General features: G+C 55.6%; 51 protein-coding genes, 2 tRNA genes and 1 other RNA gene. 25 read left to right on the plus strand and 29 right to left on the minus strand.

Translation table 11 applies throughout. The features are described from left to right. Positions 1-46: 46 nt before the first annotated feature. Entirely contained in the window at positions 47-535 is a 489-nt protein-coding gene (locus tag NCN06_RS11230; RefSeq protein ID WP_502988839.1) for a pentapeptide repeat-containing protein, read from the plus strand. 3 nt (positions 536-538) lie between these two features. On the opposite strand, the gene NCN06_RS11235 is transcribed toward NCN06_RS11230, so the two are convergent. Genes NCN06_RS11235 through NCN06_RS11245 form a run of 3 tightly spaced genes read right to left on the minus strand, consistent with a single transcriptional unit; the run spans position 539 to position 3552 of the window. Then, positions 539-1888: an FAD-binding oxidoreductase gene (locus NCN06_RS11235; protein ID WP_226397862.1), complete on the minus strand. Its 1350-nt coding sequence runs from the start codon at positions 1886-1888 to the stop codon at positions 539-541. An 18-nt stretch (positions 1889-1906) separates the two neighbouring features. Beyond that, positions 1907-3187: an amidohydrolase family protein gene (locus NCN06_RS11240; protein ID WP_226397863.1), complete on the minus strand. Its 1281-nt coding sequence runs from the start codon at positions 3185-3187 to the stop codon at positions 1907-1909. Beyond that, positions 3184-3552, minus strand: coding sequence for a DUF4359 domain-containing protein (locus tag NCN06_RS11245; protein ID WP_226397922.1), 369 nt, complete (start codon positions 3550-3552; stop codon positions 3184-3186). The genes NCN06_RS11240 and NCN06_RS11245 overlap by 4 nt, the downstream gene beginning before the upstream one ends. A gap of 105 nt (positions 3553-3657) precedes the next feature. On the opposite strand from NCN06_RS11245, the gene NCN06_RS11250 reads away from it, so the two are divergent. Beyond that, positions 3658-3730, plus strand: a tRNA-His gene (locus NCN06_RS11250). A 5-nt stretch (positions 3731-3735) separates the two neighbouring features. On the opposite strand, the gene NCN06_RS11255 is transcribed toward NCN06_RS11250, so the two are convergent. After that, on the minus strand, positions 3736-4818 hold the full coding sequence (locus NCN06_RS11255) for an N-acetyltransferase DgcN family protein (protein WP_226397864.1): 1083 nt from the start codon (positions 4816-4818) through the stop codon (positions 3736-3738). A gap of 40 nt (positions 4819-4858) precedes the next feature. Continuing rightward, positions 4859-5944 carry a dipeptide epimerase gene (locus NCN06_RS11260; RefSeq protein ID WP_226397865.1) on the minus strand — a complete coding sequence of 362 codons (1086 nt, stop codon included), beginning with the start codon at positions 5942-5944 and terminating at the stop codon, positions 4859-4861. A 74-nt stretch (positions 5945-6018) separates the two neighbouring features. Here NCN06_RS11260 and miaB point away from each other — a divergent pair, with 74 nt between their 5' ends. The 5 genes from miaB to ftsZ all read left to right on the plus strand — a co-directional run bounded on the left by miaB (position 6019) and on the right by ftsZ (position 11011). Then, entirely contained in the window at positions 6019-7413 is a 1395-nt protein-coding gene (gene miaB, locus NCN06_RS11265) for a tRNA (N6-isopentenyl adenosine(37)-C2)-methylthiotransferase MiaB (protein WP_226397866.1), read from the plus strand. 51 nt (positions 7414-7464) lie between these two features. After that, a complete protein-coding gene (locus tag NCN06_RS11270) occupies positions 7465-8517 on the plus strand; it encodes a D-alanine--D-alanine ligase family protein (RefSeq protein ID WP_226397867.1) in 1053 nt (350 codons plus the stop codon). 23 nt (positions 8518-8540) lie between these two features. Then, on the plus strand, positions 8541-8951 hold the full coding sequence (locus NCN06_RS11275; RefSeq protein WP_226397868.1) for a hypothetical protein: 411 nt from the start codon (positions 8541-8543) through the stop codon (positions 8949-8951). A gap of 50 nt (positions 8952-9001) precedes the next feature. Further along, complete coding sequence (locus NCN06_RS11280; protein WP_226397869.1) at positions 9002-9784, plus strand: cell division protein FtsQ/DivIB; 783 nt, start codon at positions 9002-9004, stop codon at positions 9782-9784. Between the two features lie 117 nt (positions 9785-9901). Beyond that, positions 9902-11011 carry a cell division protein FtsZ gene (gene ftsZ / locus NCN06_RS11285; RefSeq protein ID WP_226397870.1) on the plus strand — a complete coding sequence of 370 codons (1110 nt, stop codon included), beginning with the start codon at positions 9902-9904 and terminating at the stop codon, positions 11009-11011. A gap of 42 nt (positions 11012-11053) precedes the next feature. Here ftsZ and ffs read toward each other — a convergent pair. Continuing rightward, positions 11054-11150: signal recognition particle sRNA small type (gene ffs / locus NCN06_RS11290), an RNA gene on the minus strand. Positions 11151-11193: 43 nt separating this feature from the next. Between ffs and panB the strand changes: the two genes are divergently transcribed. Further along, positions 11194-12003, plus strand: coding sequence for a 3-methyl-2-oxobutanoate hydroxymethyltransferase (gene panB / locus NCN06_RS11295; RefSeq protein ID WP_115023775.1), 810 nt, complete (start codon positions 11194-11196; stop codon positions 12001-12003). 453 nt (positions 12004-12456) lie between these two features. Here the strand turns inward: panB and NCN06_RS11300 are convergent, their stop codons facing one another. Further along, a complete protein-coding gene (locus NCN06_RS11300; protein WP_226397872.1) occupies positions 12457-12630 on the minus strand; it encodes a hypothetical protein in 174 nt (57 codons plus the stop codon). Between the two features lie 161 nt (positions 12631-12791). Between NCN06_RS11300 and NCN06_RS11305 the strand changes: the two genes are divergently transcribed. After that, the gene (locus tag NCN06_RS11305; protein WP_226397873.1) at positions 12792-12950 is read left to right on the plus strand and encodes a hypothetical protein; all 159 of its coding nucleotides are present in this window, start codon (positions 12792-12794) and stop codon (positions 12948-12950) included. 485 nt (positions 12951-13435) lie between these two features. Here NCN06_RS11305 and hemW read toward each other — a convergent pair whose 3' ends face one another. Continuing rightward, on the minus strand, positions 13436-14647 hold the full coding sequence (gene hemW, locus NCN06_RS11310) for a radical SAM family heme chaperone HemW (protein WP_226397874.1): 1212 nt from the start codon (positions 14645-14647) through the stop codon (positions 13436-13438). A gap of 39 nt (positions 14648-14686) precedes the next feature. On the opposite strand from hemW, the gene NCN06_RS11315 reads away from it, so the two are divergent. From NCN06_RS11315 to cbiB, 5 genes are all read left to right on the plus strand, one after another. Beyond that, entirely contained in the window at positions 14687-15844 is a 1158-nt protein-coding gene (locus NCN06_RS11315) for a PIN/TRAM domain-containing protein (RefSeq protein ID WP_115023779.1), read from the plus strand. Between the two features lie 24 nt (positions 15845-15868). Further along, complete coding sequence (locus NCN06_RS11320) at positions 15869-16537, plus strand: ATP-dependent Clp protease proteolytic subunit (RefSeq protein ID WP_226397875.1); 669 nt, start codon at positions 15869-15871, stop codon at positions 16535-16537. A gap of 66 nt (positions 16538-16603) precedes the next feature. Then, positions 16604-17206 (plus strand): ATP-dependent Clp protease proteolytic subunit, encoded by a 603-nt coding sequence (locus NCN06_RS11325; RefSeq protein ID WP_115023781.1) that lies wholly within the window; start codon positions 16604-16606, stop codon positions 17204-17206. A 62-nt stretch (positions 17207-17268) separates the two neighbouring features. Next, positions 17269-18264 (plus strand): ketol-acid reductoisomerase, encoded by a 996-nt coding sequence (gene ilvC / locus NCN06_RS11330; protein WP_226397876.1) that lies wholly within the window; start codon positions 17269-17271, stop codon positions 18262-18264. 116 nt (positions 18265-18380) lie between these two features. Further along, on the plus strand, positions 18381-19400 hold the full coding sequence (cbiB, locus tag NCN06_RS11335) for an adenosylcobinamide-phosphate synthase CbiB (protein ID WP_250398942.1): 1020 nt from the start codon (positions 18381-18383) through the stop codon (positions 19398-19400). A gap of 7 nt (positions 19401-19407) precedes the next feature. Here cbiB and NCN06_RS11340 read toward each other — a convergent pair whose 3' ends face one another. Beyond that, on the minus strand, positions 19408-20166 hold the full coding sequence (locus NCN06_RS11340; RefSeq protein ID WP_226397878.1) for an undecaprenyl-phosphate galactose phosphotransferase family protein: 759 nt from the start codon (positions 20164-20166) through the stop codon (positions 19408-19410). A gap of 31 nt (positions 20167-20197) precedes the next feature. Then, complete coding sequence (locus NCN06_RS11345) at positions 20198-21427, minus strand: glycosyltransferase (protein WP_226397879.1); 1230 nt, start codon at positions 21425-21427, stop codon at positions 20198-20200. A 65-nt stretch (positions 21428-21492) separates the two neighbouring features. Here NCN06_RS11345 and NCN06_RS11350 point away from each other — a divergent pair, with 65 nt between their 5' ends. Then, entirely contained in the window at positions 21493-21762 is a 270-nt protein-coding gene (locus NCN06_RS11350; RefSeq protein WP_166016948.1) for a DUF8674 family protein, read from the plus strand. A gap of 1226 nt (positions 21763-22988) precedes the next feature. Next, positions 22989-26576, plus strand: coding sequence for a multicopper oxidase domain-containing protein (locus NCN06_RS11355; protein ID WP_250398943.1), 3588 nt, complete (start codon positions 22989-22991; stop codon positions 26574-26576). A 61-nt stretch (positions 26577-26637) separates the two neighbouring features. Here NCN06_RS11355 and NCN06_RS11360 read toward each other — a convergent pair whose 3' ends face one another. From NCN06_RS11360 to NCN06_RS11380, 5 genes are all read right to left on the minus strand, one after another. Continuing rightward, positions 26638-27006 (minus strand): putative quinol monooxygenase, encoded by a 369-nt coding sequence (locus NCN06_RS11360; RefSeq protein WP_226397882.1) that lies wholly within the window; start codon positions 27004-27006, stop codon positions 26638-26640. Between the two features lie 208 nt (positions 27007-27214). Next, positions 27215-27592: a hypothetical protein gene (locus NCN06_RS11365; RefSeq protein ID WP_226397883.1), complete on the minus strand. Its 378-nt coding sequence runs from the start codon at positions 27590-27592 to the stop codon at positions 27215-27217. Positions 27593-27632: 40 nt separating this feature from the next. Then, the gene (locus tag NCN06_RS11370) at positions 27633-29180 is read right to left on the minus strand and encodes a GMC family oxidoreductase (RefSeq protein ID WP_226397884.1); all 1548 of its coding nucleotides are present in this window, start codon (positions 29178-29180) and stop codon (positions 27633-27635) included. A gap of 84 nt (positions 29181-29264) precedes the next feature. After that, positions 29265-33656 carry a multicopper oxidase family protein gene (locus tag NCN06_RS11375; protein ID WP_226397885.1) on the minus strand — a complete coding sequence of 1464 codons (4392 nt, stop codon included), beginning with the start codon at positions 33654-33656 and terminating at the stop codon, positions 29265-29267. 125 nt (positions 33657-33781) lie between these two features. Further along, complete coding sequence (locus tag NCN06_RS11380; RefSeq protein WP_250398944.1) at positions 33782-35032, minus strand: MFS transporter; 1251 nt, start codon at positions 35030-35032, stop codon at positions 33782-33784. 751 nt (positions 35033-35783) lie between these two features. Between NCN06_RS11380 and NCN06_RS11385 the strand changes: the two genes are divergently transcribed. Further along, complete coding sequence (locus NCN06_RS11385; protein ID WP_250398945.1) at positions 35784-36590, plus strand: methyltransferase domain-containing protein; 807 nt, start codon at positions 35784-35786, stop codon at positions 36588-36590. Positions 36591-37049: 459 nt separating this feature from the next. Here the strand turns inward: NCN06_RS11385 and NCN06_RS11390 are convergent. The 6 genes from NCN06_RS11390 to hisF form a co-directional block, all read right to left on the minus strand. Continuing rightward, positions 37050-37136, minus strand: a tRNA-Ser gene (locus NCN06_RS11390). A 25-nt stretch (positions 37137-37161) separates the two neighbouring features. Next, positions 37162-39057, minus strand: coding sequence for a ComEC/Rec2 family competence protein (locus tag NCN06_RS11395; protein ID WP_226397923.1), 1896 nt, complete (start codon positions 39055-39057; stop codon positions 37162-37164). A 6-nt stretch (positions 39058-39063) separates the two neighbouring features. Continuing rightward, positions 39064-39954 carry a glycine--tRNA ligase subunit alpha gene (gene glyQ / locus NCN06_RS11400; protein ID WP_115023795.1) on the minus strand — a complete coding sequence of 297 codons (891 nt, stop codon included), beginning with the start codon at positions 39952-39954 and terminating at the stop codon, positions 39064-39066. A gap of 42 nt (positions 39955-39996) precedes the next feature. Then, the gene (locus NCN06_RS11405) at positions 39997-40347 is read right to left on the minus strand and encodes a hypothetical protein (RefSeq protein WP_115023809.1); all 351 of its coding nucleotides are present in this window, start codon (positions 40345-40347) and stop codon (positions 39997-39999) included. A 79-nt stretch (positions 40348-40426) separates the two neighbouring features. After that, positions 40427-41128, minus strand: coding sequence for a bifunctional demethylmenaquinone methyltransferase/2-methoxy-6-polyprenyl-1,4-benzoquinol methylase UbiE (gene ubiE, locus NCN06_RS11410; protein ID WP_226397888.1), 702 nt, complete (start codon positions 41126-41128; stop codon positions 40427-40429). After that, entirely contained in the window at positions 41125-41895 is a 771-nt protein-coding gene (gene hisF, locus NCN06_RS11415) for an imidazole glycerol phosphate synthase subunit HisF (protein WP_226397889.1), read from the minus strand. The genes ubiE and hisF overlap by 4 nt, the downstream gene beginning before the upstream one ends. A gap of 56 nt (positions 41896-41951) precedes the next feature. On the opposite strand from hisF, the gene petP reads away from it, so the two are divergent. From petP to NCN06_RS11430, 3 genes are read left to right on the plus strand one after another with little or no spacing between them, the layout of a single operon-like run. Then, positions 41952-42167: a cytochrome b6f subunit PetP gene (petP, locus tag NCN06_RS11420; RefSeq protein ID WP_115023814.1), complete on the plus strand. Its 216-nt coding sequence runs from the start codon at positions 41952-41954 to the stop codon at positions 42165-42167. Between the two features lie 11 nt (positions 42168-42178). Continuing rightward, complete coding sequence (gene chlG / locus NCN06_RS11425; RefSeq protein ID WP_115023815.1) at positions 42179-43132, plus strand: chlorophyll synthase ChlG; 954 nt, start codon at positions 42179-42181, stop codon at positions 43130-43132. Continuing rightward, positions 43129-45183, plus strand: coding sequence for a transglycosylase domain-containing protein (locus tag NCN06_RS11430; RefSeq protein WP_226422921.1), 2055 nt, complete (start codon positions 43129-43131; stop codon positions 45181-45183). Before chlG ends, NCN06_RS11430 begins: the two co-directional genes overlap by 4 nt. Positions 45184-45192: 9 nt before the next feature. Here NCN06_RS11430 and NCN06_RS11435 read toward each other — a convergent pair whose 3' ends face one another. Next, positions 45193-46530 carry a 16S rRNA (cytosine(967)-C(5))-methyltransferase gene (locus tag NCN06_RS11435; RefSeq protein ID WP_226397924.1) on the minus strand — a complete coding sequence of 446 codons (1338 nt, stop codon included), beginning with the start codon at positions 46528-46530 and terminating at the stop codon, positions 45193-45195. A 3-nt stretch (positions 46531-46533) separates the two neighbouring features. Further along, positions 46534-46875, minus strand: coding sequence for an MGMT family protein (locus NCN06_RS11440; protein ID WP_226397891.1), 342 nt, complete (start codon positions 46873-46875; stop codon positions 46534-46536). A gap of 198 nt (positions 46876-47073) precedes the next feature. Here NCN06_RS11440 and trmH point away from each other — a divergent pair, with 198 nt between their 5' ends. Together trmH and NCN06_RS11450 are read left to right on the plus strand one after the other, a co-directional pair. Beyond that, positions 47074-47763: a tRNA (guanosine(18)-2'-O)-methyltransferase TrmH gene (trmH, locus tag NCN06_RS11445; RefSeq protein ID WP_226397892.1), complete on the plus strand. Its 690-nt coding sequence runs from the start codon at positions 47074-47076 to the stop codon at positions 47761-47763. 63 nt (positions 47764-47826) lie between these two features. Further along, positions 47827-48000 carry a hypothetical protein gene (locus NCN06_RS11450; protein ID WP_166016831.1) on the plus strand — a complete coding sequence of 58 codons (174 nt, stop codon included), beginning with the start codon at positions 47827-47829 and terminating at the stop codon, positions 47998-48000. 2 nt (positions 48001-48002) lie between these two features. Here the strand turns inward: NCN06_RS11450 and NCN06_RS11455 are convergent, their stop codons facing one another. Further along, positions 48003-48218, minus strand: a complete 216-nt coding sequence (locus tag NCN06_RS11455) for a hypothetical protein (protein ID WP_226397893.1) — start codon at positions 48216-48218, stop codon at positions 48003-48005. Positions 48219-48237: 19 nt separating this feature from the next. After that, positions 48238-49110 carry an ABC transporter permease gene (locus NCN06_RS11460; protein ID WP_250398946.1) on the minus strand — a complete coding sequence of 291 codons (873 nt, stop codon included), beginning with the start codon at positions 49108-49110 and terminating at the stop codon, positions 48238-48240. A gap of 29 nt (positions 49111-49139) precedes the next feature. Between NCN06_RS11460 and NCN06_RS11465 the strand changes: the two genes are divergently transcribed. Together NCN06_RS11465 and NCN06_RS11470 are read left to right on the plus strand one after the other, a co-directional pair. Next, the gene (locus NCN06_RS11465; protein ID WP_250398947.1) at positions 49140-50546 is read left to right on the plus strand and encodes a sensor histidine kinase; all 1407 of its coding nucleotides are present in this window, start codon (positions 49140-49142) and stop codon (positions 50544-50546) included. After that, positions 50543-50896 (plus strand): hypothetical protein, encoded by a 354-nt coding sequence (locus NCN06_RS11470; protein WP_226397895.1) that lies wholly within the window; start codon positions 50543-50545, stop codon positions 50894-50896. Before NCN06_RS11465 ends, NCN06_RS11470 begins: the two co-directional genes overlap by 4 nt. On the opposite strand, the gene NCN06_RS11475 is transcribed toward NCN06_RS11470, so the two are convergent. From NCN06_RS11475 to NCN06_RS11490, 4 genes are read right to left on the minus strand one after another with little or no spacing between them, the layout of a single operon-like run. Continuing rightward, positions 50893-51462, minus strand: a complete 570-nt coding sequence (locus NCN06_RS11475) for a prepilin-type N-terminal cleavage/methylation domain-containing protein (RefSeq protein ID WP_226397896.1) — start codon at positions 51460-51462, stop codon at positions 50893-50895. The two genes, NCN06_RS11470 and NCN06_RS11475, sit on opposite strands and share 4 nt — an antisense overlap. After that, on the minus strand, positions 51434-51976 hold the full coding sequence (locus tag NCN06_RS11480; RefSeq protein ID WP_226397897.1) for a pilus assembly FimT family protein: 543 nt from the start codon (positions 51974-51976) through the stop codon (positions 51434-51436). Before NCN06_RS11480 ends, NCN06_RS11475 begins: the two co-directional genes overlap by 29 nt. Further along, positions 51966-52373 (minus strand): hypothetical protein, encoded by a 408-nt coding sequence (locus NCN06_RS11485; protein ID WP_226397898.1) that lies wholly within the window; start codon positions 52371-52373, stop codon positions 51966-51968. The genes NCN06_RS11480 and NCN06_RS11485 overlap by 11 nt, the downstream gene beginning before the upstream one ends. Further along, positions 52370-52783, minus strand: coding sequence for a hypothetical protein (locus NCN06_RS11490; protein ID WP_250398948.1), 414 nt, complete (start codon positions 52781-52783; stop codon positions 52370-52372). The genes NCN06_RS11485 and NCN06_RS11490 overlap by 4 nt, the downstream gene beginning before the upstream one ends. Before the next feature lie 75 nt (positions 52784-52858). Here NCN06_RS11490 and NCN06_RS11495 point away from each other — a divergent pair. Further along, the coding region (locus NCN06_RS11495) for a response regulator transcription factor (RefSeq protein ID WP_350223194.1) at positions 52859-53370 on the plus strand (512 nt) is incomplete at its 3' end.

Below are 53370 nucleotides of genomic sequence, written 5' to 3' on the forward strand. Positions count from 1 at the left end.
TTGCGCGTGGACTGTGCTGCGAATTTCCTGGCTGCTGAGCCTTCTCATGCCCCTCCTGTTGATGGGAACTCCGGCCCAAGCCCTGGACACCTCCGCCGGGGTGGGGTTGCAGGACAGGGCCTTGTTCGAGGAAAAGGTGGATTACACGCTCACCAACCAAAGCAACGGAGATTTCCAGGGACAGAACCTGGCCAACACATCCTTTGCAGGAGCCGTTGGCCGCGGCGCGAATTTCCAAGGCGCCAACCTCCATGGGGCGATCCTCACCCAGGGGGCCTTTGCCGAAGCTGATTTCCGCGATGCTGATCTCTCCGATGCATTGATGGATCGCGCCGACTTCGTGGACACCGATCTACGCAACGCCGTGCTCACGGGGATCATCGCGTCAGGCAGCAGCTTCAGTAATGCCCAGATCGAGGGGGCTGATTTCACCGACGCCCTGCTCGATCGTGATGATCAACGCCGGCTTTGTCGGGAGGCGGAGGGCATCAACCCCAGCACCGGAGTCGCCACCTTCGACAGCCTCGGATGCTGATCGTCAGAGGCGCTCCTCCCAGCCCCGCAGCTTGCCTGGATTGAGCAGACCAGCGGGATCAAAGCGGTGCTTGGCCGCCACCTGATCAGCGTCGATGACGCCAAGGCCGCCATCCTCCACCGTGATCACATGGGGGTTGAACAGCACGGCACCCACTGCCCTGCAGTCGTCCATCAATCGGTCCAGCTGCTCAGCCCCCCGCCACCGCACCAGCGGCAGGGCGGCCAAGCGTGGACAGCCCTGCTGGCGCACAAGCTCGAGATGCCAGATCAGGTCGTCTCCCCACCGCTGCCTCAACGCTGCAATTGCTGGAGCCTCCGGCTGCGGCAACAGCATCTGCAGGTAGGTCCATCCCGGCTCTGAGGCCCGCACATGCAGGGTGGTGTGATTCCAGCTCAGCTCACGCAATCCATTGCCCCCTGAGAGATCTTCAGGCCCGAGATCCCGCAGGGTGGCCCCGGCTGACTGCACCATTCGTTGCAGGCTGGTGAGCCCATCCGGCGCGACGAGCAACAGCAACCTGTGGGCAGATACGGCAGGACCTCCCCAACTGGGCATCCGCGACAGCAGCGGCTGTTCAAGCAGGGTTCCTAGATGAAGATCCAAGGCGGATGCCGCGACCCTGTGCATCAACTCAATCGCCTGCTCCCAACGCTCGCAGTCCACACTCACCTGTTGCCAGTTGACCACTGGAGCGGTGGCCAATCTGAGGGCCGTAATGATGCCGTTCGTGCCGTAGGCATGGTTCAACGCTTCGGCATCCAGCTCGCCGATCTGATGGCGTTGGGCATCGGGACGGAGCGGTACGACCTCCATCCCGAGCAAATGGCCTGGATCGCGCAAAAAGCCCCAGCGCAACGAACCGATGCCACCGGAGCCCCCAGCAACGAAGCCACCGATGGTGGCGCTGCGCCAGGTGCTCGGCATCAAGCGCAGCTGGCGCCCATACCTGCGCAGCTCCTGATCCAGATCGCGCATCACACACCCCGGTTCCACGGTGACCACCCCCGTCGCCGCATCAATTGATCGGATCTGACGCAGGGATGTGGTGAGCATCACCACGCCTCCTTGCAGGGGCACACATTGGCCGTAATTCCCCGTACCGGACCCGCGCAGGGTCAGGGGAACCTGATGCTCGGCGCAGGCTGAGGCAAGCCGTTCAACGGCCTCCACAGTGCGAGGCCGGGCCACCAAGTCAGCACGACATGGTTCCAGTCGTGGTGTCAAAACCGGGGAGTACTCGAAGGCATCCCGGGAAAAACGCTGAAGGTCTGCTGGTTCAGCCAACAGCTCAAGATCAGGAACAGCGCTCAGGGCTTGCCGCAGGGCGATTAAGGCTTCGGCGCGACCCATGACGGTGCTGAACTCTGGTCAGGGTCTAGCGCCCGGAGACGACACCCAGTGGCCGTTTACGAGAACCTGGCGCTGCGGGGGACATCGCATCAGATCCGACCATCCCTGGCCCTCCATGCAGATCAGATCCGCAGGAGCACCAGCCCGCAGCACCCCATCCCATTCCAGTTGAAGAATGGCCGGCGGTGCCGTCGTGAAGGGGGCCAGGCCCAGGCGCTGCCACGGCAACAACTGGGTCAACGGCATCGACGCGGCCAGCAGGGCCAATGGATCGAAATCGCCTCCGGGGAACCAGGGGTCGGCCACGTTGTCACCCGCTACCGCCACCGTGACGCCACAGCGTTGCAACTGACGGATCGGGGCTTGCGGACGCTGAAGCGGGGTGGCGTCGTCCGATCGCGCTAGCAACCAGGCATTGGTGAGGGGTAGTGCGATCACGCGGAGCTGTGCTGCCGCCATGCGCTCTCCCAACCTTGCCAAGCGTGGAGGCGGCAGCAGAGAAAGACTGCTGGCATGGCTGCAGGTGACAGGAACCTGGACGGGCACGCGCCGCAGAGCCTTCAGCAGCTGAACCATGCCCTCGGCCGGGCCATGGTCGGCCTCATCAATGTGCAAATCAACGCCGCAGCTGTGGCGATCGGCAAGGCGCAACAACTCCTCCAGCTGATGGGTCACCGCAGCCGATCCACAGGGAGGGGTGAGAACACCACCGAGGCAGCCACCACTGGCGGCGACGCGACGTGCCAAATCCTCCGCTTCAGCTGAACACCAGAACTCCAGGGGAACAAGCGCCACCAGCTGAAGATCGATGCGGCTGCGCCAGCGCTGCTGAAGGGTGAGCAGTGCCTCCCAGCTGGGCTCGGCACCGGGACCACCACTGTCGACATGACTACGCATGGCACGCAGCCCATGGCCGAATGCCCTCTCCAACGCACGCTCCCCGCGCTGGAGAACGGATGCCACGGTTCGGGTGTTGTGCTCCTGCAGGTTGGCGTCCAGGGCACCTCCATAGCTGCCGCTGAGGTTGGGGTGCTCCTGCCAGGTGTAGGCCTTGTCCAGATGAACGTGGCAGTCCACCAATCGCGGCAGCACCATCCGCGATGGTGGCGACTGATCAGCCGTCAGGGGCCTGGGCTCAAGCAGACGTCCCTGATGCCAGGCGAGCCGCACAGGCGTCAGCCCCTGTTTCTGGATTGCTGGCAGGGGTGTCGCAGGGTCGAAATCAACCAGCCCCAGGGGAACCCAAGCCTCAAGGACACCACTCTCAGACTGTGACTGGAGCGACTGGGCATCCGTCACTCCTCTGCACCGTTGATGGCGTCGGTTCTGAGGATCACAAAACGACCTGCCACACCAAGGCTCAGCACATCGAAGCCGGGCAGACGCAGCCCCGGCAACAACTCCTTCCCTTCCATGCGGGTGGAATACAAGCTGGCCACCCCTAGGTTGCGACGGGTGGTGAACTGACCGGCCAGCACCGCCAGAGCATCCCGCTGAGAGGCAATCAACTCAGGGCAATTGCGAATCCAAAGACGCAGCACCATGGGCAGGGTCGGTGCCTCGCACAGTTCCTGGGTGCCCAACTTGACCAACTGGGCCCCGGCATGGGCCTCGTAATCGTCGATGGACGGATTGGAGAACACCAGCGACAGCACACCAGCCATGGCGACACCCCCCGTCAACAGCGCCAGTGCAGGCACACGTTGCGGACGCGATGAAGGGGACACCAGGCAGGCTGCGGCTCGTGTTGGTAGATTCTCACGGACGCGGCGGGCGTCGCCAAGTGGTTAAGGCAGCGGCTTGTGGCGCCGCTATTCGGGGGTTCGAATCCCCTCGCTCGCCCTTTTTCAAATATCAACCAAGGCTCTCAGCAGAGGTTCAGCACTCCAGCGAATTGGGTCGGTGCAGGGCAAACCCAGAACTTGACTCACCCGATCAATCTCGGCCGTTGCCTGACGCTCATCAAGGCGTGCCGTGTTGAGGGCAACGGCAGCCACCTTGGCTGAAGCGCCTGCGCCATCAGGCCGTGCCCAACTGGCTAAGGCTTCCGTGGTGGCCACCAACGATGCAAGGTCGGGGAGAGGGATCTGAGGCAACCGATCGATGCTCTGCTGGCCGGCCCGATGCACCAGCAAGAGGGCGGTCGGCTGGGTTCCGCGCAACAGGGGCAAGGTGGCTGTTGAAGCGGGGTGACACAGCGAGCCCTGCCCCTCCACAAGCACGAGACCCTGCTCGGGCAGAGCATCCGCCGCCCGAAGCACCGCCGCCTCCACGGCACCCGCTGCGTAATCCACCCGAACAGCATCAAGGGCAACCCCTTCGCCACTGATCAGAATTCCCGCCTGCCCCGTCCCAACAAATCGCGCGGGAATCCCTGATCGCTGGGCCGCTTCCAGCAGAGCCAGGCATGCGCTCATCTTGCCCACCGCCATGTCGGTTCCAACCGCCAAAAGGCGTCGACAGGGAAGCGCTGCAGCCCGTGCTTGGCCGATGCCGAGAGCCTCCGGCTCCCGTCGGAGATCCCAGATCCAGCGGTTGGTCCAGCAGGCTTCTGCCAATGCCGGATCATCGGCCAGATAGGTATGGAGTCCACTGGCGAGGTGGAGTCCTGCGCGCAACGCCGACAGGGCATCGTGGCGAACAGAATCCGGCAGCCGCCCACCAGAGGGAGCCAAACCAACCACAGCTGCCTCCGGGTGATACGGAAGCGCCGCGGCCAAATCCGCCACCACCGGCACGTCTCGCTCGATGCCGGTGACCTGCTGTAGGGGCTCGCCGGCATGGTCTGGATCAATCACCGCGACGATCGGGCCGGCACGGTGGCGCAGCATGGCCAGCCCGGTCTTGCCAGTGAGACTGGCCAAACCGCCGTGCTGGAGCAGCACCAAGCGCATCTTTCGAAATCCTGGCGGCGCCTGAATCCCGCTCATAAAGCTGCTGTGCTTTCACGCACACCGATAGCAGTGCAGCTCAAGGCCTGACTGCCGCGGGGCGAATCCCCAATCCAGACGTCGATGAAGGGTGCAAGCGATCGTCCTGCAGATCCAGACCAGCGAATGGATCGTCAACCAAGTTGAGATGGCTGTCGAGATCGGGCCAACGAATCAGGGGCAGCAACTGGGCCGCAGCACCGTTCAGCAGTGAGCTGTCGGAATAACAGCCCACCATCAGGTCCAAACCCTTCCGCTGCGCCACCTGGGCCATCAGCAGGGCCTGACTAAGCCCCCCGGTCTTCAGAAGCTTGAGATTCACGCCGTCCACCACCGGTGCCAGGCGCAGCAGATCCTCCAGATCCCAGCAGCTTTCATCCGCCACAAGAGGCATCGGGCAGTGCGGATGCAGTGCCGCGAAGCCCGCCGTATCGCACGCCTGATCCAGATCGGGAGCCAGGGGTTGCTCCAGCAGGACCACCTGGTGTGTTGTCAGGGGCTCCAGCATCCGCTTGGCCTGATCCACGGTCCAGCCGCCGTTGGCATCCACCTGCAGTTCCATCGCCAGCCCCTGCCGCTGGGACCGCTCCGTGATGGCCTGGGCCACCGCCTCGAGCAGGCTCCGGTCGTGGTCCAACCCATCGGGACTGCCCAACTTGAGCTTCACCCGCGTCGCCGGCAGCTGGGTCCACCAGCGGTCCAGACGATTCAGCACTGAAGCAACAGAAGCCAGTCCGAGGGTGACGCTGGTGGCGACCCCGGTCGCTCCATCGAGACCCCAGAGGCGCCACAACGGGTGGCCAAGCCGTTGCCCATGCCAGTCCCACAGGGCCAGGTCTATGGCACAACGGGCCGGCGGACTCAAGGGCGTCAACAGAGGCTCAAACCGTTGCGGACGGTCGGGATCCAAAGCATCCAATTGCGGCAGCAACGCAAGCAGCTCCTCTTCCACTGCCTCGAGCGCAAAGGCACGATGACCGGTCTCGAATCCACCCGTCTCGCCGCGACCGATCAGACCATCCCGGTCAAGCTTGAGCTCCAAGCGCACCACAGATGCTGTGGTACCCCGGCTGATCGTGAGGGGCACAGCCTTGGTGAGCGAAAACCGCCTGAGGGCCCAGCCCATCAACACCCGAGCACCAATCCCCAAACTGACACAACACCGCTGTGGCTCACACTGAGAAGGCTTGAGCCAGAGTCTTGGTCGCCTCCGCCCCCCTCACCACTGACGCCACCGCCCATTCTCAGCGGGGCAGCTACTGGATCACCACCTTCGGCTGCCAGATGAACAAGGCGGATTCCGAACGGATGGCCGGAATTCTGGAATCGATGGGCTATCGGGAGGCACCGGCCGAACTCGATGCCGATCTGGTGCTCTACAACACCTGCACGATCCGCGATAACGCCGAGCAGAAGGTTTACAGCTACCTCGGAAGACAAGCCCAGAGGAAGCGCAGCAATCCCAATCTCACCCTGGTGGTGGCGGGCTGTGTCGCCCAGCAAGAGGGCGAATCACTGCTCAGGCGGGTACCGGAGCTGGATCTGGTGATGGGTCCGCAGCACGCGAATCGACTCGAGACCCTGCTGCTTCAGGTGGACAGCGGCCAGCAGGTGGTCGCCACCGAGGACCATCACATCCTTGAAGACATCACCACCGCACGACGGGACAGCACCATCTGCGGCTGGGTGAACGTGATCTACGGCTGCAACGAACGCTGCACCTACTGCGTGGTGCCTTCGGTACGAGGCAAAGAACAATCGCGACTGCCCCAGGCGATCAAGCTGGAGATGGAGGGGCTCGCTGCCCAGGGCTACAAGGAGATCACCCTGCTGGGGCAAAACATCGATGCCTACGGCCGGGATCTGCCGGGCATCACCCCGGAAGGTCGCCGCCAGCACACCCTCACCGATCTGCTCCACCACGTCCACGACGTGGTGGGCCTTGAACGGATCCGTTTTGCCACCAGCCATCCGCGCTACTTCACCGAGCGACTGATCGATGCCTGTGCCGACCTGCCCAAGCTCTGCGAACACTTCCACATTCCCTTCCAGAGCGGCGACAACGACGTTCTGCAGGCCATGGCCAGGGGTTACACCGTGGAGCGCTACCGGCGCATCATTGACCGCATCCGTGAGCGCATGCCCGATGCCTCCCTCAGCGCTGATGTGATCGTCGCCTTCCCCGGCGAAACCGATGCTCAGTTCCGCCGCACCATGGATCTCATCAAGGAGATCGGGTTCGACCAGGTGAACACTGCGGCCTATTCCCCACGGCCCAACACCCCTGCCGCCGACTGGGACAACCAGCTCCCGGAAGAGGTGAAGGTGGAACGCCTGCGCGAAATCAATGCCTTGGTGGAAAACTGTGCCCGCGAACGCAATGCGCGCTACGCCGGACGCACCGAGGAGGTGCTTGCGGAAGGCATCAACCCCAAGGACCCGTCGCAACTCATGGGGCGAACCCGGACCAATCGCCTGACCTTCTTCAGTGCCACCGGACCGGATGGTCACGTCTATGGAGCCGGCGATCTCGTGCAAGTACGCATTGATGCCGTTCGCTCCTTTTCACTCAGCGGTAGCCCCCTGCCCCGCTGAGCTCAACGCTGATACCTTTGGCGCTCCCACTGCTCAGGGGTCGCAGCAGCCATGCCGTCCAGTCCCATCACGGTCGGGCTCGTCTTTGGAGGCCGCTCTGGAGAACACGACGTGTCAATCCGATCTGCGGCGACCGTCGTTCGCGGCCTGCGCAGCGAACGCAACACAGATCGCTACGTCGTCCAGGCGATTTATATCGACCGTGATGGGCGCTGGTGGGGAACGGATCTCGCCGAGACGACCCTGGCCTCCGAAATCGCTCCGGAGCTCACACCGCCGCTGCCTCCCTCAGGATTCCAAGGATTCCCGGAGGGTTGCGATGCGGTCGACATCTGGTATCCGGTCCTGCATGGTCCCAATGGAGAGGACGGCACCATTCAGGGGTTGTTCCAGCTGACCGGCAAACCCTTCGTGGGTGCCGGAGTTCTTGGCTCAGCAGTGAGCATGGACAAACAAGCGATGAAGTCTGCTTTCGCCAGCGCCGGGCTGTCTCAAGTGCCCTACGTGTCGCTGCTGGCTTCCGAACTCGAGGAGCCCAACAGCCGATCCGCTCTCCTGGATCGGATTGAAACAGAACTGAATTACCCCTGCTTCGTGAAGCCCGCCAATCTTGGTTCCTCTGTGGGCATCAGCAAGGTCCGTTCGCGCCAGGAGCTAGAGGCTGGCCTCAACCAGGCAGCAGCGCTCGACCCAAGGCTGGTGGTGGAGCAGGGCGTCAACGCCAGGGAAGTGGAATGCGCCGTGCTGGGGGGGCGCACGCTCGAGGCGTCGGTGGTCGGCGAGGTTCGTTTTGATGCGGACTGGTACGACTACGAAACGAAATACACCGCTGGGCGCAGCACCACGTTGATCCCAGCTCCCCTGCCCGATCAAGTGAGTGACCGCATCCGTGCTCAGTCCTTGCAGGCTTGCGCTGCCGTTGGCGTCAACGGGATGGGTCGGGTGGATTTCTTCTACGACGACAGCACCGATCAGCTCTGGATCAACGAAATCAACACCCTGCCCGGCTTCACGGCACAAAGCATGTTCCCCATGCTCTGGGCGGCCAGTGGCGTAACACTCGACCAGTTGGTTCACCAACTGATCCAAACAGCAGGAGAATGAACGCAGCGTCCTTCTCCTGACCCATGAGCCACGGACTGCTCTGGTTTCCTCTACTGCTGGCCTTTGTGCTGCTGGCCTCGCTTGGATGGCTGGAACGGCGGCGCCAAAACCTGTTTCGTGCCTGGGCCGAAGGCTCGGAACTGGCCAAGCTCGACGGATGCGGTGGTGCCCGACTGAAAGACGGGGAACTGCACTGGAGCAGCTTTGAGGCTGGCAAGTTTCAGGATCAGGGCTCGTTTGATGTCTGCAGGCTCGAGCTTGTGGAACTGATGTCACTTGCCTCCGGTGATGCCCCCCTGACGGATGAATCCCAGGGGCGCTGTCGGCTGCGGCTCATCGGGAAGGACCTGCAGATGGATGTTCCCTTCTCCGACGCCGACCGCGCTCGCAGCTGGGGTGAGCAATTAATGGCCCGGGCCCGGTGCGACCTTTGAGCCGGGTCATCAGCAAACACAAAGCATCTGAACGGCCCATCTCAGCCCAGATGGCCCGTCGCAGGGAATTGCGCCGGCAACGTCGCCAGACTCTGTTGGTCCAGCTTTGGCGCCTCCTAGCCATGCTTTTTCTGAGTGGCGGGTTCACGTGGGTCCTGCTGCGCCATGGCTGGACCCTGTCTGGCCCTGAGGCGGTGATCCTGAAGGGTGGCGCTGCCCTTGAGACGGACCAAGTCGTCGAGGCGGCCAATCTGCGCTTTCCCCAACCCCTACTGGAGGTCAGTCCCAGGACGCTTGAACAAGAGCTGATTCGTTCCCTGCCGGTGCGCAGCGCTCAGGTGGAGCGAAAGATGCTTCCCGCTCGCCTCATCGTCAATCTGAAGCCACAGATCCCAGTCGCCCAGGCTGTGCGTCAGGGTCCCGCTGGGCGGGAACGAGGCTTGTTAGATGTCAAAGGGCAGTGGATGAGCCTGACTGACGCATCACCGCAGCCGCTCACAAAAATCTTGGTGCGCGGTTGGAACGAACAGCAACGCGGCTATGTCGCTGAGCTGCTGCAACAACGGGATCGCTTCGAAGGGACGCTGAAAACCATCGTGGTGCACCCCGACGGAGACATCAGCCTTGTCACAACGAGCCTGGGCAGGATTGATCTCGGAGGCGAACCAGCTCTGCTCAACACCCAGATCGAGACGATCATCCACCTCAACAACACGTTGCCTGAGCATCTACGCCAAGCCCGGAAAAGCAGTCTTGATCTCAGCGATCCCGACCGTCCGGAACTGCAGCTAGCGAATCCACCCGTCCCCCAGAACGCCAAGTCGCAACCCTGAGACCAGAGCTTTGAAAATCTGGAGACCACAACCTCAGCGCCTGGTTTGTGATTTGTTGAAGCCAGGACAGGGCTTCAGGGACATAATGCAACGCAAGCAACTGGTTCAGCCTCGACGATGGAGATGGTGAGCGGCTCAGGGTCCTACACGGCAGCTGGAATCCAGCCCAGCCAATCCGCCCGCATCGAGGTCATCGGCGTTGGTGGGGGCGGCAGCAATGCTGTCAACCGCATGATCCTTAGCGATCTTGAGGGTGTTGGCTATCGCGTTCTGAACACGGATGCCCAGGCTCTGATCCAATCCCAGGCCCAGCAACGCCTACAGCTCGGGCAAACTCTGACTCGAGGACTCGGCGCCGGGGGCAACCCCACCATCGGTCAGAAGGCAGCCGAAGAATCCCGCACTGATCTGCACGACGCACTGCAGGGAGCAGATCTGGTGTTCATCGCCGCAGGCATGGGCGGTGGGACCGGCACTGGAGCCGCACCTGTGGTGGCTGAGGTGGCCCGGGAAGTCGGGGCTCTCACCGTGGGCATCGTGACCAAGCCTTTCAGTTTCGAGGGCCGCCGTCGCATGCGACAGGCCGACGAAGGCATCACTCGATTGGCAGAGCACGTAGACACCCTGATCGTGATCCCCAATGACCGCCTGCGGGATGCCATTGGCGGAGCCCCCCTTCAAGAAGCATTCCGCAGTGCAGATGATGTCCTGCGCATGGGCGTCAAAGGCATCAGTGACATCATCACGTGTCCCGGCCTGGTGAACGTTGACTTCGCGGACGTTCGTTCGGTGATGACCGAAGCGGGTACAGCACTGCTGGGCATCGGTATCGGTTCTGGCCGGTCCAGAGCCGTGGAGGCAGCCCAAGCCGCGATCGCAAGTCCATTACTGGAAACGGAACGCATCGATGGGGCCAAAGGCTGTGTGATCAACATCAGCGGCGGCAAGGACATGACCCTGGAGGACATGACCACCGCTTCAGAGGTCATCTACGACGTCGTTGATCCGGAGGCGAACATCATCGTGGGCGCCGTGGTGGATGAAGCGCTCGAAGGAGAGATTCACGTCACGGTGATTGCCACAGGCTTCGAGAACAAGCAGCCCTACCGCAGCGAGCGCAGCCGCTCCATGCCTGGCATTGCGACCCGAGCTGAACCCGAAGAGAACGGCGCCAGAATCCCTGAATTCCTGCGTCGCCGTCAGCAGCAGAACAACAACTCCGATTGAAAGTCCTGAGGAATCTGACTCTCAATCAAGCTGTCTGAAAGTGGTGACCCGGAATCCACGCCTGCCCTGAGCATCCCGTGTGGCTGCTCCCTTCCGGTTCTGACCAGATTTGGGCGTCGGAGCCGCATGGGTCCGAGTCGGCAGAATGCTAGCAATGAGCCCCCAAGGGGTTCTGAAGCTGCATGCGTCCTTCTGATCTGACCCGCTTCAAGCAGAAGGGCCACCCCATCGCCGTGCTCACTGCATGGGACAGCCTCTCTGCGTCTCTCGCAGAAGCAGCCGGTGCCGATGTGGTGCTGATTGGCGATTCACTGGCCATGGTGGCGCTAGGCCATGCCACAACACTCCCTGTGAGCCTGGATCAGATGCTCCATCACACGCAGGCGGTGGCGCGGGGATTGACAGCCATGCCGGCCGATCAACCCCTGCTGGTCTGCGACCTCCCCTTTCTCAGCTACCAGTGCGGCGAAGACCGTGCCGTGGCGGCTGCAGGCCGACTCCTGAAGGAGTCCAGTGCTGCCGCAGTGAAGCTGGAGGGGGCGGAGCCTGAGGTCGTGACCGTGATCGACCGACTGGTGCGGATGGGCATTCCCGTGATGGGGCACCTTGGCCTCACCCCACAGGCCGTGCATCGTCTGGGCTATCGCCGTCAGGCCACGGATGCCATCAGCCAAGAGCGCCTGCTGGATCAGGCGCGAACTCTGGAACAGAAGGGCTGCTTCTCTCTGGTGCTGGAACATGTCCCGTCGGAGCTGGCGAGCAAGGTGCAACAAGCCCTGAGCATTCCCGTGATCGGCATCGGAGCCGGTGAGAGCTGCGATGGCCAGGTGCGCGTCACGGCAGACCTGCTGGGCCTAACAACAAAACAACCTCCGTTCAGTCCGGCCCTTGTGGATGGGCGCCAACTGTTCATTGAGGCGTTGAAGGGGTGGGTCAACCAGACCCGGAACCAAACTCCACCCATCACAGGAAACACCCATGACAATCAATAATTCCAATCAGAGCCTAAAAGCACTGCGCCACAACGGCTTCGACTCAACGGCTTCGACTGATGCGAAGCCTGGAGATGAGTGGCTAAGTGATTAAAAGAATCGATCCGGTTGCAAGTGAGCTACAAACGAGACATTCGTTCAGCTTCAGTACCTCTAGCCGGCTGTGGTGGTGCCGCACCGATGGTGAAATACAGGGCTGACGCCGTTGTGGACTAATTGATGCCAGCAAGAACGTCAGGGGTTTTCAGCCCAGGAAGGATCAGTCTGTGGGCTGATACTTCAGATGATCTCTTTACGGCCAGCCTTGATTTTCTGCCTGGCTGTAAGCAGGCCATAGACGAGCAACCCGAGAAGAGCGATGTTCATGCCAATGAAAAACATCATGTCCATGATCTTGTGGCAACTTGTTCCTTGATAGGCAGGACATGCAAGCCGGCCTATCCGTCAGAAGACTCATTTCAACCCCTGGATCGCCATTGACGGTTGAGGCATCCACCAGTCCCCCTGCTCAACATGAGCGCCGCCAACGATCAAGAAGTGCCGGCGACGGACGCGGAAGAAGAGGGCTGCAAGCTTGACGACGAGGTTGCTGGGATCCACGAACACCGAACCCCTTGGTACGCCCATACAAACAGCCACGACTCATGGGGCCGGTGGCAACGGTCATCCGTACCTCCGTTGCCTGCTCTCGATTTTTAAGATCCAAGGGTCTGACAGCTGAGCTGCAACCAGACAGTTGAACTATCTCTGGTTCTGAGGGGTTCCGGAGATTTTTTATTTGCTTCCCCATGGATCAAGCTGAAATCAACAATTGGATCTCCATCGCTGAGAGCATGGAAGCCAAGGGCGATACGGAGAGCTGGTTTTACCTTCGCGCTCGCGCAATTGCTGACGGGAAGGCGGATCCCATGCCCAATATTTCAGAGTTGATGGGTGATCCTTCTTGATCTGCCTGACCAGATGATGCACTGCAACGCCAGGCAAAAGATGTGCACTCGTCGAAATTTTTCTTTAGTGGAACCAACTCTCGTTGATCTCTACCTGATTACCTATCAGTGATAGGAGACTTTTATCGAGACCTGATTCGGCTGATTTAAGCGTTTGGGGAGACGCGGGCGAGGGAACCCGCGAACATTCAGCCTCCCAAGCGCTTGCAGTGGTGCTGGCGCCCAGCTCATCTTCACAGTCAACTTGAGGAGATTTGGCTAGTAATTAATGCCTAATTTGGTGCATTTGATACCCAGCGAAGGGTCGCCTGTCAGCGAAGATTGGTTCGAAGGCAGTGGTGCCTTCAATACGTCGTTTGGGGGTGGGCTGAGGGGCCTACCTCTTTTTTTATGAGCATGCTGCGTGAAGCAGCCATACAGACGTGTCTCGCCCAAGTCGCTGACACGAGTCGCTGACACGAGTCGCAACAGCAGCCGCTTGTTGATCAGATCAATGGATATGACTGACTTGTGGCCTTAGCAGTCCTCTCCGAAACCTCTTCCCACCACAGAATCACCTCAATCAGCACCTGATTGCTGACAGCCATTCCTTCGGGGTCGGTGAGGCACCAACGCCCTGCCCGCTGCTGCAGCCACCCACGCTCAACGAACGGCTGCCAGCGACGGACCAGTGCATCTGCATCAAAGCCATGCAGCGTCACCCCTTCCCGGCGCCGCAGTCCCACCAACAATTGGTCATCCAGTGGAAGACCAACCTCGGCGACGGTTTCCTCAGGACGGCTGTCGAGCCATGCCGCGTAGGCAGCCCGTGTGCGTGGTCGCGCCAAGCGCTCCCCCCAGGGCGCTGATGTCGCTCCCATTCCAAATCCCCACCAACCGGCACCGCTCCAATACACCCGGTTGTGACGTGAGGCATGGCCAGGCCGGGCATGGTTGGAAATCTCGTAACGGCTGAGGCCTGCAGCAGCCAGCCGATGCGTGGTTAGGTCCATTAGCGCAACGGCGAGGTCGTCATCCGGAAGTTTCAGCGCACCAAGCGTGCGTTGGCGATCAAACACGGTGCCCGGTTCCACCGAAAGGTCGTAGATCGAGAGATGGGGGGCCTGACTGGCAATGGCCTGATCCAACTGCTCCTCCCACGCGGCCATGGTCTGACCCGGCAGGTTCTGAATGAGGTCGAGACTCCAGGACTGGAGGACTCCGTCGCGCCGGGCCTGCACCAGCCAGTCGATCGACGCCTGAAGGTCGTGCTGCCGATGCCGCCGCCCCAGCTGTTCGAGCACCGAGTCGTCAAAGCTCTGCCCTCCCAAGCTGATGCGATTCACCCCAAGGGAGAGAACCGCAGACAGCTGCGCGCAGTTAAAGGTGGCCGGATCCATTTCCAGGGTGATTTCCGCACCGGGCTGAAGCCCGAACTTTTCCGCCAAGGCGTCGAGCAGTGCAGCGATCTGATCCGGACACAAGAGCGATGGCGTCCCGCCACCGATGTAGACCGTGGACAGGGGCGGACCGACTGGTGCAGCAGCGATTTCGCGATGCAGAAGGCTTAGGTACTCGCGGATGGAGCGACTGCCAGGCCCCTGGTCGGCACGGGCTTGATCCCCCAAGGGAACAACCGCGAAATCGCAGTAGTAACAGCGCCGGTGGCAGAAGGGAATGTGGAGATAAGCGCTGCGGGGAGGGATGGGATAGGGCATGCTTCTGGCATCCGGATTGAGCTGCCACGACCTGAACCCATGGTGGATCCGCTCATCCTTCTTCTGTTTGTGGTCTCCGGTGCAGCCGCCGGATGGATGGGAGTTCATCTGCTTCCAGACGGACTGGTCACCGAAACCACTGATGCCGAACGGCTCCGGCTGATTCTCAGCGGGTCGGGAGGCGGCATCGGAGTCATTGCCGGCTTGGTGTTTCAAAGGCTCCGAGTGCGCTTGATGCAGCAAGTGCGCACCATGCCCACCGATCTTTTGGTGAGCCGGGCTGTCGGCCTGATCCTCGGGCTGCTGGTCGCCAATCTGCTGCTGTTGCCCGTTCTACTGCTTCCGTTCTCCGGGGGAATTGCCCTGCTCAAACCGCTGCTGGCAGTGGTGAGCAATGTCTTTTTCGGGATTCTGGGAAGCAACCTGGCTGAGGTGCATGGCCGCACGCTGCTGCGCCTGTTCAATCCCGCCAGCACGGAAGCCCTGCTGGTGGCCGATGGGGTGCTCACCCCAGCCACGGCCAAGATCCTCGATACCAGCGTGATCATCGATGGTCGGATCCGCGGAATGCTTGCGTGCGGCTTGCTGGAAGGACAGGTGATCGTCGCTGAATCAGTCATCGATGAAATGCAGCAACTGTCGGATTCCACCAATGTTGAGAAGCGGGCCAAAGGCCGGCGTGGATTGAAGTTGCTGAAAGATCTACGGGAGACCTACGGGCGACGGCTTGTGATCAACAGCACCCGTTACGACGGGAAGGGAACGGACGACCGTCTGCTGCAGCTGGCCTCTGACACGGGCGGAACCCTGGTAACCGCGGACTTCAACCTGGCGCAGGTCGCCCAGGTGAAAGAACTGAAGGTGATGAATCTGAGTGAGCTGGTGATCGCGTTGCGGCCTGAGGTGCAACCCGGCGATGAACTCAAACTCAAGATCGTGCGTGAGGGCAAGGAGGAGAGCCAGGGCGTCGGCTATCTCGACGACGGAACGATGGTGGTGGTCAACGATGCAAAATCGCTGATCGGCCAACGCAAGCCTGTGGTGGTGACCGGTGCCCTGCAAACGCCAACGGGTCGGATGGTGTTCGCCCGTCTGGACTCCAAAGATGCAACAACCGACACCAAGACTTCAACCAAATCGAAAAGTCAGGGAAAACCGGCCAAAACCAGCCACCGCAAGCCCGCTGACCCCGGCTAGGCTCGCCTCACCGCGATGGTGGAGATGACAACTTCGGCCCCGTACTACGGCGACAGCGCCGTGATGCGCACACCACCTCCCGACCTTCCGTCCCTCCTACTCAAGGAGCGGATCGTGTACTTGGGCTTGCCCTTGTTCTCTGACGACGATGCCAAGCGTCAGATGGGAATCGATGTCACTGAGCTGATCATTGCTCAGCTGCTCTTTCTGGAATTCGACAACCCAGATAAGCCGATTTACTTCTACATCAACTCCACGGGAACCAGCTGGTACTCAGGAGAAGCGATTGGCTTTGAGACCGAAGCCTTCGCCATCTGCGACACCCTCCGCTACGTCAAACCCCCGGTGCACACCATCTGCATCGGTCAAGCCATGGGTACGGCAGCGGTGATCCTTTCAGCAGGAACAAAAGGCCAACGGGCTGCTCTGCCCCACTCCTCCATCGTTCTGCACCAGCCTCGCAGCGGTGCCCGCGGCCAAGCCACGGACATCCAGATCCGGGCCAAGGAAGTGCTGCACAACAAGCAGGCCATGCTTGAAATCCTTTCCACCAACACCGGAAGATCCGTGGAGGAGCTGAGTAAGGACTCCGACCGGATGAGCTACCTGACACCCCAACAAGCCGTCGAGTACGGACTCATCGACCGCGTGCTCAGCAGCCGCAAAGAACTGCCCGGCAATACCTCCGTCTGACCAGCTGCCTCTGACCAGCTGCGTCTGATCCGCCCCACTTGCTCTCACTTTTCAACGTCCTGAACCATGCCGATCGGTACTCCCAGCGTTCCTTACCGCCTCCCAGGCAGCCAGATGGAGCGCTGGGTCGACATCTACACCCGTCTTGGGGTGGAGCGGATCCTCTTCCTTGGCTCTGAAGTCAATGACGGCATCGCCAACAGCCTGGTGGCCCAGATGCTTTACCTCGACTCAGAAGACAGCAGCAAGCCGATTTACCTGTACATCAACTCCCCCGGTGGCTCTGTCACGGCTGGTCTGGCGATCTACGACACCATCCAGTACGTCAAAAGCGAGGTGGTCACCATCTGCGTGGGCCTCGCCGCATCCATGGGTGCCTTCCTCCTAGCAGCCGGAACGAAAGGCAAACGTGTTGCCTTGCCCCACAGCAGGATCATGATTCACCAGCCCCTCGGCGGCACCAGCCGGCGCCAGGCCAGTGACATCGAAATCGAGGCACGAGAGATCCTGCGCATGAAGGAGATGCTCAACCAATCCTTGGCCGACATGAGTGGGCAGAGTTTCGAAAAAATCGAAAAAGATACCGACAGGGACTACTTCCTCAGTGCAGAGGAGGCCAAGGAGTACGGGCTTATCGACCGGGTGATTTCACATCCCAACGAAGCCTGAACGGAACGGGGCAGGCCGCTGCGTAAGCTCGTCCACTGCACTGTTGCGCAAGCCCGCCCCGGATGGCCCAGCTTTTCTACGACTCCGACGCCGATCTCGGTCTGCTGAATGGCAAGACCGTGGCCATCATTGGTTATGGCTCCCAGGGTCATGCCCACGCCCTGAACTTGAAGGATTCAGGGGTCGATGTGGTTGTGGGCCTGTATGACGGCAGCCGATCAGCAGAGAAAGCCAAGGCCGATGGGCTTGAGGTTTTGAGCGTGGCCGATGCCTCTGCCAAGGCCGACTGGATCATGGTCTTGCTGCCTGACGAGTTCCAGAAGGACGTCTACGAGAAGGAAATCGCACCCCACCTCACTTCAGGCAAGGTGCTCAGCTTCGCTCACGGCTTCAACATCCGCTTCGAGCTGATCAAACCCCCTGCCGATGTGGACGTGGTGATGATCGCCCCGAAGGGCCCTGGCCACACCGTGCGCTGGGAATATCAGAACGGTCAGGGCGTTCCTGCCCTGTTCGCGATCGAACAAGACGCATCCGGTAACGCACGGGGCCTGGCCATGGCCTACGCCAAAGGCATCGGCGGCACCCGTGCCGGCATCCTGGAAACCAACTTCAAGGAAGAGACCGAAACAGATTTGTTCGGTGAGCAGGCTGTGCTCTGCGGCGGTCTGTCCGAACTGGTCAAGGCAGGCTTCGAAACCCTTGTGGAAGCTGGATACCAGCCCGAACTGGCTTACTTCGAGTGCATGCACGAGGTGAAGCTGATCGTGGATCTGATGGTGAAGGGAGGACTGACCTCCATGCGCGATTCGATCTCCAACACCGCGGAATACGGCGACTACGTCAGCGGCCCCCGGCTGATCACCGCCGACACCAAAGCCGAGATGAAGCGCGTTCTGGCTGACATCCAGGACGGCACCTTCGCGAAGAACTTCGTTGCCGAGTGCGAAGCAGGCAAGCCGGAAATGAAGAAAGTTCGCGACCGCGACTCTCAACATCCGATCGAGAAGGTGGGCAAGGGACTGCGCTCGATGTTCAGCTGGTTGAAGGACGCCTGATTCAGCGCGAAACCTAAACGCCCGGTGGAATCCTCCATCACTCACCAGACACCCCGCTCTGCTGCCCTTGGGGCGCTGAGCGGGGCTTTTTGTTGGATCCTGGGACCTCACCGCCAATGACTTCAGGAGAGATGGGAAGCCTGCTGATCATTGGAGCAGCACTGCTCGATCAGCTGATCGGTGACCCGATCCGAATCCTCCATCCCGTAGTGGTGATGGGGTGGTGGATTCGGCAGCTGCGGTGCAGGGTCGAGCAATGGGCCGGTGACCATCCCACGAAGCTGCGCTGCGGAGGTGGCCTGATCAGCCTGATCCTGGTGCTCGGAAGCGCCATAGCCGGTTGGTGCCTTGAGCGACTGTTGTGGCTGCCATCTCCGTGGCAGTGGCTGGGAGTTGCGATCCTGACCGTGGGCTTAGCCAGTGCCCTGGCGGCCCGCAGCCTGACCGACAGCGTTTTGGCGGTGCTGGAAGCGCTCCCGGAAAGGGACGAAGGCGACCTCGAGACGGCACGCCGGAAGCTGAGCTGGATTGTTGGACGAGACGTACAGAGCTTGGATCAAGCTGGACTGCTCAGAGCTGCTGCCGAGACAGCCTCAGAAAATGCTGTAGATGGCGTTTTCGCACCCTTGTTCTGGATGGGCATCGGTGCGTTGCTCTGGATGGTCATGCCCGCAGGCCCTGGCCCACTCGCTCTGGCCTGGGCCTTCAAGGCCAGCAGCACGCTCGATTCCATGCTCGGCTATCGCACAGGTCGCCTGCGTTGGCTGGGGACGGCTGGCGCACGCCTGGATGATCTGCTTACGTGGCTGCCCTGCCGTCTAGTGATGCTGACGCTGCCTTTGGTCTGCCCGCCATGGTCACGCTGGGCGCAACGGGTGCAGGCCGCAGAACGGGATGGGGCCACAGATCCGTCGCCCAATGCAGGTCGCTCAGAAGCGATCTACGCCCACTGCATCGGGATCCAACTCGGTGGTGAGAACCGTTACGGAGACCGTGTTGTGCAGAAACCGGTTCTGGGAGCTGATCAACCGACAGCCAGCCTTGGGCTTGTCAGACGTGTTCTGAACGCATCACGTCGATTGGAACTCCTCTGGATCAGTGCTCTTCTGATGATTCAACTGGCCATCATCCACTGAAGACCAATCAGTAGGCGCCACGGTCCATCGGCAGAAGCAACACACCAAAGGTGCGCAGAATGATCGCGAAATCCAGGCTGAACGAGCGGCCACGGGCGTAGGCCAGATCGAGCTTGACGCGTTTCTTGTAACTCAGGTTATTCCGACCACTCACTTGCCAGAGGCCAGTCAGGCCTGGGCGCACAGAGGCAACTTCATCCATATAAGGGCCGTAACGAACAAGCTCCTTATCGACGATCGGGCGTGGGCCCACCACGCTCATCTCGCCGCGGAGAACATTCAAAAACTGCGGCAGCTCATCAAGACTCGAACGGCGGAGGAAACGACCCAGCGGAGTGATCCTGGGATCACGCTTGAGCTTGAAATCACGCTCGAATTCAGCCCGCAGCGATGGGTCAGCCTCCAGGACACGGGACAGGACAACATCTGCGTCGGCACGCATGGTGCGGAACTTGATGCAGCCGAACCGTTGGTAACCCCGGCCCACCCGACGCTGGGTGTAAAAAATCGGCCCCGGTGAACTGAGCTTGACCAAGCCAGCCAGGAGAAGTAGCACCGGTGAACCAAGGCCGAGAACGGTCAGGGAAAAGGCGATGTCGCCAGTTCGCTTGAACACCCTGCCCCATCGGTTCTGATGGCGAATCAGAGCGAGAGCCGGCAACTCCGACGGGGGGGCTGAGATCAGCGCAAGGTGGGGCTTGTACTTGCCACGGCGGGCAGCACGACCAGCGGTCTGAAGCAAGGATGGCCGAGAGGCCGAGGTCAAAGGCTCAACCTGGGACTCAGCACACTCAACGTCACAGGCGGAGTCCTGACATCTCGGCGGGGTCACTCGCTGCAACGTCACAGCCGCGTCGATGGGCCTGCCAGGCCGTTTGCAGAGCAGATTCAAAGCGTGCGGCGAATGCTTCTGGCCTAAACCGCTCGGCCCACTGACGGATGGCTTCCGAGTCGAAGGAACGCCAGATTCGGCCTTGCTCAAACCACTCCACAGCCTGAACAAGCGACTCCACACTCTGTTCCGGGAAAAGAACCCCGGTGGGCTCTCGCAACCCGGCCGTTGCACAGCGCACCGTGTCCAATAAACCTCCACGGCCAAGGCCGATCACGGGAGCCCCAGCGGCCATCGCTTCCACAGGAGCAATGCCGAAATCCTCGAGGCCTGCATAAACAAAAGCGCGACAACGAGACAACAGCTCCTCCACCTGTTGCCCAGACTGTCGGCCAAGCAAAGTGACGGTTGGCCCTGCCAGGGACTCAAGCCGAGCACGCTCCGGCCCATCCCCGACCACAAGCAGGGGCAGGCCCAATCGATTAAAGGCTTGCACAACCAAGTCGACTCGTTTGTAAGGGACCAAACGACAAAGGCAGAGGTAAACGTCGTCTCGTTCTGAATTCCAGCGGAAGCGGTTGACCTCCACTGGGGGATGGATCACGGAGGCATCACGCCCCCAATACTTACGAATACGGCGCGCCGTGAAACGGGAATTAGCAATGAGATGGTCCACCCTCTGAGCACTGAGCTGATCCCATTGGCGCAGGGCATGCAGCTGCCAGCGAATCAAAGGCCCGAGGCCACGCCTCGCGAGGGCTGAACGCTCTAGATAAGCGTGCATCTGATCCCAGGCGTAACGAACCGGTGTATGCACATAACTGATGTGCAACTGCTCCGGACTCGTCAGCACGCCCTTGGCTACAAGATGACTGCTGCTGATCACCAGCTCAGCTGCGCCGAGATCGATCTGTTCAACAGCAAACGGCAACAAAGGCAGGTACTGCTGCACATGGCTGCGCCCCCAAGGCAGGCCTTGAATCGGGCTAGTCAAGACGGATCGGCCATGCAACCAACTGCCAGTCCGGCAGGATTCGGCATCAATAAGGGCAGCCAGCTGTGGTTCGCAGCCGCGGCTTTGCAGCAGGGAATCAATCGCCTCAACAACACGTTCAGCACCACCGACCGAGCGTGGTGAGAACCACTCGTGAACCAGAGCGATGCGCTGCGGGAATTGGTCCGAAGCCGAGGGCATCCAGCCACAATGATGCGAACGATACGAAGTCTCTCAGCTGATTGCAGGACCCTGCCGAGGTCACGATGCTGGTCCACATGTCCAGTACGAACCTCACCATCAACATCCTCCTGGAAGAGGCGTTGAACGAACCGGACATCGGCACCACAAGCCGTTTCCGATGGCATGCCACAGCAGTAGGAATTGCTGCGCTCTGCATCGACAGCGCTCCGCCATCAACACCCCCTTTTGAGGATGCAGTCAAAGAGGGACTCAATGTGGGGCTCGATCTCAGCAGGGAGGAACGAGAGTTCCATCAAGTAGAACAAGGATTGGTTCTCTTGTTTCACTCTTAAGGAATGAAGCGATCGCTGATAATTACTATCAAAGAGAAACCAGACAAGCAACGAAGTGGCACCTAGATCGAGGAAGACCAAGGCAAGGCGAAATGTATCGCTTACAGCACTCCAACCGCATGGGATAAGCAAACCAGGCCATGGGCAAAGATCATCAAAGGCATAGACCACTTAATGCATCAATGCAGAAGAAAAAAGCGATGGACAGAAAACACCAAACAATCGGGGCGGCAACACAATGGGCACGATGAGACATAAAACCAAAGGGAAACGAGCTCAACACGTGATCGTGATCGCAGGTGCATCTGGCACAGGCAAAACCCAGTTGATTCAGAAATTAAGCCAGAAACCACATGATCATTTTAGATTAAAAGTACTAAAACAATTGGGCTGTGATCCGAATCAAAGAATGAAACGATCAACGGTGGAACGCATGCAACGGTTAATGGATCCAGCGAATTTCAAGAAGCGAAAAACCAGAAAGCTAAAATACTGCTTATTGCTCCACATCGATCTGACAAGCATCAATCACAAGAGCAATTTGAAGCTATTACGCAAAATATCTAAACGAAGCAAAAGGGTCGATATCATCACCCTATACACATCACCAAAAGAATGGCGCCAACGAATATTTAAAAGACTGCACACAGAGGATGAACCTTCAATGCGGGCTGCACTAATTGCCCTAACAACGAGGATAAACAAAAAGCTATCGGACACTCTATATCACAGAGAATACACAAAGTGGCTGAACGACCTGGAACAACTAAGATACAAGAAGAGCGCAATAATCAATACGTTTAACAAAACAATTCTTACCTCAATCCCCCAGGTCAGCCGATAAAACAACGATCATCATCAGAGAATGGAAAATAAAACAATAAACAGCTCTCTCCCAAGCAAAGGGCCTAAGCATCCTCCATTCACTCACCGGACTAAAAAAGACAGGAAAGAAACAAATATTAATGGGTAGAATATACAAATATTGAATTGCGAGGCATTCAACGACCATCAGCAAAAACAACAAGAACTGGAAGAAGGCGAAAGATAGTCAAAATGAACAGCATCTAATCAAAAACAGTGCAAATACCAGAGGAAGGGACATAAGCAAAAATCAATGTGAAAGGAATGCAAAACCTGACGCAAGGAGGAAAAACGAATAAACCATAAAAAGAAAGGGCAATAAAAGTACAGCTCCTAAAATTAGAAGGAACTGAATACGCATCGTGGCAAACCTGGAAGACCTGCGTAATGCGAAGACGATTGGTCAGAAAAATTTCGAGAACTGGTCGAGGAATGCAGGGTTAACGGGAAATGCTCAAGACAGCGCATATTTCAATGTGCTCCCACAGCATCAAACGTATATCGCCATAGCAAGTGGGTGGCTTGATTGGCAAAAAGCAAATATTGGACACAGCCAGGGCAAATATGAAAGAACGAATCAGGATGGAACATTCTATTCAAGTTGGGGACCAGAATTTGATGAAGTCAATATTGACTTATCACTTGCATCACACAAAAAGATTACGGTAGATGGTTTTGGTGAAATAAGAGTCAGGGAGGAGTTCTCACAGAGCATCTATGACAATGAATTCTGGCTTTATAACGGTCAGACGCCAGGGCCTTTCATCATCGCGGATCCAGGAGACACTATAAAAGTCAAATTAACAAACAATCTTGGCATAGATGCTCAAACAAAGGAATGGAATGGAACAGTAGAACGTACTAATCTTCATTTGCATGGCTCCCACGTATCACCCCAGGGAAAAAGTGATAACGTCATGATTGCCGTGGAAAATGGTGATAGCCAAGAATATGAATACAAAATTCCTGAAAATCATCCGAGTGGATTGCTTTGGATGCATCCACATCTACATGGTTCAACATCATTGTCACTGGCAGGCGGCGCGGCGCTACCTGTATTCATTTTGCCAGACTCGGAAGATACAAACAATCTAAGCGGATATGACCCGACAAAAGAAAATATTCACCTATTGAGTTTGCAATCATGGGCGGTTGAACAAGAGATTAATCCCAATATTGAGCAGGGAGAACACAACTGGGAAAACACACAACAAATGCCTGCACGGGTATTCAGCGACGACGAAGGCAATTATTACAAGTACAGCTCATCACCCTTCAACGGCAACAATTACCAGCCATTAGCACACTTTACAGGTAATCCATATTGGGGGATAAAAGAAGGGAAAGGTGCAACATATGCAGACTATGTAGCAGCCGAAACAACAGAGAATTTAATACACACAGTCAATGGGCAATACAATCCCACGATTAAAGCCGATACAGGTGAATGGGTCACGTTTGGCTTTCTGAATTTCTCATTGAATTCTAGTCATATTATTCAACTAATTCATGTTGATGATAACGGAAACATAAGCTTGGAGTCGCCAAACTTATTGGGTATAGATTCCGATATATCACGATGGGCGTCGGAATACGACACCTCTGTATCAACACTGCCTGGAATATCACCGGGCGGAAGAATTACAATCCAGCATTCCTTTAACAAACCAGGAGATTACTACTTTATTAGTAATGCTAGCGAAGAAGTACTCGGGGATTTAGCACCTAATGAAACAAATAGACCCAAGAATTCTAGTGAAACGTATCTTGGGTACAACGATGGCTTTCAGATTACCCCATCTCAGGTCTTAGCCACAGTAGAAGTAACAGGAAATACGGTACAAAGCTCTGATCAGCCTGACGCCTGGGACTATCTTGATGGTCAGAGAACTCATGCGCTCGGGCTCAAAGAGGAAGCAGCAACGTCAGGAGTAGCACGAGAAAGAGAGTTTAATTGGTTCACAGACGCTCAAAAAATAAAAAATGAAGAAGGCCGTGGTACGGAAATAGGGCCTGACGGCGAAGAATATATTGATCCTGGCTACAACGACCCAGAAAGTTGGGAAAGCGTATGGACAATTAACCAACAATATTGGACACATGAACCAGATCACAGTCCAACAATATCAATTGCAATGTTAGATACATTGGAGCGATGGTCACTAGTTAATAGTTCAAAATCTTTTAAAAGAGATACATGGCCGAAGGACAACCCGCCAACACAGATACAAGTGGGTCAAGCCCATCCATTTCACCTGCATCAAAATGAATTCATTGTCGAAACAATTAATGGCCTGAATGTAGGAATAGATCCCAGCACACATCAAGTTGGTGATGCATACATAGGAGATTCACTGGTCGATGTCTACCAAATGGCACCAGCCTATGCGAAGGGAACTGTAACAACAGAGAATCCATTTGGAACTCCAATGATTCTAGACGAAGAAGGTAATCAAATTGATGGGAATGGAGACATATATACGGGAGATGATTACTTGATAAACTCTAAAACAGATATTTTAGTTCGCTTTGAAGACTTCACCGGCTTGTATGTAGATCACTGCCACTTGTTATTCCATGAAGATGGAGGAATGATGGTGCCGGTATTAACCATCCTCAACACCAATGACAGTTGGATCACGAATGGTTCAAGAACAAAGAACAGCGTTGACATATCACTTGGATCGAACCGTGAAAACAAGATTGAATTTCAGCCATTTGAGAGTTCACGATCAAGGGGAGTCAACATCGCAAGTGGCGATATCAATGCATTGAACTTTGTACCCGGACCAGAAGCAAGAACAGTCCATGTAACCGACAACATTGAAGATATTGCCGTCATTGAAGCCACGTCTTCAAATAAAGGAAGGTTCAAACTCAATATTTTCGACGGACAGAGTACAAAAGATTTTTACTCGGAAAAACTCAATGGGAATGATCCCAAGCTGAATACACTAGAAAAAATAAAAGAGATGACAATTAGCGCCGAAGGGAAAGGAAACCGAAAAAACTTAAAATCATCCTTGGCAGTTGGTGATATTAATGGGGATGGTTATGACGACATCATCGTTGGAATTTCGGGCAAGAACTACGATGCCAAAATTCGTGTCTTTAGTGGGTCGAATTATGAGGAGCTATATTGCTTAACACCCTTCGGTGGTGCGAAAAGCGATGGAATTGATCTTGCAGTAGGAGACATGAACGGCGATAACTATGCAGATATCATTGTTAGCCAACTAGAGGGTGGGCAAGGAATTATAGATGGCTTCAACGGAAAGAAACTAACGGATCATTCTGCGATGGGGTGCAAAGAAGAGAAGCTATCGAATATGGCAAAGCTCTGGGGGCAACCATCATATTTTAATCCACATGGCAATACTGATAATGCCGTACGAATAGCAATTGGTTATTCACTTCCAGATGAGCAACCACAAGCGCCTGATGGTGAGACATATAATTTCGACCATGAGAAGTATAACCAGACCTACTTGGCAAATCTCTCTACGATGATGGTCGATTACAAATCAAAAGGTAAAAATTCGGAATTAAAGAACTGGCTTCTTAATTCATCCGAGGGTGCTCATGCTGGTCATGGAGATAATAATGGGCATAGCATGATGAATATGGGCAGTGAAAGTGAAGTAAATAGTATGATGAGTATGGGGGATGAGATAATCAATCCAACGAAGACCACGAACCAAAAAGGCAGCAAAGTAACTGAATTAATAATGAATGGAAAAATCACATTGGACCAAAGATATACAGATATAGATTTTCAATATTTTGATATTGACGCAGACAATAGGGGGCAGGGAAGCTTGCTGTTAACGCAAGATGATGGAGACGCAACACTAATGCACCTAACCAAAGATGCCGTATATCATGATGTGGAAGATAATATGAGGCAAGCTACATGGCATTTGGAAGCTGATTACTTCGGTTGGGCCTAATGTAAATCATAGGAACATACAAAATAAAGATCTGCTAACTAAAGTGTGAAAGGAATGACTTCTAGATTGAAAATCCATTATTGATAACGCAATAAGTAGCTTGCATGCCAAGGGTCTTCATTTCAACCTTCATTTTTTGGATATCATCTTCGCTCGCAACAATAACCAAACTTTCTAACTCCAGCATAGAGAAGAATTCATCCAAGATATCATTTACAGTATCAAGATGTACATGAAAAGCCTTGTGATCAACATAGCTTTCCCTTAGAAACAAATGTGTATCACTAAAGGCAGCAGTGAACAATAGTGTACCTTCCTCGCCATGGCCACGGGAAATAATTTCATCGGTGATCTTTTTAATAGCATTCATTTGACCATCTTTCACACGGAAAAGAGGGTAGATACTGATAAAAGAGTCGATGCGCTTCATGGAAGGAGGGTAGCTTCTATCACTTTAGGCAAAACATAACGGTAAGCCAATGCATGTGGATTTCATAACTAAGCAAAGAGAGCGCGTAACAAATAATCAATAGTAGGTGAAGAGAATGTTCAAAGAGCGCAAAGTAAGGGAAAGTAAAAGCATAAAAAAGTCACCAACACAATGTGATGGTGACAAAAGAAGTTAAAGAGACCAAAGTTTATCTGCAAAAACCTTGGAAAGAAGCCATCTTTACAGGTGATAGGGCACTAAGAGCATTCGACAACTCTTCAGTCGGAAAACCATAAGCGACAACTTTGACAGGAGTCAGGAGACCCATAAAATCAGAACCAAACAAGTCTCCGAAGGCCTTCATATGGAGAAGCGCTTGAGCGGAGTTGGAGTAACGCTCATACACATGAACTTCGTCACGAGCAGAGTTAACACTGAACTCAAAGTTAGTGGTATCAGGCTCATTGGACTGAAAATACTCAGTCATCTTGGCGGCAAGAGCAGAAATTTGCTCAAATGAATCAGGTTTACAGGAACAGGTGATTGTCCAGGAAACCCACGTGTTGGAATCGGAGATGAGAGTCATGAGAAAAATAAATAATTAAGGGAGAAGAAGGAAATGGGGATTAGTGGCCAGCCCTAATCAGGTCAACAAGTCTTTCAGCTATTGCATAACAGGTAAGCATAGGATTGCGAGATACATGATCGGGAATGATTGAGCAATCAACAACTCTTAAGGAAGTGCACTCATGCACTTTTAGATATTGATCAACAACAGCGTGATTATCAGTGGCGGGGCCCATTTTGCAAGTGCCAACCGCATGCCATATTGTGGCAGAACGATCAGTAATATATTGCTCGATAAACCGAGTATCGTTAATCATATCCTCTGTTAAAACAGCTACTCCCTCAGAAATATCCTTGAGTGCGCCCGTAGTAAGCAACTCATAACCTCGTCGAACACCGTCTACCATCTTCCGCATGTCTTCAGCGTGAGAATTCAAGCGATGGTCAATGCGGGGTTGCTGATTCGGATCAGAAGATTGAAGTGTGACGCGCCCGCGTGATTCAGGACGATTGATCACAATGCCAGTACCAAACATCAAACCTCGGGTTGGATCTGCACCTGGAAAACGTTCAGCACCAAGTTTGCCAAGACAATAGATTTGCATATCGTTAATATGACTGCTGCCGGGGGCGGTGTAATGAATAACCATTTGAACGTCATCATCGGTCTCATTCACAATGCCGGGTTTTGGATAAGCAGCGACAACCGCTAATGAGTGGTCGATCAGATTACTACCAACACCCTGTAAATTATTGACGCACTTAATGTTCAATCGATCCATATCGTCAATTGGACCAACACCAGAACGCAGAAGAATCGAAGGAGAATTAATGGTGCCAGCGCTGAGAATCACTTCTCCGCCAAATAGACTTTCAACAGAATTATCCGAATTAACAACCTCAACGCCAATGGCATCTTTACCAGAGAATAGAACTTTATTGACCATCGTCCGATCCTTGATCGTCAGATTCGGACGGGATTGAGCATCCAAAAGGTAAGCAATAGAGCTGGAAACACGCAGTGAACCATCTCCTGCACGATTCATGGGAATGGGCCCTACACCGTCATAACCATTTGGGTGATTGTGATCTGGCACCCAGGCATAACCATCAGCCATAGCTGATTCCTTAAACGCACCAACTACTGGGGAATACTGATCAGGCCTAAAACGTTGGATAGGAATCTTGCCGGAACTACCGTGATAAGAAGCATACCCAAAATCAATATCATTCTCGATTCGTTTGTACATGGGCAAGATATCTTCCCAGTCCCAGCCAGTGTTACCAGCTGCGGCCCATGCTCTGAAATCCTGCGGAAGACCACGCAGAGAAATCACACCATTAACAGCAGAGCAACCACCACTCACCTTGCCCCGTGCATAGGGAAAATCTCGCCCTGGGGTTACCTGCGTGATGTAATGCCAGTCGTGATCTTCAACAGAAACCGCACGGGAATCCAAAAGATCACGAGGAGTTTCTTCAATGGAGGAGAAGTGAGGACCAGCCTCAAGAAGCAAAACTTTTGTATTTTCGTCTTCAGTTAGGCGGGCAGCAATGACAGCACCAGCTGTTCCAGCACCGACAATTATATAATCAAAAGCAGACATAAAGAGACAAGGAGAATCTATAATTAAACGTTAGCCATGGCGCTAAATCAATCAAACAAGAATGAAGATTTATTTTAGAATGAATTAGAAGAAGCCGGTGTCTGAAATCGGCGAACCGCTCAAAGAGGTCAGCACCTCGTCTCTGTATTCTGTAAAAACAGAATTGGCATCCTTCCAATTATTGACTTGTACGGATTCAAGGACAAAATCGGATAATTCATTAAAAGAAGAAGAAGAACTATTGGCAAGCAAACCCTGACCAAAGTTACCGTCGACGACCGCATTGGTGCCCCACTGTGTTTGCGACCATGTGCTTGCAGCGGCTAATAAGCCAACCCGGTAGGTGTCGCGACCGCTTGTAGAACGCAAAATAGCCAGTGGCAAATCATTCTTAGACAATCCATTATTCACGGCAGATGCCCAAGTTGATAGTTCCTTGGAATTAGGACTTCTATCGTAAAGAGTATTGAAGACCTTATTTGAAATAGCATCGGAAGACAGCTCATCAAGCTTGCCTCCAAAGAAAGATTCAACTAGCTCTGAATAATTAACAAGAATTTTAGTGACCAGCTCCTGCGATGTTAGTTTGGAGCCTTGATTGGCAACAGAAAGCTTTGCAAGATCACTTGGCTTAATCATTTTATTCGTATAAGCTTGATAGGCTAGTTGAGCAAGATTGACTCTTTCATCAACATCATTTGCAGAATACGAAAAGCTGAGATTTGGCAATGATGGATCTTTTTTTGACCGTGTAATACCAGTTAAATCATCTGAAGTTACACGATCTATTCCTTTCAGATTGATATACAAATCCTGTGTGCTGTTGTATATATCCTCTGAACTAGATGGATTACCAATATGATATTCGCCGTCGGAAGCCCCTTGGCTGAAAATCAAATAATCATCCATGATCAAAGAGCCATTTGCAAGAGCACCGGCAAAAGTTGGAGTGGCTGAAGATAAACCAGGTTCGATACTTTGATGATTCGTTAAGCTAAGCTTGAAGGCACCTCCAATATGATCAACACCATCTAGAGATGGGGTGTACATCTGATGGCCCTGATGATCACCATGATCGTTATCAGAGCTCATTCCATGCCCACTCATAGGAGTGTCATCTGGGTCTGTTGTACCAGTAGCAATGAAGTGTCCTGAATTGAGCTGAAAAGTCAAAACATGACTATTACCTGCTTCTGATTCAGCGGTAACAATTAAGTTCTCAATTGCCGATTGCGAATAACTATTGAAACCGGATGTTATTGACAGTGATTCGAGATCATCGAAGCTCGATGACTTATATTCAATGTCAGACAGGATGTCAGTATCAGGTAAATAACCTCCTTCAAATTGGCCAGTCTGATTCAATAAAGAAACAGAAGAACCATCGAGGATTCGAATTCTCAAAGTTCCATCATCAACATAAGCAAAAGCATAATCATCAAAATTATCTAAATTAAAATCTCCAACACCAACAGCAGTTGAAGAGCTTTTAAGCTTAAGAGATCTTGCATTATCTACTTTTTCCCAAGGGCGATAACTATAAAGATTTGACCAATCAAAATGAGTATCCTGTGCTTGCCAACCAGTCAATTCCAAATCTGAAAGTTTAACTCTATTATGACCATTCAGGGATTTAATAAACCCAGCGGTAACCAGATCTCTCTTTCCATCACCCGTAAAATCGCTATTGAAAGCCCAAGGGGCTACAGTTGAATTTTCATAGGGTTTAAAACGAGAAAGCAATACAGCTTGCTGATCATTTTTAAGAGAAGCACCATCATAGATGTGAACACGCCCCGATGAATTTGCTTCTCCACTGTATGACAAAATAACATCTTGGATGAAATCGTTGGAAATGTCTCCTACTTGAATTCTCGCTATATTCTTTCTCAATACATGCCGCAAAGGAAGAACCACTTGTTCAAGAGAATCAGCTTCACGTAAAATCAAACCCTTTTTATTTAGGCGAAAAGACTCAGCAGGAACAATCCAGCTTGAATCAGTATTCTCAATAACTGAAACGACCTGCATCATGCCAGCATCTTCATGCTCCAGCAAATGGCAATGGTGAACAAAGGTTCCAAGAAAGTCTTGGTATAACATTCTGATCGTCGTATCATTATATCCAGTTGTATAAGGTGTCGCTGAGGGATCAAGTCCGTCGTCAGTTGGTACAAACTCACCTACTAGAGGATCAAGCTTATAATGCGTTCCATCCTTATTATAGTTATATCCAGATGAATTGAGCTGAGTGACATCTTCGAGAGTGCGCTTATTCGACAACTCATTATCACTGTGTTTTACCTGATAATCATTGACATGGATATGAAAAGGGTGGGCAGTGAAGTAGCCACCATTAGCCACGTCTTTTCCGCCCCAATTCCAGTTTCGTAATGACCACTCCTCCATTGTGCCAAGCTGAGCAATAACCAATGGACCATTGGGAAAAACATGGTCATTAATCAAATCAGGATTGACATAACCAAGCCATGGATTCTCGTTGGAAGTAGCAATCAAATCATAGTTATTCACTGGTGAACCAGCCTGCGCCCGTTCAGCAAGTGCTTTCTGAGTTGGAATATCCCGTTGGTCATCGGGACCGACCAATTGCAAAATTTGATAATTAAACTGGCGCTTACGTGTAGGATTCCATCCGTCTTCAAAGAGATTTACACTGGGAATAGCATCGGGGGAATAGTCTTCACTGCTGGTCAGTGGTGTTATCTTCTGAACATTGATTTGTTGATTTACTTTCTCAATGTAATCATCGAGAACTTGTGTATCAATGTGAGGAGAATCGCCACTAACGTTAAAAGTGGCAATTGCTCCTGGGCCTGAATTAGGATCAGAGAAATCTGTATTTTTAGTTGAAAGTTCTGCATATTTATCAGGTTGCCAGCGTAATGAATTAATGTCAAATTCCTGTCCATTTTGACCTTCAAAACTATAAGCACTGATCAGCTCTGATTTACCTGCAGGAAGATTCACAAGCAAATCAATTCTCTTACCAGAGGGTAAGGAGATCAGATTGGATGCTTGTTCATATGAGGTAGCATTACTCAAACTTCCATCTTGTTGATAACCTAAGACGCCCTGCTCAACTTTTTGAATCTGAGGATAAGTATGACCATCTTCACCGTACATATAAAGCGGCAAAGCAACCCACGAGCCATCACTTTTCTGATGACGTATGGCTAGATTCATATAATAGTTATTGTCTTGATTGCTAAAACTAAATGACTGCCAGCCACCGGCATTCATATTTACTTCTGGCTGATATTCACCATTAATCGTAAACATACTTGCACGGTTAGCAGCAAGCCCCTCAGTACCTAAGATGTTGCCGTTGACTGAAGCTAATTCATAATTTCCTGAATCTTTATCGATACCAACTTGCATCGTTTTGATGACGCCTAGGTTTCTTGGTACGTCTTTAAATGCAGGAATTAAGCTCAGTGGATCTCCAACTTGCATGAACCCTGAAAGGCCACCATAAACTTGAGTGTTAACAGCCGGGTGAAAATGGGGGTGATACCAGTAAGAACCCACTCCATGATCATCCGGAATGTCGATGATTGTTGTCCAATCTTGCCCAGTTGTATATCGACTAACGACATTGTCACCGAATCCAGATGGAACAACATGGCCACCATGCATATGAAAATTAGTACTATCCATGCCACCGGCCATGGCTCCACCATTGAGGCCATAGGAATTGTTCTCAACCATGGAAGCCATTTGGGCCTGCTTCCCGGTGAGGCCAGCGATACTTATATTGTTATCAAATTCTAGCTCTAAAGTTTCACCAGGCTTTATCATTAAAACAGGGCCTGGATAGGATGTTCCTTTGCCCTCTAACCCGTAGGTATACAGCATTGATGGATACCAAAGAGGAGCTGTGTCCTCAGAGGCACCACTCATTGATGCTAAATTCTTGAGCAGTGCATTGGAATCAAAGTCAGATAAAACAGTATCAATACCTCTATCGTTATTCCATAGATCCTCAGGATAATAGTTATCTTTGTTCAATACTGCCTTATGAAGGTCGCTATCAAGGACGGATGTATTTGCCCATTCACCGGTTTGATTGGCAGATTGATCATAACCCACTCCCTTATATCCTATGTAGCTTAGTGCTTCGAGCAATTGATTATTGGCATAAGCCCCCCATCCTCCTTTTCCTGTCTTAAAGCTGGCCGTAATAGATGTTAGATATTGGTTAAAGATGCTATTTTCATCCTCTTTGTTGATTAGTTGAGGGATCAGCCAATCACCAACAAACTTGCTGACATTTTTAATCTGAACCGGATCTGTTGTAATTTCTAATGTAGCCTTAAGCGTGCCGTTATTAGTTACATTTTCACTAACAAAATAACCATTATTATCCTGCCCTAAAGTATATCCTGATGAAAGGAAGACGTTTGGTGCTCCATCTTTGTCAACGGGATAGAGAGAGCCAATACGGAACTGATCCACAATCAAAATCTACCGTGACACTATCGATATTAGCCATGGTGGATGCGTGGCAAAATGTTTTAATTTCTACTTAAGAATGGCATGTGTTCAATTCAAGACGGTCAAATTTTTGACTCACTAGTCGACTAAGTATTTTGCTTCTTAAACGCCGTAGCAGTCAACGACATGAGAATGAGATTAATAACAACAAGGGCCAGACCGATATAAAAAATCATAGTCACAGAGAAGGTTGATATGAAGCCAGCGATAAACGTCATTGCCACAAAGCCAATGCTTAAAAGAAAGCTGAACAAAGCCCATGCTGGACGAACGAGCCGTGGTCCAACAACTTCTGAAAGCCGAGCTACGATTAATCCAATGTAAGCGCCATTCCAGAAGGCAAAGAGAAACGCTCCAAGATTAACAACTGCGATTATTGGGGAAAAAACAAAGATACAGGTCCCGATAGTTCCAATCACCACAGATGCAAGAAGAACCGAATCAGTCGGAATTTTTTTCGGAACTAAACCTGCAACGATAGCTCCAAGGGTGTATCCAAATCCCACCAAAGCGAATGAACTGCTAGCGACTTCGCTCGAGACCTTAAAAACTGAAGTTAGGTATAAAGGTTGATACGTTAAAATTGACACTTGAGAGGCACCATAAAGAAGTGTCGTGAGTGCAAATATTTTAAGCGCAGGAGTCCAATTGATTGTTGACGGTGCAGTTGATTTAGCACTGATGGCTTCCTGAGTTGCTGAACTGGGTATATCTTGATCTGAAGAATGTGATAATTTTAAATCTCGCTCTTCCGATAGACCTCTTGAAATTAACATCCATATCGGAACAGCAAACAAAATAGAGAAAATGCCAGTGAAATCCCATGCAGCTACTGGAGAGCTTTTAACAAAAAATGGCAGTAATACAGAATCCAAGAGAGGTGCAATACCAGCACCTGCAAAGATAATTCCCATCGCCAATCGCTTTTGGTCGGCATGTAATCGGCGCGTACCAAAACCGGGCAATCCAGTAACGAGGTGTGCACAGCCCCAACCAGAGACTAAACGCCAAATTGCATTCCATCCCATCGAAGGGAAAAGTGGCTCAATGAAAAATGTCACGATACATACAATTAAGGCAATTCGGATCATTCTTAGAGATTGATCCTCTCTCTTTAACCTTGTCTGATGCACACATCCGGCAAGATATCCAGCTAAATTAAGGCCTACAAGTTGCCCAATATTATCCGATGTGATCCAATCAGACTCGACCATCATATTTCCAAGAACAGCTAATTCTGTTCTCTGAAGTCCAACCCCTATTGCTAACGCAGATGAAGCTGCGATGACGCCTAAGTAGTCGTAGGAAGACTCTTTGTTGATGGCTGAATGAGTCATCTAGGATAGTGAATCAGATGATCGGAGATTTTGTTTTGGATATGTCATGCATCACCTAAGATGCTGAAGTTTGTTCCGCAGCAAAATCACGCCTTCCGAATCTATACAAAAGCACATGAATGGAGCATTAACCATGGAAAGATTTAATCAATGGGTTGCATAAGATTTCAGGATTTTCGCAACGACTCCAGGCAGGAGTGTGCTCCAATCGAATTGCGATCTTCAAAACCAAATAGTTGATGTCTTGCAAAAGGATGGATAGACATCCTCAAGACCCATGGAAGATAACGATAAATAAGGAATCTTGTTCTGCCCCTCTCACGTTCCATCACCTTTTCTCTTGTGAGGAGTAGGAAAACAGCAAGATCTATTAGTGAGCACCTTTACTTGCGTCAATCAGAAGACTCGCCATTCACAGAAGAGCAAGAACTTGGATGTAGCACTTGCTGTCTCACTTGGACAAATTCGCTATAGCGATGACCTACTGGGAGTCTCCATAACGCAACTCCTCTTACGTTTGAAATTTTCTCTTACATCGCTAGCGAAAACCTTTTCAACAATCAGCTTCACGGATCAGTGCTGAGTGCGTATAGTGAGTTTATATATATCGAATGCGAGAATGAACGGCGAATTTTTGTCGCACTTATCCCAGGTGTTACTTGATTCTGACGAGCAAAGATATTCAAAGTCTCAACTACTTTAAAAAATGCAGTAAGTAGTTGAAGCTTATTACTGTGAAGATTCTTCAGCATTGAACCTGGAGAAAAGCAGCAAACTTAGTGACAGCAAGCTTACAAATAATTCTCTTAGATTTGCTTCTTGCGAGGATTTCGCACGCCTTTCAGTTTTGCTGCCTTGGTCTGCGGCCAGTCAGTGCTCGCAACATGTTGTAGGAGGTCAATACAATTCCAGGAAAGGAGCTGCAGTACAAGCCATTCCCGATAATTTAGTGACCGAATTAAATGATAAAATTGACTTGAATCAAATGAACGTTATTGAATCAGGCTGCTTTGAAGGCATTCATTCTATTAGCATGGCTATTTATGGAGCCAAAGTATATGGATTTGATGTGCGCATAGAGAACGTACTTAAATCAATGGTGAGGGCTTGGGTCCATGGGCAAAGCTCTTCAACGTGTTTTGATCTTTTAAATATTGAAAATACATCTGTATCTGATTTTTACTTAGCTGCTTATCCTAATTTAAATGTTGATTTATATCATTGCAGAGGTGTATTGTATCACTTGACCAATCCATATAAATACTGTTGTCAAGTTGCTGCTCTAAAACCAAGTTTCATTTATTTCCATACACAAGTCGCATCTGACGAACAAGCTGACGAATTATTAGAAACTTCGCATGGAACCTATAAGGTCTTTAATTACAGAGAAGGAGGGAGAGTGATTCCCTTTGCTGGAGTAAGGGATTATGCGAAGTGGTTTACTGTTTCATCGCTAAAGTCTTTAATGAGTGAGCTGGGGTACGGAAACATTATTTTAGAAAAACTTAAGGAAGAAAGAAATGGGCTAAGGCTCAAAATCTTGTTGAAGCGCCAATAGTAAATTTACCGCCCTTTGTAACTTAACATGCGGGAACATGGTCTGCAACATATTCTTTATTTGCTTATTTATTTATCAACTCGTCGCTTCTAATTCTACCATTTACAATACTCTTCTAAACCTTTCTAATCAGAGAAGCGCGTCTAGTGTAAATTTCTCTTATCGGCTAGCGGTAATAAATAGCTGTCAGACAAAGGGTCCAACAGATGCCGTACCCATTGATTTCGCCCTACACGTAATTCAAGACCAGGCAACACTTTGCGGGTTTTAATTCTTGAGATCCTATCCATGGCAGTCTATTTGGGACTGCAGAAGACCCCCAAACAACTGCTCAAAACGAAAAAGGTTGTTTGCAGACTTGAGGTCCTTAGGGGACTTCCTGTGACCTTCTAAACGCTAAGAAGCCCAACCCTCACTAGAGGATGGGACTTCAGAGAACTTCCTGGGAAGTACTTGACACGGAGAGGGTGGGATTCGAACCCACGAGGGTGTTACCCCTACACGATTTCGAGTCGTGCGCGATCAACCGGACTCTGCCACCTCTCCACACGTCCGAGGACGTGTAGGAACTTTAGAGGCCAATGAACCGCGAGCCAGCCCAATGCTGCAGAAGCCAACGGCGCTGCGGTGCAGAAGGCTTGAAGCCAAGCCATGTTCCAGTGAAAACCTGCTGGGGGCCTGATCTCTGCTGCTGCTGAAGTTTCCACATGGCCTGAGGCCTGGGGAGCAGCTGCCAGCGTTGCCGTCCCGCCCGCAACACCAGTGATCCAGTGCGGTACTGCGCGCGTTGCACCGACAACCCATCACTCCGCAGCATCTTGCCTGTGGCGATTGGAGGGCGGCCCTGCTGAGGGGCCTCTACGCGGTGTGCAAGCTCTTGCCAACAGGGGAGCACATCCGTGGCCACTGGATCCAACAACATCACCCAATCCAGGCGGGAGTGACCATGCACAGCGGCCACCCGTTGCGCCATCCGACAACTCCGGACATCGCCATGGGTGCTTACCAGAGCAGCACGCCCACGATGACGAGCCAGCAACCAGTGGCGACCAAAACGCTCGACCGCCACGAGGCCATCGGAGAGCTGCAACAAGCCGTGGGCCAGCAAGGCAGCTGCCATGGGGAGCAGCGACCAGCGCCTGCTGCTAGCACTTGCCCTCAGCAGCCAGGGCAACAAGGCCACAACCAGCAGTGCAACAACCCACGCCTGCGGACGACCGGTGAGCATTAGCGCTCCAGGCCATTGACTGATCCAGATCGAGATGGCCATCACCAGCCCTGCCATCTGCTGCGCCGGCCACAGCAGCAGGGGGAGAACGGACGGAGGCAACACCAACGCCAACAGCGCCGACAACATGGCCAGCAGCGTCAGAGGCGCCAGCAGCGGAGCAACCAGAAGATTGGCGAGCAAGGCGTAAAGCGGCATCGCACCGAAGTGCAGCAACTGCAGGGGCAGTGTCCAGAGGAAAGCCGCGACGGGGATGGAGAGCGCCGCGGCCACGCCGCGGCAGCGATCAGGCAGGCAACCTTGAACAGCCTGCTCCAGGCGTGGAGCCGTAAGGATCAAACCAGCGGTTGCTGCTGCACTGAGTTGAAAGCCGATCGACAAGGCCCAGCCAGGCCGAAACAGCAGCATGCCGCTGAGTGTCAGCAGAAGCACGCCGAGCGGACGGCTGTGATGGCCTGACTCACGAATCAGCAATGCGATCGCAGCCATCAGCACCGCCCGCACCACTGATGGCTGGGCCCCGGCAAGACAGACAAACAGCAGCAGCGAAAGGCCAGCCAGAGGAAGCCTCAGGCAAGGGGCCCAATGGCGGGCCAGCATCAGCACACTGCCCAGCAGCACTGACAAGTGAAAACCCGATGCAGCGAGCGCATGGGACAAGCCGGCAACGCGGAACGCCTGTCGCACGTCTTCGGGGAGCTGCACCTGGGCGCTGCCTAGAACCAGGGCGGACAGGAAGGCGCCCCGCCGCGGCCCTAAGGCCTTCTGAAGCCGCTGGGCAACATCACGCCGCAGATCAACCAAAGGTGTCGGTGGACGCCGCAGAACCTCGATGCTGTCGAGCCTGAGTCGACTCCAACTGCCTTGGCGGGCCAGACGCTCCGCCGATCCCGGCAACAGTGGGTGGGCACCAGGCATCGGACGCCGCAGAACCCCAGTTGCTTGGACGTGCCAGCCCTGGAGCAGCGTTGAAGCGCATTCAGGGAGCTGCAACTCAGTGCGCCCCATGGCCCGGTGGCCCTCAACCCGATCCACCTCCAGCAGGACAGAACAGCCTGAGGGGAAACGCCGCACGTCGGCGACCAATCGACCACTGATCACCACCGCTGCTGACGGCGTCTGAATCAGGCGCGATGGATCAGATCGACTCGGCGTTGGTGCCCCCAACAGCACTCCTCGAAGCACAAGGAGTACCAGTAGGCAGAGGGCAACGCCATCAACGGAAAGACGTCGACTCAGAAACCATTACGCCGCTGTCTCGAGAGTTCCCCCCTCCAGCAACGGAAAGCCCAAGGCCTCCCGTTCCGCCAGCCAGCCCTCGGCCACCTTGCGGGCCAGGTTGCGGATACGACCGATGGTGGCCGTGCGTTCGGTCACGGAAATCACGCCACGGGCTTCCAGCAGGTTGAAGGTGTGGCTGCACTTCAGAACGAAATCCAGGGCCGGCGCCGGCAGTTTCTGCTCGATCAAATCAGAGGCTTCAGCCTCATAGATGGCAAACAACTGCTTAAGCCGCTCAGGATTGGCGGCCTCGAAGTTGAAATGGCACTGGCCCTTTTCAAACGGCAACCAGATCTCGCCATAGCTGCGCTTGCCGTTCCAGCTCAAATCCCAGATGCTTTCAACGTCCTGGAGGTACATGGCCAGCCGTTCCAGGCCGTAGGTGATCTCAATGGAAACCGGCTTGCAGTCAATACCTCCGCATTGCTGGAAATAGGTGAACTGGGTGACCTCCATGCCATCGAGCCAGACTTCCCAGCCCACCCCCCAGGCCCCGAGGGTGGGGGATTCCCAGTTGTCTTCGACGAAACGGATGTCGTGATCAGCGGCCTTGATGCCCAGAGCCTCGAGCGAAGCCAAATAGGTCTCCTGAATGCCATCGGGAGACGGCTTAATCAGCACCTGGTACTGGAAGTAGTGCTGAGCCCGATTGGGGTTATCGCCATAGCGACCATCGGTGGGGCGGCGGCAGGGTTCGGGATAGGCCACGGCCCAGGGTTCGGGGCCGATGGCACGAAGCACCGTGTGGGGACTCATGGTGCCGGCACCCTTTTCCGTGTCGTAGGGCTGCAGCAGCAGACACCCCTGGTCCGCCCAGAACCGGTTAAGCGTGCTGATGATGTCCTGAAAATGCACTGGGCCGGGGCTACCTGAGTTCCGATTCTGCCCAGTGACCGGTCAGCCCTCCAAGGCCAGGCAACGGCGCAGGTGCGCAATGGCGTGATGGCGATGCGGATTGCTGCCGCTGGGGCCAATCATTCCGAGCCAGAAACTGCCGTCCCCTTGAAAGACCAGGACAGGCTTTGCCCCTCCCTTTCCATGGCAGTCGAGCAGGGACATGCAGAGTTTTTCGGCCACTTCCGGGCCCTTGGGTCGCTGACGCAGGCGGCGCAGCAGCGGATCCACCTGAGAGAAAGAGACGAAACAGGTGCGATCGGAATCTGTGATCAGGATCAGACCATCCAGCCACTCGACCTCTTGGAGCAGCTCTTCGATGCGGGGCAGCAGCTTCGGCAGCGGAAACGCCAAACCGGACCCTCCCCTTAACTTTCTCTTTAGCTTTTCTAGGTCAGCAATGGGGTGCGTCGCAAGCGACACAGCCAAAGGTTCACGCCCTGAGGGTCAAAACCCCCATCTGTCTTCCCACAACAGCGCGGTGGACCGCTTCAGCAAATCCCGCCTCCTGTGCCAGCCGCTCCTGCTCAGACCCATCAGGGAAGCGCTCCAGGCTTCTCTCCAGGTAGGCGTACTCCTCGCGCAAACCCACTGAAGCGGCGGCGGGCACTACCAGGCGGCGCAGATAGAAGCGTTGAAACGCAGCCGCCGCTCCGCTCGCCGGCAATCGATTGAAATCCAGCACCCCTGCGCGTCCCCCTGGCTTCAGCAGCCGTCGCAGTTCCTTCAGCCCCTGCAACGGGTCCGCCAAATTGCGCAGCCCGTAGGCCATCACCGCACCGTCAGCACAGGCGCTAGGCAATCCGGTTTGCAGGGCATCCCCTTGCTGGAAGGACACCGGCAACCAAGGCTGCTGCCGTTGGCGCTGGCGGGCCTGCTCCAGTGGAGCCGCGGCCGCATCCATACCGGTCACCGTGCCGCCAGGGCGAACACAGCGCCCCAGTTCCAAGGCCAGATCTCCTGTCCCACAGCACAGATCCAGCCACTGTTCACCAGCCGCCGGCTTGAGAGCACGCACCAGCTGACGTTTCCACTGACGATGCAGCCCGAAACTGAGCACATCGTTCAAGCGGTCGTAGCGCGGAGCCACAGCATCAAACAGCTGTTCCACCGCCGCGGGATCACCAGGCTTCATGGACGAATCGTCAGGCCACGGGAGAGCAGATCCTGCTTGATCTGTTCCACCGTGAGAACGCCATCGTGCAGCAGCGAAGCCAGCAAAGCTGCAGAGGCATGCCCTCCCGCGGGGCCTACATCCAGAGCTTTGGCGATGTGATCCATGCAACCAGCTCCTCCGGAGGCGATCACAGGAATGGGAACGGCATCCGCCACGGCCCGGGTCAAGGCGAGGTCGTATCCAGCCTGGGTGCCATCGCCGTCCATCGACGTCAGCAGGATCTCGCCGGCCCCGAGGCCCGCCACCCTCTTCGCCCACTCCACAACATCGAGACCGGTGTTCTCACGCCCTCCTTTCACATACACGTCCCACCCACCTGCATCGCGCCGACGGGCATCAATAGCCACAACAATGCACTGACAGCCGAACTGATCAGCCCCCTCCCGCACCAACTCAGGCCGACGCACCGCCGAAGAGTTCAGGCTCACCTTGTCAGCACCGGCCCGCAACAGCTCGGTGATCCCCTCAACGGTGCTGATCCCACCTCCCACTGTGAAAGGAATCGTGACCGATTCAGCGGTGCGACGCACCATGTCGATCAGGGTGCCGCGCCCCTCGTGGCTGGCCGCGATATCGAGGAAAACCAATTCATCAGCCCCTGCACGGCTGTAACGGCAGGCGAGTTCCACCGGATCACCGGCATCGCGCAGGCCAACAAAATTGACACCTTTCACCACCCGTCCGCGGGCGACATCGAGGCAGGGAATCAGACGCAGAGCAACCATCGATTCGGCGCAAAAGCGACTGTTAAGGTTGCGCCACTCTCCAAGCCTCGCAGGCCATGTCCCAGGGTGACGTCATCTCGATCGGCTCCAAGGTTCGCGTGACCCGCGTGCGGGATCGCATTCCACAGGCGATGGTGGACCTTCTCAAGAAGGACGCCAACGGCACGGTGAAGGATTTCCGCACTGTCGACGGCAAGGGAATCGGTGTGGTGGTCGAGCTCAGTGATGGCTCCACCAGCTGGTTCTTCGAAGACGAAATCGCCGCCTCCTGAGGACAGTCTCCGTGAGCGACGCGCGTCAGCTGCTTGGGATGAAAGGTGCCTCCGGCACCACCAACATCTGGAAGCTGCGGCTGCAGCTGATGAAACCGGTCACATGGATCCCCCTAATTTGGGGCGTGATCTGTGGGGCCGCCGCCAGCGGCAACTACCAGTGGCGTTTGGATCACGTGCTTGCCGCCTTCGCCTGCATGTTGATGAGCGGCCCCCTGCTCGCGGGCTTCACCCAAACCATCAACGATTACTACGACCGCGAGATCGACGCGATTAACGAGCCCTATCGGCCGATTCCTTCGGGAGCGATTCCTCTGGGCCAGGTCAAGCTGCAGATCTGGGTGTTGCTGCTGGCAGGCCTTGGGGTCTCTTACGGACTCGACCGCTGGGCTGGGCACAGCACCCCGGTGGTGTTTCTCCTGGCCTTGGGTGGCTCTTTTGTGAGCTACATCTACTCAGCACCTCCGCTGAAACTGAAGCAGAACGGCTGGCTGGGGAACTACGCCCTTGGGGCCAGCTACATCGCCCTTCCCTGGTGGGCCGGTCAGGCCCTGTTCGGTCAACTCACCTGGGGCACAGCGCTCCTCACCCTCGCCTACAGCCTCGCTGGACTCGGCATCGCTGTTGTCAACGACTTCAAGAGCGTCGAAGGCGACCGCGAGCTCGGCCTTCAATCCTTGCCTGTGGTCTTCGGGATCGAACGTGCTAGTTGGATCAGCGCCGGAATGATTGATGTTTTTCAGCTGGCGATGGTTGCCGTCTTGATTGGGATCGGCCAACATTTCGCAGCGGTTCTGTTGGTTCTCTTGATTGTTCCTCAGATCACCTTCCAAGACATCTGGTTGTTGAGAGACCCCGTGGCCTTTGACGTCAAATATCAAGCCAGCGCCCAGCCGTTCCTGGTGCTCGGAATGCTGGTGACCGCATTGGCTGTGGGCCACAGCCCCCTGACCCAGGTGATGTGAACCGTTCCCGCCTGCAATGGGCTCTGATCGCAGGCACTGCAGCTGCGGTGGGAGTGGGGGCTGCACTGGGCACGAGAGCTCTGACAGAGCTGGTGGATGCCACTCTTCCAGATGCCCGGGGAATTGCCAGCTTCAACCGACCGGGAACGATCACCCTGCTCTCCACCAACGGCAAGGTGATCCAGAAGCTGGGGCCAGCGACCCGCGAGAAGGTCAAGCCCGGCACGATGCCGCAAACGGTGGCAGAAGCCTTCATCGCCGCGGAAGATCGGCGCTTCTATCAGCATGACGGGGTGGATGGCTGGGGGATTGCCCGCGCCATCGTCACCAATGTCCGCCAGGGCGCTGTCCGGGAAGGGGCGAGCACCATCACCCAGCAACTGGCCCGAACCGTCTTCCTGAGCCAAGACCGCACCATCACACGCAAACTCAAGGAAGCGGCTCTAGCGATGAAGCTGGAACGCCAGCTGAGCAAGCAGCAGATCCTCGAGCAATACCTCAATTACGTCTACCTGGGATCCGGCGCCTATGGCGTCGCCGACGCGGCCTGGATCTATTTCTCTAAAACCCCAGATCAGCTCACGGTTCCGGAAGCGGCGATGATCGCTGGGCTGCCCCCGGCACCATCGATCTATTCCCCCCTGGTCAACCCTGATCTAGCGAAGGAACAGCGTTCGATCGTTCTCGATCGGATGGCGCAGGCCGGGTTCATCTCCACCAGCGAAGCGGAGCGCGGTCGCAACAGCCCCCTGGGGCTTAAGCCTGCAACACCAAAATATTTCAACAGTGCAGCGCCCTACTTCACCACTTGGATTGCCCAAGAACTGCCCAAACTTTTAACTCCCGAACAACTTGAAGTTGGTGGGGTCAAAGTTCGCACCAGCCTCAATCTCGACTGGCAAAAAAAAGCTCAGCAGGTTGTTCGAGCCAATGCACCATTCGACACTGAAGGGGCGATGGTTTCGATCGATCCCGGCAACGGACTGGTGAGAGTGATGGTGGGCGGGAAGGATTTCTCCAGGAGTCAGTTCAATCGCACCATCCTGGCGCTGCGCTCTCCAGGTTCAACCTTCAAGCTTTTTCCTTATGCAGCAGCCATTGATCGGGGAATGAAACCCGAAACCAAGGTGTTTGACGCAAAGCGTTGCTGGAATGGCTACTGCCCCAAAAACTTTGGGAACAAGTACTACGGCAACATCTCCCTGGCCGATGCTCTGAAGAATTCACTCAACACGGTGGCTGTTCAACTGCAAGACATCGTTGGGTTTGATGCCGTCATTGACATTGCCAACAACTTCAACATCGGTACCGAGCGTCCTCTCGGCAAGTACTACCCCATGGCTATTGGGGCCTACGAGCAAACCATCCTCGACATGACTGCGGCCTATGCAGGCATGGCCAATCGCGGTGTGTTTTTCACACCCAGCCCCTTTGAGGAAATCCGCGGACCCAAGAATGAGCTTCTTTGGAGTCGGCGATTGAGTGGAAACAGAGGACGACGAGCGGTTGACAGTGATGTCGCCGACACCATGAACTGGATGCTGCAGCGGGTCGTGACCGGCGGCACAGGCATCGCCGCGAAACTCGATGATCGGCAGGTTGCCGGAAAGACAGGAACGTCAGAGAACACCCGCGATCTCTGGTTCATCGGTTCGATTCCTCAGCTCACAACTGGTGTTTGGTTCGGATACGACGACGATCGAGCCACCAAAAGTACGAGCGGCGAGGCCGCATGGGCTTGGAAACAATTCATGCTTCAGATCAAGGACGAGATTCCCGTCCGCGCCTTCCCTGACAAACCCAAGCTGAAACGAAAAATGCGTCTGGCGGTCGATCCAAAAACGATCGCCAAACCGCCCAAGACAAAACCCAAACAAGAGCCGAAGGCCACCTCCGAGCCTGAAGTACCTCAACCGACTGCAGAGACTGAACTGGAACTGCTGAACCCCACTCCCGTGGCACCTCCGCGTCGCCAGACGCCTTACCTATGGAGAAACCGCTCGCAAGACGACAACGTTGATCGCCAAGGTCGCCGCTGGACCCGGGATTAATCCAACGGCCTAAACCCGCTGAAGCACAGCGGAATAGAACCCATCCCCCCCGCTGGCTTGATCCGGCCAGCGCTGGCTTTCCTCCTCCAATCGCAGCGAGGGGTGACGCTTCAACAAGGCCTGCACCTGAGCATGATTTTCATCTGGATGAATGGTGCAGGTGGCATAAACCAACGATCCAGCGGGAGCCAGCAACGGCACAAGCCCATCCAGGAGAGCCTGTTGTTGGGGCAGAAGGCCGCGGATGGATTGCGGCGTCACCCGCCAACGGGCATCGGGGTGACGGGCCAAGGTGCCAAGCCCAGAGCAGGGAGCATCGATCAGGATCCGCTGGAAAGATTCACGCCATTGGGGATGCTCTTCCAACAAGTTGGTGGCATCCGCTGCAAGCGCATGAATGGAAGCAAGGCCTAGCCGAGCTGCATTGGCCGCGACGCGCTTGAGCCGTCCAGGAGACCGATCCACAGCCCAAATCTCAGCCTGATCTCCCACCAATTCCGCCAAATGGGTGGCTTTCCCGCCCGGCGCAGCGCAGGCATCGAGGATCCGGTCCCCAGGCTGGGGTTGCAGCAGAGGCGCAATCCATTGCGCCGAACAATCCTGAACACACCAATGGCCCTCCGCATAACCGGGCCAGTGGCGCAGGTCGCCGCTGTGACCGGAAATGCGAAGGCCATCAGGACAATCAAAGATGGGTTCACAGCTGATTCCTGCCGCTGCCAAGGCCTGCTGCACCTGCTGCGGGCTCGAGCGCAGCCGATTCACCCGTAAATCCAGATCCGGCACACGGTTGCAGGCGCTCGCCACTGCCTCGGCTCCCTCCGAACCGCGCCAGTCGAGCAACAGCTGGGTGAACCAATCTGGAAGGGAATGGGCCTGGGCCAGCTGAGCCGCCTCATCATTCGGCAGCTCAAGGGTTTCGCCGGCATCCCGCGCCCGCAGCGCCGCCCTCAGAACCCCATTCACGACGGGAGCCAGCCGTGCCAGCCCCTTGCTGGTTTTGGCCAATTCAACGGCGGTGTTCACCGCTGCTGAATCTGGAATCCGCTCCATCAGCAGCAGTTGATAGAGACCCACGTGCAACAGCCAGCGCAGCTTGGGCGGCTGCTTCGACGCGGGAACTTTGCCCAGCCGATCCAGCCAGGCATCGAGGTAGCCGCGTTGACGGATGGCGCCATAGGCCAGCTCGGTCACCAAGCCTCGATCCGAGGGTTTGAGGTCCCTCTCCCGCAGCAACCGCTCCAGCGCCACATCGGCATAGGCCCCAGCCGCAACTGCCTGCAACACATCCCAGGCGAGGCGGCGCGGCAGGAGTCCAATCGGAGCCGAATCAGACAAGAACACCAGGCATCAAGCTCCAGCATGGGTGTCCGGGTGCCAGAGGAACTGGCGTAGGGGCAAGCGTCCTTCCACATCCACCGGAATGCCTTCTGCCATCAGCAACTCCCGCTGCATCCAGTCACTTCCCTCACGGCTGAGGCTCATCGCAATCCGACCTTGAGCATTCACCACGCGGTGCCAGGGAACGGTGGATGGGCGCTTGAGGCGACGCAGCGCCCAGCCAACCTGTCGCGCGCAGCCGTAAGCACCGATCAAATCAGCGATCTGGCCATAAGTCGCCAAGCGACCGTGGGGGATGCGAGCCACCTCGCTCCAAACACGCTGATCAAATGTGGATGAGGACGACTCCATCAATCTGCGGGGCTTTGATGGGAGCTTTCATGCATCAGAACCCAGACGTCCTCCGGTGCCGCCGGAGACGTACGGTTCAACAGAGGGATCCTTGAGCAGGATCTGGATGGCGACAGAAGCACAGACTTCTTGATTGTCTTGCCAGGCCCCCAAGCATGGAAGGACCCCCATCTGTTGCTCTAACCCGATTCATCGCCCATGCCCCTGCTGCCGCGACGGTTTGAGCGGCTGAAATCCGTGCTGAACCACCGCATGGCGGACCTCACGGTGCTGCTCGAACACGTGGAGAAACCCCACAACCTCTCCGCCATCCTGCGCAGCTGCGATGCCGTCGGGGCGCTGGAAGCCCACGCGGTGAGTTTCGACGGGCGTCCGCGCACCTTCAACAGCACGGCCCAGGGCAGCCAGAAATGGGTGCCTCTTCACGACCACCCCGATACCGAAACAGCAATCCGCTACTTAAAAGAGCGGGGGTTCCGTCTCTACGGAACCCACCTCGGGGTGAATGCCAAGGACTATCGGGACTGCGACTTCACCGGACCCACCGCCTTCGTGCTCGGGGCGGAGAAATGGGGGCTGACCGATGAGGCCAGGGATCTGATGGATGAAGCGCTGTTCATCCCCATGCGCGGCATGGTGCAGTCACTGAACGTGTCGGTCGCCACGGCAACCCTGCTGTTTGAGGCGCTGCGCCAACGCCAGGTGGCCGGCCTGGCGCCGACCCAAGGCGAAGGGCTTAAGCCTGAGCAGTACCAACAATTGCTGTTCGAATGGTCCTACCCCGAGGTTGCTCGCTGGTGCCAAGAGCAGCAACGGCCCTATCCCGCCCTGAGTGAGGAGGGCGAACTGATGGAAGAGCTGCCTCGGACTGTGAAGCTGCGCTGCTGATCCGACAAAACACTTGTATCTCCGCGAACCCTGGGCCATAACCAAAGCAGCGGATTGTCAGCAATGGACAACAAACAGCTGCACCAGTACGCGGTCACATACCACTGCGGCCACGAGTGGGGCGAGGAAATGCTCCAGTCCGACGATCTCAGCCATGCCGTGGAAGCAGCCCACGCCATCTTCCCGAGCTCCTGCCGGATTTCGATTCGAGAGGTGAAGGCCCCGAAACAGGCCTGAGCTCAACGCGACCGCCGCGGCACCCCAGGCAACTGAATCGCAGCGATTAACACCGCTGCCTCCAGCAGCAAATTGCGGCTCACCAGGACCACCACCATCACCAAGGTGGTGGCCAGGATCCGCTCGAGCAAAGCGATCACATCGTCCATGCTGTCGCAGCTCTTCTTCCAGAGCAGTGCTGCCATGCTCAGCAAAAGCAGGCTGATCCACCAGGCCATCAAACCCGAGCTGATGGGATCAGTCTGACGCGGGGCGGGCTTCGCCGCCGCTCACCCAAGCCTCAATGCCTTCCCCAAGGAAGGACAGACCGAGCACAAGAACAAACATCGCCAGACCTGGGAACAGCGCGGTCCACCACACCCCAGTGGGCACCGCAGCCAGAGCCAGATTGAGATCACCGCCCCATTCGGGCGCGGTCTCCGGCAGGCCCAGGCCGAGAAATCCCAGCCCCCCCAGCACCAGCACCGCATCGGCGGCATTGAGGGTGAGCAGCACAGGCACAGAGGTGATCACGTTGCGGAACAGATAACGCCGCAGGATCCAAAGCGGCCCCGCCCCCAGGCTCTGGGCGGCTTCCACAAACAGTTCGCTCTTCACCTGGGCGGTTTGGTTGCGAACCACCCGGAAGTACTGCGGCACGTACACCACACAGAGTGCGGCGGCGGCATTGGGAATTCCCTTGCCCAACAGAAACGCCAACACCACCGACAACAACAGCACCGGCAGGGTGTAGAGCGTGTCCATCAACAAGACCATCACACGATCGACAGCGCCACCGAAGTAACCACTCACCATCCCGAGGGGTACACCGACCACCAAGGCCAAGCCAACCGCCAGCAGCACCACTTGAAGGGCCACCCCACTGCCGGCCATGGTGCGCACACACACATCCCGGCCCAAGCGGTCCGTGCCGCACCAATGGGTCCAGCTGGGGCCTGAATAGATCGGGTTCTCCAGGCCAGCATTGGCATCCGGAAGGATCCCAACACTCACCAGCACGGGCGTGATCAACGCCACCAACAGGTAGATCCCCACGATCACCAGCCCCCAGCGGGCCATGCGGGTCGAGAGGCTGCGGGTCACGGGCAAGTTGGCCTCGGGCAGATGCATTGTCTCCCGAACCGCGGAAGAATGAATCCATGCCTTCCCGCTACCGCTGGCGACAACGACTCCTCGGCAGCCTCCAAGGTCAGCTGCAACTGGCCACCTATCTCGTTGTCTTTCTTGGGTTCACCGGAGCCTCGTCGGTGGGCTTGTTCATCGGTCAGCGGAATCTGCTGGCCAATGACCGGCAATTGGCCCGCCAGAGCATCGAGCTTTGCGAAGACGCCATCACGGACCTGCAGAACGATCCAGCACGTCTTGAACAGGAGCTTCTGTTCCACTCCAATCTGAACACGAACCTTTGGATCGAACGCAACAACGGCGTCCTGGTGCGGCCCAGCATTCACCAGTCCCTCTCGGACGACACGATCCAAACCGCAATGGCCACCAACCCAGGCCGTGAGCCGGGGCTTCAACACACGATCGACGTCGATGATCAACGGCTGGTCACAGAGCTGGTCAAGCAGCTCCCCGATGGCTCACGCCTCTGGATGGCACAACGGGCCAGCTCCAACCTTCAAGCCCTGAACAATTATTTGGGGTTGATGATCATGGTTTGGGGCAGCTGCCTGGCGATCACCTTGCTCAGTGTGAGCTGGGTGGTGCGGCGCGTGGTTCAGCCGTTGGATCAGCTCAATTCCGCCACCTCCCAATTAACGGCCGACACCCTGGCCAACGCCAAATTGCAGCTGGGTCAGGGCCCTGTCGAAGTGATGCAGCTGAGCCGCACTTACAACGACTTGTTGGAACGTTTGGCCCAGTCATGGAGTCAGCAACGCCAGTTCGTGAGCGCTGTGAGCCACGAACTGCGCACCCCCCTCACCATCGTTCAGGGCTATCTGCACCGCACGATCAAACGGGGCGACAACCTCAGCCCCGACCAGGTGAAGGGGCTAGAGACCGCAGAGGATGAAAGCATCCGCATGCGCCGGCTGCTGGACGATCTGCTGGACCTGTCCCGCGGGGATTCCGGCAGATTGGCCCTCGCCAATGAACCGCTGCGCATCGCCGACCAGCTGGAAGAAGTGGCGGATCTGGCCCGCAACACCTTGAACCGTCCCCTGCTGCTGGAACTGCCTGACGATCCAATGGCCCGCGATGCAATCGCCCAGGCCGATCCGCCCAGGCTGCGTCAGGTGCTGCTGGATCTGATCGAAAACGCCGACAAGTATTCGCCTGAGCGCTCACCCATCCGTCTGGTGCTGCGGCACACAAGCGGTGCGTCCTTCATCGAGGTGATCGATCAAGGCATCGGCATCCCGCCTGAAGAACTGGGGCAGGTCTTCCAGCGCTTTCAACGGGCCAGCAACGCCCCAGAAAAAACAGGCTCCGGCTTAGGACTTTCGGTGGTGAAGCTGCTGGTGGAGGGAATGGGCGGCAGCATTGAGGTGCAGAGCAGCCTGGGTGAAGGCAGCTGCTTCACCGTGATCCTGCCGTCATGATTCCGTTTCTGGTGTTCTGCTCACTGCTGATCCCGGTGAATCTCTGGGCTGCAATCACACCACACATGCACAGCGATGTGTCGATGCGCATCCTGCACGGCGTCTGCACTGTTGTTTTGATTCCCCTGCTGTGGACGCTCTGGGATCAACGGCGTTTGCTGCGGACTCTGCCTGCGCTGGTGTTGGCGATCTTTGCGACGGTGATGGTGGTGGTGAACAGCTGGATCACTGCCATGGGCATGGGCGTGGAATTCGGCTGGTTGGATCACCTGTTCCTGGCGATGTCTGAAGTGGCGTTAACGGTGTTTTTCTTGATGGCTCCGGAGCCAGAGGCCATCCCAGAGCCTTAACCCACCGCCTGGGAGCGAACACGACGGTCACCGAGGCGGGAGCGTTGTTCAAGCTGAATCTGCAGCACCGGCAGTCCGGGCGGCTGGTGGAGTTGGAACGACTCCACGGCATCCAACACAACACGGTTCTGATAGCGGCTGCCAGCTCGAATGCTGCCCTGGAGATCAAAGGCAGGCCCGCAGCGCATCAAGACTGAGCCGCGCCAAATCGCTGATGGCGCCGGTCCCAGGCTGTACAGCACAGGATCAGAGCCGTCGCTTGGCGTGATAGCGAGCTGGGGTCGCCGACCGGCCAAAGCACAAGGCCAGCTAACAGACGGATCAGGGTCGATCCGCCAGCTGGAGGCTCGCTCCAGATCGCCCTTCACCAGCTCCAGCGTGCGGCGTTGCCATTGCTTCAACTGAAAGCTCTCTGCAAGAGAGCCGCCCTGACGGGTTTCTGCGAACAACAGCTGAAACGCCACACCGCAAAGCAGACAGCCCACAAGAGCCGCCAGCATCAACTCCACGAGCGTGAAGCCCTGATCTTGGTAAGGCCTACGCATCGCTGGGTTGGCAGAGGGCACTGCTGAGGGCGCTACTGGGATCACCGCGGTAGACGCCACTGCGGCTGATGCCCAGGGGCAGGCCGATCACCAGACACAAGGCCTGGGCATGGCTGGGGTGCGACACGACCACCAGGCCGCCATCGAGCACCAATCCATTGGTGCTGAAGCGAACGGCGTCCGGCAGGTTGCTGCGCAACTCCAGCTCACCTTCACCTGTTTCAACCAAGGGCGTCACACCCCCCCGGCAGGCCGGCAGATAACCCGCTAGCGGCGGCTGCCAACCGTTCGCGCTGAGTTCCAGGGCACAGGGCTGGCGATCCCGTTCGGCGGCCATCCGGCCCCGGTCGAGCCCCACCCGTAACCGGCGCAAAGCGCTGTCCAGCGCCAAGCGCCGTTGCACGGCACTGGAGCTGGGGATGGCCAAGGTCGCAAGAATCCCCAGCAGCGCCACCACCACCAGGCACTCCACCAGGCTGAAGCCATTGGGCCGATTGCTCATCAACCCGTCAGTGCGCATCAGATCACTGGGCATCGCTGACCTCCCGCGGGCAATGCCCCAGACCGGCTGGGGTGACCAACTGACTCCGCCTGAACGGGATCTCAGCAGCTGGGTTCGTCAGCTCGACGACGAGCCAGAGGCCAGCCCCTGAAGGTTCAAAACGCCAAGACGAAGAAAGGCCGGCGTCTTTCGGCAAACCCTCCAAAACACCGACCACTGCATCACGATGCCAACGGCAAGCCAAATCAACGACGGCAGCACTGGCCAAGGCCCGCCGACTGGCCAGGAGCCGTTGCTCCAGCAACCGCACCTGCTGATCGGTGCGTAACGACGTGGCGGTGGCCTGGCTGGTGCGCGACCACCCCTGGAGAGACACCTGGCTGCTGATCCCGAGGATCACCGCGGACACAACAACTTCCGTGAGCGTCATGGCAGCGGCTCCAGATCCAGACGGCTCTGGCGGCCATCACTCCAACGCAGCTGCAGAATTCCAGCCATCGCACCGTGGGGTTGCCAATGCATTAGCTCCCAGTCGCGATCCACGACGCGGCCGAATTGAAGCAGCGCAGGATTCACCCCAGGACAACGCTCTGAACCCTCCCACTCCGAGGAGGGCAACGCCAACAAACAGGCATGGGCTCCAACTGCGTGCTGTTGAAACGCCATCGCCACCGAACGCTCGGCATCGCGGGTCTGGGCGGTGACCAGCGACTGACGGCTGCGCTGACGGGCGTGCAAGGCAAGGGTCTGCAACGACAAGCTACTGAGCAGAAGCAGCGCCGAGGTGGTGAGCGCCAAGGGCAGGGCAAAACCCTGCTGATGTGGATCAGGCAATCGCATCCAAGCTCGACAAACGTTGGATGAAGCATTCCCCGCTGCGGAAGCGACTTAGCGTGAAGAAATTGCAACCAGCCTGTGAGCCCGGAGCAGAACCGGCTGCTGATCGTCGATGACGACCCGGAACTGCTGCGGTTCCTGATGGAGGAACTCGGCGATGCCGGCCACCACTGCACCGGCTGCGACAACGGTCAGGACGCTCTGCTGCGTTGGCGCCAAGAACAGTTCGATCTGGTGGTGCTCGACTGGACGCTTCCGGACTTCTCTGGTGTGGAGCTGTGCCGCCGTCTGCGCAGCAGCGGCAACACCACGCCGGTGTTGATGCTCACCGCCCGCGACGATGTGGACGAGCGGGTTCAGGCCCTCGACGCAGGGGTGGACGACTACCTGACCAAGCCGTTCAACCTCAAGGAACTGCACGCCCGGGTACGGGCCCGGCTGCGCCGCGGTGGTTACGAACAAGACGCACGCGGCGAAGCCAGCGGCATTGAACTCGGTGATTTGCTGCTGGATCCAATCGAACGCTGCGTTCAACGGGGAGAACGCAGCATTGCCCTCTCGCAGCGGGAATTTGAGCTATTGCTGTTCCT

The organism is Synechococcus sp. MU1648, from assembly GCF_023630615.1.
GTDB lineage: Bacteria > Cyanobacteriota > Cyanobacteriia > PCC-6307 > Cyanobiaceae > Parasynechococcus.

Bases quoted from the DNA above. Each gene is read 5' to 3' on its own strand.
- NCN06_RS11230 (WP_502988839.1), top strand. From the start codon at position 47: ATGCCCCTCCTGTTGATGGGAACTCCGGCCCAAGCCCTGGACACCTCC.
- NCN06_RS11440 (WP_226397891.1), bottom strand. From the start codon at position 46,875: ATGGAGTCGTCCTCATCCACATTTGATCAGCGTGTTTGGAGCGAGGTG.
- NCN06_RS11465 (WP_250398947.1), top strand. From the start codon at position 49,140: ATGCCTTCCCGCTACCGCTGGCGACAACGACTCCTCGGCAGCCTCCAA.
- NCN06_RS11480 (WP_226397897.1), bottom strand. From the start codon at position 51,976: ATGCCCAGTGATCTGATGCGCACTGACGGGTTGATGAGCAATCGGCCC.
- NCN06_RS11325 (WP_115023781.1), top strand. From the start codon at position 16,604: ATGCCGATCGGTACTCCCAGCGTTCCTTACCGCCTCCCAGGCAGCCAG.
- NCN06_RS11485 (WP_226397898.1), bottom strand. From the start codon at position 52,373: ATGACGCTCACGGAAGTTGTTGTGTCCGCGGTGATCCTCGGGATCAGC.
- NCN06_RS11470 (WP_226397895.1), top strand. From the start codon at position 50,543: ATGATTCCGTTTCTGGTGTTCTGCTCACTGCTGATCCCGGTGAATCTC.
- panB (WP_115023775.1), top strand. From the start codon at position 11,194: ATGCGTCCTTCTGATCTGACCCGCTTCAAGCAGAAGGGCCACCCCATC.
- NCN06_RS11490 (WP_250398948.1), bottom strand. From the start codon at position 52,783: ATGCGATTGCCTGATCCACATCAGCAGGGTTTTGCCCTGCCCTTGGCG.
- NCN06_RS11370 (WP_226397884.1), bottom strand. From the start codon at position 29,180: ATGTCTGCTTTTGATTATATAATTGTCGGTGCTGGAACAGCTGGTGCT.
- NCN06_RS11460 (WP_250398946.1), bottom strand. From the start codon at position 49,110: ATGCATCTGCCCGAGGCCAACTTGCCCGTGACCCGCAGCCTCTCGACC.
- NCN06_RS11280 (WP_226397869.1), top strand. From the start codon at position 9,002: ATGGCCCGTCGCAGGGAATTGCGCCGGCAACGTCGCCAGACTCTGTTG.
- NCN06_RS11350 (WP_166016948.1), top strand. From the start codon at position 21,493: ATGCTGGTCCACATGTCCAGTACGAACCTCACCATCAACATCCTCCTG.
- NCN06_RS11300 (WP_226397872.1), bottom strand. From the start codon at position 12,630: ATGGGCGTACCAAGGGGTTCGGTGTTCGTGGATCCCAGCAACCTCGTC.
- NCN06_RS11320 (WP_226397875.1), top strand. From the start codon at position 15,869: ATGACAACTTCGGCCCCGTACTACGGCGACAGCGCCGTGATGCGCACA.
- NCN06_RS11315 (WP_115023779.1), top strand. From the start codon at position 14,687: ATGGTGGATCCGCTCATCCTTCTTCTGTTTGTGGTCTCCGGTGCAGCC.
- NCN06_RS11260 (WP_226397865.1), bottom strand. From the start codon at position 5,944: ATGGGCTGGGCCCTCAGGCGGTTTTCGCTCACCAAGGCTGTGCCCCTC.
- cbiB (WP_250398942.1), top strand. From the start codon at position 18,381: ATGACTTCAGGAGAGATGGGAAGCCTGCTGATCATTGGAGCAGCACTG.
- petP (WP_115023814.1), top strand. From the start codon at position 41,952: ATGTCCCAGGGTGACGTCATCTCGATCGGCTCCAAGGTTCGCGTGACC.
- hemW (WP_226397874.1), bottom strand. From the start codon at position 14,647: ATGCCCTATCCCATCCCTCCCCGCAGCGCTTATCTCCACATTCCCTTC.
- hisF (WP_226397889.1), bottom strand. From the start codon at position 41,895: ATGGTTGCTCTGCGTCTGATTCCCTGCCTCGATGTCGCCCGCGGACGG.
- NCN06_RS11360 (WP_226397882.1), bottom strand. From the start codon at position 27,006: ATGAAGCGCATCGACTCTTTTATCAGTATCTACCCTCTTTTCCGTGTG.
- NCN06_RS11270 (WP_226397867.1), top strand. From the start codon at position 7,465: ATGCCGTCCAGTCCCATCACGGTCGGGCTCGTCTTTGGAGGCCGCTCT.
- NCN06_RS11380 (WP_250398944.1), bottom strand. From the start codon at position 35,032: ATGACTCATTCAGCCATCAACAAAGAGTCTTCCTACGACTACTTAGGC.
- NCN06_RS11245 (WP_226397922.1), bottom strand. From the start codon at position 3,552: ATGGCTGGTGTGCTGTCGCTGGTGTTCTCCAATCCGTCCATCGACGAT.
- NCN06_RS11235 (WP_226397862.1), bottom strand. From the start codon at position 1,888: ATGGGTCGCGCCGAAGCCTTAATCGCCCTGCGGCAAGCCCTGAGCGCT.
- ubiE (WP_226397888.1), bottom strand. From the start codon at position 41,128: ATGAAGCCTGGTGATCCCGCGGCGGTGGAACAGCTGTTTGATGCTGTG.
- NCN06_RS11305 (WP_226397873.1), top strand. From the start codon at position 12,792: ATGGATCAAGCTGAAATCAACAATTGGATCTCCATCGCTGAGAGCATG.
- NCN06_RS11365 (WP_226397883.1), bottom strand. From the start codon at position 27,592: ATGACTCTCATCTCCGATTCCAACACGTGGGTTTCCTGGACAATCACC.
- NCN06_RS11455 (WP_226397893.1), bottom strand. From the start codon at position 48,218: ATGGCCTGGTGGATCAGCCTGCTTTTGCTGAGCATGGCAGCACTGCTC.
- NCN06_RS11450 (WP_166016831.1), top strand. From the start codon at position 47,827: ATGGACAACAAACAGCTGCACCAGTACGCGGTCACATACCACTGCGGC.
- NCN06_RS11345 (WP_226397879.1), bottom strand. From the start codon at position 21,427: ATGCCCTCGGCTTCGGACCAATTCCCGCAGCGCATCGCTCTGGTTCAC.
- NCN06_RS11275 (WP_226397868.1), top strand. From the start codon at position 8,541: ATGAGCCACGGACTGCTCTGGTTTCCTCTACTGCTGGCCTTTGTGCTG.
- ftsZ (WP_226397870.1), top strand. From the start codon at position 9,902: ATGGAGATGGTGAGCGGCTCAGGGTCCTACACGGCAGCTGGAATCCAG.
- NCN06_RS11255 (WP_226397864.1), bottom strand. From the start codon at position 4,818: ATGAGCGGGATTCAGGCGCCGCCAGGATTTCGAAAGATGCGCTTGGTG.
- trmH (WP_226397892.1), top strand. From the start codon at position 47,074: ATGCCCCTGCTGCCGCGACGGTTTGAGCGGCTGAAATCCGTGCTGAAC.
- ilvC (WP_226397876.1), top strand. From the start codon at position 17,269: ATGGCCCAGCTTTTCTACGACTCCGACGCCGATCTCGGTCTGCTGAAT.